The organism is Treponema pedis, assembly GCF_017161325.1.
In the GTDB taxonomy this organism is placed as follows: domain Bacteria; phylum Spirochaetota; class Spirochaetia; order Treponematales; family Treponemataceae; genus Treponema_B; species Treponema_B pedis.
Map to the genome: position 1 here is coordinate 230,686 of NZ_CP045670.1, position 57,671 is coordinate 288,356.

Annotated in this window: 46 protein-coding genes and 5 pseudogenes (2 of these 51 only partly in view); 19 read left to right on the top strand and 32 right to left on the bottom strand. The window is 39.0% G+C overall.

Annotated features, from left to right (window positions below; translation table 11 throughout):
* From DYQ05_RS01090 to DYQ05_RS01115, 5 genes are all read right to left on the bottom strand, one after another.
* A protein-coding gene (locus tag DYQ05_RS01090; RefSeq protein ID WP_206183670.1) for a hypothetical protein crosses the window boundary here: on the bottom strand, window positions 1-524 show its 5' portion. Its footprint begins 160 nt before the window's first position; 524 of the gene's 684 nt are visible here — the first part of the coding sequence; it begins with the start codon at window positions 522-524; its stop codon lies beyond the left edge, outside the window.
* 101 nt (window positions 525-625) lie between these two features.
* A complete protein-coding gene (locus tag DYQ05_RS01095; protein WP_206183117.1) occupies window positions 626-1,252 on the bottom strand; it encodes a hypothetical protein in 627 nt (208 codons plus the stop codon).
* 1,138 nt (window positions 1,253-2,390) lie between these two features.
* Window positions 2,391-4,013: an InlB B-repeat-containing protein gene (locus DYQ05_RS01105; RefSeq protein ID WP_020964031.1), complete on the bottom strand. Its 1,623-nt coding sequence runs from the start codon at window positions 4,011-4,013 to the stop codon at window positions 2,391-2,393.
* Window positions 4,010-4,531, bottom strand: a complete 522-nt coding sequence (locus DYQ05_RS14580; protein WP_206183671.1) for a hypothetical protein — start codon at window positions 4,529-4,531, stop codon at window positions 4,010-4,012. Before DYQ05_RS14580 ends, DYQ05_RS01105 begins: the two co-directional genes overlap by 4 nt.
* Window positions 4,532-4,955: 424 nt before the next feature.
* Window positions 4,956-5,777 (bottom strand): Rpn family recombination-promoting nuclease/putative transposase, encoded by an 822-nt coding sequence (locus DYQ05_RS01115; protein WP_206183672.1) that lies wholly within the window; start codon window positions 5,775-5,777, stop codon window positions 4,956-4,958.
* A gap of 516 nt (window positions 5,778-6,293) precedes the next feature.
* Between DYQ05_RS01115 and DYQ05_RS13435 the strand changes: the two genes are divergently transcribed.
* The gene (locus tag DYQ05_RS13435; RefSeq protein WP_252723447.1) at window positions 6,294-6,590 is read left to right on the top strand and encodes a YitT family protein; all 297 of its coding nucleotides are present in this window, start codon (window positions 6,294-6,296) and stop codon (window positions 6,588-6,590) included.
* Window positions 6,591-6,636: 46 nt separating this feature from the next.
* Entirely contained in the window at window positions 6,637-7,140 is a 504-nt protein-coding gene (locus DYQ05_RS13440; protein WP_435372825.1) for a YitT family protein, read from the top strand.
* Between the two features lie 143 nt (window positions 7,141-7,283).
* Here the strand turns inward: DYQ05_RS13440 and DYQ05_RS01125 are convergent, their stop codons facing one another.
* Together DYQ05_RS01125 and xseA are read right to left on the bottom strand one after the other, a co-directional pair.
* Window positions 7,284-10,076, bottom strand: coding sequence for an ankyrin repeat domain-containing protein (locus DYQ05_RS01125; protein WP_206183673.1), 2,793 nt, complete (start codon window positions 10,074-10,076; stop codon window positions 7,284-7,286).
* Window positions 10,077-10,169: 93 nt separating this feature from the next.
* Window positions 10,170-11,357 carry an exodeoxyribonuclease VII large subunit gene (gene xseA, locus DYQ05_RS01130; protein WP_020964037.1) on the bottom strand — a complete coding sequence of 396 codons (1,188 nt, stop codon included), beginning with the start codon at window positions 11,355-11,357 and terminating at the stop codon, window positions 10,170-10,172.
* A 226-nt stretch (window positions 11,358-11,583) separates the two neighbouring features.
* On the opposite strand from xseA, the pseudogene DYQ05_RS14585 reads away from it, so the two are divergent.
* Window positions 11,584-12,788: pseudogene (locus DYQ05_RS14585) on the top strand (CapA family protein).
* Between the two features lie 315 nt (window positions 12,789-13,103).
* Here the strand turns inward: DYQ05_RS14585 and DYQ05_RS01140 are convergent.
* The 8 genes from DYQ05_RS01140 to eno form a co-directional block, all read right to left on the bottom strand.
* Window positions 13,104-14,597, bottom strand: a complete 1,494-nt coding sequence (locus tag DYQ05_RS01140) for a sugar ABC transporter ATP-binding protein (protein ID WP_024467904.1) — start codon at window positions 14,595-14,597, stop codon at window positions 13,104-13,106.
* A 106-nt stretch (window positions 14,598-14,703) separates the two neighbouring features.
* Window positions 14,704-16,008, bottom strand: coding sequence for a 2-hydroxycarboxylate transporter family protein (locus tag DYQ05_RS01145; RefSeq protein WP_206183674.1), 1,305 nt, complete (start codon window positions 16,006-16,008; stop codon window positions 14,704-14,706).
* Window positions 16,009-16,107: 99 nt separating this feature from the next.
* A complete protein-coding gene (locus tag DYQ05_RS01150; protein WP_029409513.1) occupies window positions 16,108-17,310 on the bottom strand; it encodes a substrate-binding domain-containing protein in 1,203 nt (400 codons plus the stop codon).
* Window positions 17,311-17,418: 108 nt separating this feature from the next.
* Complete coding sequence (locus DYQ05_RS01155) at window positions 17,419-18,438, bottom strand: ABC transporter substrate-binding protein (protein WP_206183675.1); 1,020 nt, start codon at window positions 18,436-18,438, stop codon at window positions 17,419-17,421.
* 128 nt (window positions 18,439-18,566) lie between these two features.
* Window positions 18,567-19,820, bottom strand: a complete 1,254-nt coding sequence (locus tag DYQ05_RS01160; protein WP_206183676.1) for a glycosyltransferase family 4 protein — start codon at window positions 19,818-19,820, stop codon at window positions 18,567-18,569.
* Complete coding sequence (locus tag DYQ05_RS01165; protein WP_206183677.1) at window positions 19,817-20,758, bottom strand: ABC transporter ATP-binding protein; 942 nt, start codon at window positions 20,756-20,758, stop codon at window positions 19,817-19,819. Before DYQ05_RS01165 ends, DYQ05_RS01160 begins: the two co-directional genes overlap by 4 nt.
* A 4-nt stretch (window positions 20,759-20,762) precedes the next feature.
* A complete protein-coding gene (locus DYQ05_RS01170) occupies window positions 20,763-22,385 on the bottom strand; it encodes an ABC transporter permease (protein WP_206183678.1) in 1,623 nt (540 codons plus the stop codon).
* 96 nt (window positions 22,386-22,481) lie between these two features.
* Complete coding sequence (eno, locus tag DYQ05_RS01175; RefSeq protein WP_206183679.1) at window positions 22,482-23,783, bottom strand: phosphopyruvate hydratase; 1,302 nt, start codon at window positions 23,781-23,783, stop codon at window positions 22,482-22,484.
* 244 nt (window positions 23,784-24,027) lie between these two features.
* On the opposite strand from eno, the gene DYQ05_RS01180 reads away from it, so the two are divergent.
* From DYQ05_RS01180 to DYQ05_RS01205, 6 genes are all read left to right on the top strand, one after another.
* The gene (locus tag DYQ05_RS01180) at window positions 24,028-24,642 is read left to right on the top strand and encodes a hypothetical protein (protein WP_024465235.1); all 615 of its coding nucleotides are present in this window, start codon (window positions 24,028-24,030) and stop codon (window positions 24,640-24,642) included.
* Window positions 24,624-25,385, top strand: a complete 762-nt coding sequence (locus tag DYQ05_RS01185; RefSeq protein WP_020964050.1) for an ABC transporter permease — start codon at window positions 24,624-24,626, stop codon at window positions 25,383-25,385. Before DYQ05_RS01180 ends, DYQ05_RS01185 begins: the two co-directional genes overlap by 19 nt.
* Entirely contained in the window at window positions 25,372-26,091 is a 720-nt protein-coding gene (locus DYQ05_RS01190) for an ABC transporter ATP-binding protein (protein ID WP_029409574.1), read from the top strand. Before DYQ05_RS01185 ends, DYQ05_RS01190 begins: the two co-directional genes overlap by 14 nt.
* Complete coding sequence (locus DYQ05_RS01195; protein WP_206183680.1) at window positions 26,091-27,068, top strand: ABC transporter substrate-binding protein; 978 nt, start codon at window positions 26,091-26,093, stop codon at window positions 27,066-27,068. Before DYQ05_RS01190 ends, DYQ05_RS01195 begins: the two co-directional genes overlap by 1 nt.
* Window positions 27,069-27,364: 296 nt before the next feature.
* Complete coding sequence (locus DYQ05_RS01200; protein ID WP_206183681.1) at window positions 27,365-28,126, top strand: Rpn family recombination-promoting nuclease/putative transposase; 762 nt, start codon at window positions 27,365-27,367, stop codon at window positions 28,124-28,126.
* 334 nt (window positions 28,127-28,460) lie between these two features.
* Window positions 28,461-28,790, top strand: a complete 330-nt coding sequence (locus DYQ05_RS01205; RefSeq protein WP_206183682.1) for a hypothetical protein — start codon at window positions 28,461-28,463, stop codon at window positions 28,788-28,790.
* 190 nt (window positions 28,791-28,980) lie between these two features.
* Here DYQ05_RS01205 and DYQ05_RS01210 read toward each other — a convergent pair whose 3' ends face one another.
* Entirely contained in the window at window positions 28,981-29,655 is a 675-nt protein-coding gene (locus DYQ05_RS01210) for a Crp/Fnr family transcriptional regulator (protein WP_024470202.1), read from the bottom strand.
* A 108-nt stretch (window positions 29,656-29,763) separates the two neighbouring features.
* On the opposite strand from DYQ05_RS01210, the gene DYQ05_RS01215 reads away from it, so the two are divergent.
* Genes DYQ05_RS01215 through DYQ05_RS01230 form a run of 4 tightly spaced genes read left to right on the top strand, consistent with a single transcriptional unit; the run spans window position 29,764 to window position 31,965 of the window.
* Window positions 29,764-30,057 (top strand): DUF1858 domain-containing protein, encoded by a 294-nt coding sequence (locus tag DYQ05_RS01215; RefSeq protein WP_020964056.1) that lies wholly within the window; start codon window positions 29,764-29,766, stop codon window positions 30,055-30,057.
* Window positions 30,058-30,082: 25 nt separating this feature from the next.
* The gene (locus DYQ05_RS01220) at window positions 30,083-30,697 is read left to right on the top strand and encodes a hypothetical protein (protein WP_206183683.1); all 615 of its coding nucleotides are present in this window, start codon (window positions 30,083-30,085) and stop codon (window positions 30,695-30,697) included.
* Window positions 30,694-31,251, top strand: coding sequence for a hemerythrin domain-containing protein (locus tag DYQ05_RS01225; RefSeq protein WP_024468767.1), 558 nt, complete (start codon window positions 30,694-30,696; stop codon window positions 31,249-31,251). Before DYQ05_RS01220 ends, DYQ05_RS01225 begins: the two co-directional genes overlap by 4 nt.
* A 27-nt stretch (window positions 31,252-31,278) precedes the next feature.
* Window positions 31,279-31,965, top strand: a complete 687-nt coding sequence (locus tag DYQ05_RS01230) for a DUF2249 domain-containing protein (RefSeq protein ID WP_020964059.1) — start codon at window positions 31,279-31,281, stop codon at window positions 31,963-31,965.
* Between the two features lie 153 nt (window positions 31,966-32,118).
* Here the strand turns inward: DYQ05_RS01230 and DYQ05_RS01235 are convergent, their stop codons facing one another.
* The 11 genes and pseudogenes from DYQ05_RS01235 to DYQ05_RS01285 form a co-directional block, all read right to left on the bottom strand.
* Window positions 32,119-32,832 carry a potassium channel family protein gene (locus tag DYQ05_RS01235; protein WP_024466523.1) on the bottom strand — a complete coding sequence of 238 codons (714 nt, stop codon included), beginning with the start codon at window positions 32,830-32,832 and terminating at the stop codon, window positions 32,119-32,121.
* Between the two features lie 3 nt (window positions 32,833-32,835).
* Window positions 32,836-35,287 (bottom strand): annotated as a pseudogene (gene gyrA, locus DYQ05_RS01240) (DNA topoisomerase (ATP-hydrolyzing) subunit A).
* A gap of 345 nt (window positions 35,288-35,632) precedes the next feature.
* Window positions 35,633-37,246 (bottom strand): CTP synthase, encoded by a 1,614-nt coding sequence (gene pyrG, locus DYQ05_RS01245; RefSeq protein ID WP_029409581.1) that lies wholly within the window; start codon window positions 37,244-37,246, stop codon window positions 35,633-35,635.
* A 248-nt stretch (window positions 37,247-37,494) separates the two neighbouring features.
* Window positions 37,495-37,845 carry a chorismate mutase gene (gene aroH, locus DYQ05_RS01250; protein WP_206183684.1) on the bottom strand — a complete coding sequence of 117 codons (351 nt, stop codon included), beginning with the start codon at window positions 37,843-37,845 and terminating at the stop codon, window positions 37,495-37,497.
* Window positions 37,846-37,925: 80 nt separating this feature from the next.
* Window positions 37,926-40,755: pseudogene (ppdK, locus tag DYQ05_RS14440) on the bottom strand (pyruvate, phosphate dikinase).
* A 169-nt stretch (window positions 40,756-40,924) separates the two neighbouring features.
* The gene (locus DYQ05_RS01260) at window positions 40,925-42,025 is read right to left on the bottom strand and encodes a class II aldolase/adducin family protein (protein ID WP_206183685.1); all 1,101 of its coding nucleotides are present in this window, start codon (window positions 42,023-42,025) and stop codon (window positions 40,925-40,927) included.
* Between the two features lie 123 nt (window positions 42,026-42,148).
* On the bottom strand, window positions 42,149-42,721 hold the full coding sequence (locus tag DYQ05_RS01265) for a response regulator (protein WP_206183686.1): 573 nt from the start codon (window positions 42,719-42,721) through the stop codon (window positions 42,149-42,151).
* A gap of 37 nt (window positions 42,722-42,758) precedes the next feature.
* Complete coding sequence (locus tag DYQ05_RS01270) at window positions 42,759-43,460, bottom strand: regulatory protein RecX (protein WP_225969007.1); 702 nt, start codon at window positions 43,458-43,460, stop codon at window positions 42,759-42,761.
* Window positions 43,399-43,788, bottom strand: a complete 390-nt coding sequence (rpsI, locus tag DYQ05_RS01275; RefSeq protein ID WP_020964068.1) for a 30S ribosomal protein S9 — start codon at window positions 43,786-43,788, stop codon at window positions 43,399-43,401. The genes DYQ05_RS01270 and rpsI overlap by 62 nt, the downstream gene beginning before the upstream one ends.
* Before the next feature lie 10 nt (window positions 43,789-43,798).
* Window positions 43,799-44,227 (bottom strand): 50S ribosomal protein L13, encoded by a 429-nt coding sequence (gene rplM, locus DYQ05_RS01280; RefSeq protein WP_206183687.1) that lies wholly within the window; start codon window positions 44,225-44,227, stop codon window positions 43,799-43,801.
* Between the two features lie 82 nt (window positions 44,228-44,309).
* The gene (locus tag DYQ05_RS01285; RefSeq protein ID WP_020964070.1) at window positions 44,310-44,543 is read right to left on the bottom strand and encodes a hypothetical protein; all 234 of its coding nucleotides are present in this window, start codon (window positions 44,541-44,543) and stop codon (window positions 44,310-44,312) included.
* 355 nt (window positions 44,544-44,898) lie between these two features.
* Between DYQ05_RS01285 and DYQ05_RS01290 the strand changes: the two genes are divergently transcribed.
* The 4 genes from DYQ05_RS01290 to DYQ05_RS01305 all read left to right on the top strand — a co-directional run bounded on the left by DYQ05_RS01290 (window position 44,899) and on the right by DYQ05_RS01305 (window position 50,551).
* Complete coding sequence (locus DYQ05_RS01290; protein WP_206183688.1) at window positions 44,899-46,254, top strand: sialidase family protein; 1,356 nt, start codon at window positions 44,899-44,901, stop codon at window positions 46,252-46,254.
* 12 nt (window positions 46,255-46,266) lie between these two features.
* Window positions 46,267-46,461: a hypothetical protein gene (locus DYQ05_RS01295; RefSeq protein WP_152513514.1), complete on the top strand. Its 195-nt coding sequence runs from the start codon at window positions 46,267-46,269 to the stop codon at window positions 46,459-46,461.
* A gap of 200 nt (window positions 46,462-46,661) precedes the next feature.
* Window positions 46,662-48,818, top strand: a complete 2,157-nt coding sequence (locus DYQ05_RS01300) for a methyl-accepting chemotaxis protein (protein WP_206183689.1) — start codon at window positions 46,662-46,664, stop codon at window positions 48,816-48,818.
* Window positions 48,819-48,964: 146 nt separating this feature from the next.
* Window positions 48,965-50,551, top strand: a complete 1,587-nt coding sequence (locus DYQ05_RS01305; protein WP_206183690.1) for a hypothetical protein — start codon at window positions 48,965-48,967, stop codon at window positions 50,549-50,551.
* Between the two features lie 239 nt (window positions 50,552-50,790).
* On the opposite strand, the gene DYQ05_RS01310 is transcribed toward DYQ05_RS01305, so the two are convergent.
* From DYQ05_RS01310 to DYQ05_RS01330, 5 genes and pseudogenes are all read right to left on the bottom strand, one after another.
* The gene (locus DYQ05_RS01310; protein WP_206183691.1) at window positions 50,791-52,629 is read right to left on the bottom strand and encodes a TRAP transporter large permease subunit; all 1,839 of its coding nucleotides are present in this window, start codon (window positions 52,627-52,629) and stop codon (window positions 50,791-50,793) included.
* 16 nt (window positions 52,630-52,645) lie between these two features.
* The gene (gene dctP / locus DYQ05_RS01315) at window positions 52,646-53,674 is read right to left on the bottom strand and encodes a TRAP transporter substrate-binding protein DctP (RefSeq protein WP_020964076.1); all 1,029 of its coding nucleotides are present in this window, start codon (window positions 53,672-53,674) and stop codon (window positions 52,646-52,648) included.
* Between the two features lie 2 nt (window positions 53,675-53,676).
* Entirely contained in the window at window positions 53,677-54,618 is a 942-nt protein-coding gene (locus DYQ05_RS01320; protein WP_152513030.1) for a TRAP transporter TatT component family protein, read from the bottom strand.
* Window positions 54,619-54,637: 19 nt separating this feature from the next.
* A pseudogene (locus DYQ05_RS14590) lies at window positions 54,638-54,899 on the bottom strand (hypothetical protein).
* Between the two features lie 157 nt (window positions 54,900-55,056).
* On the bottom strand, window positions 55,057-55,641 hold the full coding sequence (locus DYQ05_RS01330; RefSeq protein ID WP_206183692.1) for a hypothetical protein: 585 nt from the start codon (window positions 55,639-55,641) through the stop codon (window positions 55,057-55,059).
* 130 nt (window positions 55,642-55,771) lie between these two features.
* On the opposite strand from DYQ05_RS01330, the pseudogene DYQ05_RS01335 reads away from it, so the two are divergent.
* Together DYQ05_RS01335 and DYQ05_RS01340 are read left to right on the top strand one after the other, a co-directional pair.
* Window positions 55,772-56,125, top strand: a pseudogene (locus tag DYQ05_RS01335) (molybdopterin cofactor-binding domain-containing protein); the annotation flags it as partial.
* 291 nt (window positions 56,126-56,416) lie between these two features.
* On the top strand, window positions 56,417-57,671 hold the 5' portion of the coding sequence (locus DYQ05_RS01340) for an ABC transporter ATP-binding protein (protein ID WP_206183693.1). It continues 515 nt past the right edge of the window; only the first 1,255 of its 1,770 coding nucleotides appear in the window; its start codon is at window positions 56,417-56,419; the stop codon falls past the right edge of the window.

The window sequence follows — 57,671 nt, forward strand, 5'->3', positions numbered from 1 at the left end:
TGCTCCGAAATAACCGCCGTTGTAAATTGTACATCTCCGTAGTAGCCCAATTCGGTTACGGATTCGGGAACAACGAATTCTTCCAATTTGTAAAACTCATAGCTTCCGGGAAATTTCAGGTTTTTTCCCAATATAAGTTTCTTTGTATAAATGGTAGGTAAATATATTACCAAAGATGTATTAACGGAAACACCGTCGGGAATGATTACCAAATCCCAAGGAATGATATCATCACCTTTTCTACCTCGCGGACCAAGATTAGAAATATCCACCATTGTTACGGGAAGACCTTCAATTTCGGAAGGAATGTTTAAAACTGAAAATGTACGTCTCAGGTACCCATTGCCGTCCTTTTCGGTAAACTCGTCGTACACTTTTCTCGAAAAGCCTTGTATTACTATTCCTTTACCGTCATCGGTAAGAGTGTAAGAAAAACAGTCCGCAGGCAAGGGTTTAGCCGAAGAAGCGCCTTCTTTTCCCGTGCATGACGCGCCTACAAATACCATTGCCGTCAGGCAAGCCATAAATAAAATTTTTTTTCATTTTTAATCCTCCTATATAAATCGATTAGTTATGAAAAAATCGTTAAGGCGCTTTTTATGCCCCGCGCCTTGATAGGGCTTTTTTACTTTTTTTCTCCCGGCTTCCAAAAAGCCATATCAAGGATTTTCATGGGCGGGTAGTCTATGCCGTCTTCGGTTTGTATTTTAAGCCTCATTTTTTCAAGTTCGGGGTGTTCTTTGTAAAAGGTACAAAGCTCCAAAATCGACTTTTTGTTAAAGGTTTGACACAGATGTATTGCCTGGAGGGCACTACATACATTGGTGTCGTAGGCTACGGAGCAGGCAAAGGCGCCCGTAATAATTTTGGAAATAAGGGTAACGGTAATGTTTCTGTCGTCCTTATTTTTTAAAGAGTCTAAACACGAGAAAAGCTCATTTTTAAGGGTAATTATAAGGGAAGCATTGGCTTCAACCGTGTCGATACTTGCGTTTTGAAGTATTTTAAAACGCGGGTCTTTAAGAAGGTTTATTACCGGAAGTAAGATGCGCCGGTTATGGTTAAGAAGAAAGGAGTTTCTTAACATACCCCAACTTGCCAAGAACATAAAAAGTTCTTTAGCCAAAACGTCATCAGCGGTCTTTTTTTGTCTGAAGACGAGGTTACAGTCAATCCACGAGTAATACCGCGTATTGTCGGATTTAGAGGTTTCTTCTCTAAAACTTTGCAGGTTTTCCAAAAGTTCGCTCATATATGTTCCTCCTAAAAAAAAACAGCTCCATTATATAAAAAAAAAATGTCAAGTGGGGAAATTTGATGATTTTTGAGGGGGAGAGGACAACTTTTTCGGATAAAAGTTTTCCTCTCCCCCTTATACCCCCTCTCTTTTCAAAAGAACCGCTTAGGGGCTCCGCCCCTAAGAACCCCGCCCAAAAAGGTACGTCCTGTACCTTTTTGGGCTTCGAGTTTTCTTGCAGCAAACTCGCGGGTAGTTTTTTTGGGGCGGGTTGCGGGGGCAAAGGCGCTTACGCGCTTTGCTTGTGTGCGAGGGGGTGGTTTTTTCTTAACCGCTTCATAGCGCAGAGGGTGCTAAGGGGTTCGGGGTGCCGTGTTTTGCAAGCCCTCAACTCTTCTTTGCGTGCTCTGCGTGCTTTGCGGTTTGTTTTGCGAATCGGTAAGGTGTTTGCTTTGCCGATGTTCCTATAAAATAAGCCTCCTTTTTTAATGGGTAATGTCCAATTCCCCATTACGTGTATAGACCGTCTATCGTTATGCGGTAACTCTGTCTTACCCTATGCGGTAACACTCCCTTACCTTATGCCGTTACACTGTGCGTTTAATAAGCCCCCTATTCTCTCTTTGCGTACTCTGCGGTTTGTTTTTATAACCGCTAAGAGCGCAAAGGGTGCTAAGAGTTTTAAGGTACTTTGCTCTACAGCTTTTCTATTTCTTCTTTAGTTAAGCCGGTAGCCTGCATTATTTTTTGTACCGAATCGCCGAGCCGCTTTAATACTTTTGCCGTTTCCGGTTTTGTTTGCCTCACTCCGTCGGAAAAGCCTTCGCTTCTGCCTTGTGCCAGCCCTGCCTGTATTCCCGCTCTTCTATCTTTTTTGTAAATGCGGTGTCGGGGCAGGCGGTCAGTGCGATTGTCAATACAACGATGAGTGTTAATCCTGTTGTCAGTTTACATTTTGTCATGTTTATTCTTCTTTGCGCAAAATTGTAGTCTGTTTGTTAGGGGAAAAGACCGCTTTTTCCCGGACAGCCCACACCTCCGTGTGTGGACTGTCCGTCCGTATGCGGTTCGCCGTTTTGTCAGCGGTGCTGTGTTTTTCGGGTGCCGGGCACGCAGGCGAAACGGCGATGTGTGCAGCTCTCCTTTTCTTCCCCTATTGCGCCGTAACGAGGATATCCCGTATTTCGCCTGAGGGAAAGTCGGATATGACTGTTTGCGTAACGGTGAGGTCGGGGGCAATGTACCACCATGCGAGGTTGCCTTCCGATTTGCCGGCTGCGAAAAGACCGGCACCGAATGCGTACAGGGCAACCACGAACCCGTCTTGTGTCGAAAGTTCTTTGTACACAGCGGCATTGTTGCCTTCGATTTTCCAGATGACGGGTTTATTGTTTTTTTGCCCTGCGGCATAGAGTGCGGACGGGGCGGCGTATACGGTATTTGCCGAATCCGTTCCGCCAAGGCCGCCTATAGTGCCTACCGTGCTGCCGGACACCTTCCACAGTGTTTTATTTGCGACGTAGATGTCCGAGTCTTTGGCGCATATCCCGAACCAACCCCAAGGTGAGGACACAGTTGTTCCCAATTCCCGTTCGCTGACCGCGCTACCTGCAATCTTCCACAAAACGGTTTTATAAATATTGCCGCTATAAGTCCAGCCTACCGCATACAGGTCATGCCACTGTGCACACAGGGCTTTGGCCGGTATATAATCCTGCTGATGCAGCAAGGTTATCTGCGGGTGGTCGAGGGAGCTGATATCGACAATGGCGGCGCCATTTACAGGGTAGTAGAGTACTTCTGCCGTATAGCGTTTTCCCTCATGTATGAGTATATCGTATATCATACCCCGTCGGTCAGGGTAGTTAATAAAGTACGGACTGCCGTCTTTTTTCCATATACACGGTTTCTCGCTACCTAACCACTTTTCATATCCTGCGATATAGATTTCCTTATCCGTATCTTGCGCCAGCGCGCATGCTTGCGAAGAATCGTAGGAGTTTAAAAGCATCGGCGTATCGTTTTTCCACATACAGGCCTTATATTTTTCTCCTACCTTTACGGTTCCTGCAAGGTAGACATCGTAAGCGGCTGCTTTAAAGCGCAGCTCAACGGTTACGGGCGAAGTAACTCGTATGATTGTTTCCGTGTCGCCCGGCTGTCCGCCTGAGATGAGGGTACCGCCCGTTACCGTCCATGTGTCTACTGCACAGTCTTCTTGGGGTACTGCGGTTAAGACGAGGGGTGCATTGACGTTTACCTGTGCCGGAAATGTCGGGAGGCTTACACCGTCAGCTTCGGCATTAAGGGTACCGCCCGTGCCGCTTACGGCAAAGGTTACGGTGTGCGTTGTATGCGGGTCACCGACAGCTTTGAAGACGACGGTGAGGGTTACGGGCGAAGTAACTTCTATTTTTGTTTCCGTGTTGCCTGCCTGTCCGCCCGAGATGAGGGTGCCGCCCGTTATCGTCCAATAGTCCACGTTGTAGTTGCTCGGGTCGGAAGGTGTTGCGGTAAAGGTTACGGTTTTTCCTTTTTCCACTTGTGTGGGAGATGAGAAAAGTCTTGTACCGTCAATTTCGGCTTTCAGTGTGCCGTTTATGCTGCCTTCTACGCCGAAGGTTACGAGGAAGGTTTGTCCTGTAGGGACTGTGCCTCCTCCCGTGCCTCTGCCGCCTGCGGTGTCGGGGCAGGCGGTGAATACCAGTGATACCGCAAGGGTTATCACTCCGACAATTAAGAGCTGTGCTCTTTGTTTAAACCTTACATTGTTCATACGTTTATTCCTCCATAAAAAATTGAGTATGTATAACAAACGCACAAGACGGGTTTTCCGTTTTGTGCGTTCGGGTTTTGAGAAACTGATATTGTGTCTGTGATTTGCGGTTGGGGCAGTCTTATGCCGAGCGGCAAGCGGCAAGCGGCAAGCGGCAAGCGGCAAGCGGCAAGCGGCAAGCGGCAAGCGGCAAGCGGCAAGCGGCAAGCGGCAAGCGGCAAGCGGCAAGCGGCAAGCGGCAAGCGGCAAGCGGCAAGCGGCAAGCGGCAAGCGGCAAGCGGCAAGCGGCAAGCGGCAAGCGGCAAGCGGCAAGCGGCAAGCGGCAAGCGGCAAGCGGCAAGCGGCAAGCGGCAAGCGGCAAGCGGCAAGTAAATTATGGGGCGTGTTTTGAGTTTGTCAAGTACTCCGCCGCTTGTTTTATGCGTCGGCGGGGCTTTTTTTTCATGCGGAAGCCCGGCGTTTTGTTGAGTATGTTTTAGGCGGTGTGTACTGTCTATATTTTTCACTGTTTTCATCATTGTACATTATAGCACGCTTTTGCGGAAAAAACAAAGGAAAAGAGGGAAAAAAATGGTTTTTTTAAGGGGGAGAGAGAGAACCCCGTTCCGAGCAGGGTTTTCTCTCTCCCCCTAAGAACCCCGCCCAAAAAGGTACGTAACGTACCTTTTTGGGCTTCGAGTTTTCTTACAAGAAAACTCGCGCAAGACTGTTCTAACGGACATCCTGTCCGTGAACCGCTTAGGGGCTCTGCCCCTAAGAACCCCGGTTTACCGAAGTACGTCCCGTACAATTCTTACTCCGAGTTTTGTTTGCACAAAACTCGCGTCGGGATTGTTCCGGCGGACGTCCTGTTCGCTCCCGCTTAGGTTCGGCGGCAAAGGCGCTGACGCGCTTTGCGGCTGGCGGGTGATTGACGATTGTCAATTGACAATCGTCAATTTCCTATAGTTTTTCTATTTCGGTTTTGCTTAAGTTTGTTGCCTGCATTATCTGCTCAATCGAAAGACCCATTGTTTTTAATGCCGCAGCCGTTTCCAGTTTCGTTTGCCTCGCTCCGTCGGAAAAGCCTTCGCTTCTGCCTTGTGCTATACCTCTAGCAATTCCTGCCTGTATTCCAGCTCTTCGTGCGTCCATTTCAAATGCTTGTATATTCATATATTCACGCCTCCTCTCTTCATCGGTTTTAGTTTTGCTCACTTGTTCTTCCAACCGTTTTGTAAAATCCGTATCCGGACTTTTTCCATTCATATAGTTTAGAAACCCTTTCAGTTCAGTGTCTGCTTCTTTTTCAGCAGCCTTGCTGTTGACTATAATTTTGGTCGTTCCGTCTTGAAATATTTGACCTGTTTCACTGCATATTGGTTGAATTGTATAAAGCGGTAAGCCTTGATTTAGGTAGTCGAATGTGCAAAAAAAGATGATGAACGTATCCGGTAAGTCGTTGTAGTCGTTTCCTTTATTGAGTGAGCTTTCATCAATTGCACATTGATAGTAGCGCATTCTTACGGGAAGATTCTTTTGGTCGGTCGTCTGCATTTCGATGTCGTAAAGCTTACCCGTATCATCTTCTATCATTAAGTCGAGGCGGACGCTTTTTGAGCCGATTTTGTTGTCTACGGCTTTTTGGTGAATGATTTTTACGATGGTGCCGACCCTATTTTTTAGAATCATCGTTAAAAGTTCTTTACACAGTTCTTCGTCTTTCATTACCGTGCAGAACATAAAATCGTCCGCTATTGTCAGTTCGTCAAAGCTCTTACTCATCAGCCTGTCCCTCCTCACGGTTAAGTATAGCATAAGATACGGGGATTTAATAGGGGGAGAGGACAACTTTTTCAGGATAAAAGTTTCTTCCCTCCCCAAACCCCTCCTATCTTTTCCGTCTGCTTAGGGGCTCGCCGCCCCTAAGAACCCGGCTTACGGTTGGGTTTGGGGTTTACACTTTTACAAGCGGGATACGCTATGCTTTAGTTTTACCGGCGGGTTGGCGGGGCAAAGGCGCTGACGCGCTTTGCTTGTGTGCGAGGGGCGGGTAAAGGTTAATACAGTATTTACGCTATTTGCCGGGCAAACGAAAAGAGATTTTGTAAATACGGTATAAATGTTTTTACACCGATTCAGCATAGAATAAAGTATACCATACATTCTAAAAAGGGAAAGGCGATATGTATGATAAAAATCACATTTCTTAAAATAAGTGCTATTTTTCTTTATATCCAATCTGAATTAAATCTTGATAATCTTTTATAGATATGCTATAATCGCGTTTCGGATTAAAATATGAAAGAAAAAATAGCAAGTTTTTTTTACATTGTTGCAGGCGTTTTAATGATAGCGTCCGGCATTCACTTTTTTTTGTTACCTTCAAAACTTTCTTTAGGCGGTGCTACGGGAATGGCCCTGGTACTTTCAAATTATATTCCGCTTTCTACAGGAGCTTTGTTGGTTGTAGTAAATATAGTTTTATTTGCTTTGGGATTTTTAATTATAGGAAATAAATTCGGGGCTAAAACGGTTTGTGCAAGTTTAGGGCTTTCGGGAGCCGTTTGGCTTTTGGAGATTTTTTTTACCCATTAAAGAACCTATTGTAAACGATACCTTTTTACAGCTTATAATTGCAGTATTGCTTTATGGCGGAGGCGTTGGTATAGTTTTAAATCAATATGCTTCCACAGGCGGAAGCGATATTTTCGCAATGATTTTACAAAAATACACCGGATTGGATTTGGGAAAGGGCTGTCTTTTAACCGATTTTATAATAACTGTTTTTGCCGCCTTTGCTTACGGAAAAGAGATTGCACTTTTTTCTCTTGTAGGTGTTATTATAAACGGATTGGTAATCGATTCCACTATAGACGGAATGAATAGCAGTAAATACTGCGTCATAAATACCGATAATCCTGAGGCTCTTTGCTCTTTTCTTGTACAGTTGGGACGTTCCGCAAATGTTTATAAGGCGACGGGGGCATATACAAAGGCGGAACGCTCCGTTATTCAAACCGTAATAAGCCGCCGCGATTTTGTAAAGTTAAAAACTTATTTAAGCCGAAACGATGAAAAGGCTTTTATGGTTGTAACTAACGCTCATTCCGTTTTCGGCTGGCATTGGCGCAGGATAGGAGAATAAGGTTTTATAAATATCTTAATTTACTGTGTAGATGTAAATTATTTATCGAATACCCGAACCGCTTTTTATAAACCGTGTTGTATTTTCACCGATAAAAACGAAATGTAATAGTGCGAGTTTGCGGCAAAGCAAACCCGCCCGATTTATTTTAGTGCTTCCGCAGCATCTTCTCTTTGCCAGCGCAGTGCAATATCGCGGGGTGTTTCACCTGCGGTATTTTTTGCATTTACACTTACACCCGGTAAGGTTAAAAGTTCGCGGATAATTTGTACGCTTGCGAATTTGGCCGCATAATGTAAAAGTCCGTCACCCATTACGTCCGTTCTGCCTACTGCAAATTCCGCAGCAAGAGGAACAAAGTCCGGGTGTTTTGTAAAAATCTCTCCTACGGCGCACACGCCCTGATTGTTTATTATAAAGGGGTCGGCTCCCGCAATTAACAAAAGATGAGTATTTTCTTTTTGATTTTTTTGAACGGCGGCAAGTACGGCAACCGTTCCGTTTTTATTTCTTTTATCTACAGGATACCCCTTGGATAAAAGAGCTTGAAAAATATCCGCACTTACATTTTCCGAAACCGCAATATGAACGGGAGTATCGCCGTCAGTGTCCGCTAAGAATTTATCGGTTCCTAAAACCGCATCTATTATTTGAATACCCTTGCTTAACGAAAGCAAAAACGGAGTTTTTGAATAAGCATCTCTTGCAAGCGGATTTCCTCCGGCTTTTCGGATAGAAAAGATACAATCGATATTACCCATAATAACCGCTTCATGAAGAGGCGTTCTTCCGTACATATCCTGTTGTACGGGAGAAGCTCCGTTTGTCAATAAAAGATTGACGGCGTCAAGTTTATTCGTTAACACAGCCTCCGTAAGAGGGGAGCGTCCTATTTCATCTGCAGCATTTATATCGGCCCTTGCATTCAAAAAAGTTTTAATAAATGCAATATTGCCCTGTTTTGCAGCTTCGTGTAAAACTGTTTTTCCTGCAAGATTTTTGGAATAAATAAGCGAAGTAAATCCGTCGGAGGTCATACTTAAAAGAAGAGCCGCCGAATTATATGCTGACCATTTTACGGTTGCATGAAGAACGGAGTTTCCTAAAAAATCGCGTGCATTTATATCGGCCTTTATTCCGCCGCCCGCACCCAACAAGGTTCTAATCGCTTCCGGACTATCACCTTTTACGGCACTGAAAAGAGGAGTTTCGTTATTACTGTTGCGTGCATTTATATCGGCACCCTTATCGAGTAAATATAAAATCATCGGAATAACCTTCCATTCCGAAGCAAGATGAAGCGGTGTGTTTCCGGCTCCGTCTTTTGCCGAAATGGTATGCGAATTTATTATCCAGTCTTCCCTGCCGCCGCCTAAAAGCATTGCAAGTTTTAAAGGGGACTCTCCTTTTACGTTTGCATAAAAAATATCGGCATTATTTGCAAGAAGAATTTCCCCGGCTTCGCGGTAATTTTGCTCCGCTGCAATATGTAAGGCCGTATTGCCTGCCTTATCCCGCGTATTTACAAGCGACTTTTTTTCAACAAGGTAATAAATTATATCCGTGGAAGCCTTTCTTGAAATTGCAATATGAAGAGGTGTACTTCCGTTGGAATCTCTGTACATACTGTTTGTATCGGTTATTACATTTTGAACCATCGGTAAGCCTATAGAAAGAGCTTTAGTAAAAGCCGTATCGCCTGCCGTATCTTCCGCGTGAATATCCGAACCGTATTTTATAAGCGATTTTACCTGATTTACCAGGTTGCGTTCTATTGCAAGAATAAGAGGCGTTTGTCCCTTTTTGTTTCTTTCGTTTATGTCGGCTCCGGCTTCAATTAACTGCTGTAAAATATTATCTTCCATTCCGATTCTTACGGCAACGTGCAGAGGCGTTTCTCCGTAATTATCTTTTATATTCGGTTTTGCTCCTGAGGCGAGCAGCTCGCTGAAAAGTTTGGAGCGGGAGGCCTCAGGCATAACTAAATGAAGCGCCGTATTTCCGGAGGCGTCGCGGGCATTCGGGTCCGCACCCGATTTTATTAAAAGACTTGCGGTTTCTATCTTACCGCTACGGACAGCCTCATGCAAGGCGGTAGAGCTCGCCATATTTTTTACATCAATAGAAACGTTCTTGTTTATCAAAAACCGAACAAAGCCGGTATAGCCCTTCCTTGAGCAAATATGCAAAAGAGTTTCGCCGTCGCCGAAACGCATGGAATAGTTGCGCGCAAGAGAAGCGGTTTCAAATTCGGTAAACTCTTTTCCTTCGGGTTCAAGTCCTGCAATAATTAACATTGAAGCGATTTCCGCCGCCGCTTCGCTTTCGGTATTTTCGTATACGAGATTTAAAGGCGTTTTTCCTTCAGCATTTTTTTCGGTTAAGGGTTTTTCTATATCCGATATCGCTTTTACTAAATTCGGTTTTAATTCTTTAGCAGCATAATGGAGAGCCGTATTAAGAGCTTCGTCTTTTTGGCGTATTGTTTTGGAAGTAAGAATAAATCGAACCGCTTCCTTCTCTTGAGAATATGAAAAAGAATGAACGCCGCTTTTATCTTTTGCAAAAATATTTGCATTATGTTCTATAAGCACTTTTACCGCTTCATAGCACTCCCGATTTAATCCCAATAAAAGAGGAGTTTTTCCTGAAGGGTCGGCCGCTTCGATATTTGCGTTCATACTGAGCAAAAAACGGACAATTACCGGATTATTTTGAAGCACGGCAATATGAAGAAGACTGTAGCCGTTTTCATCGGTCATATTTATAGAATCTTCATTAAAACGTTCTTTAAGCTCTTCGGCTTTTCCTGCCTTAATTAGCTCGATAATACCTTCTTTTTTTTCGGGCAGGGTATTACACGAAGTAAATTGAAATATAAGCCCGATAACTAAAAATAAAATGCCGATTTTATTTACAGCGGAAATATTTTGCATTACTATGCCTCCAGCTATAAATTTCGGCTGAAATTTATAAGCTCTTTAGGATATTAAGGCTTTACAAAAATGTAAAAATTACGGGAGTTATTTTTAATCTTCCACTTTTACCGAGATTGTTCCGCTTGCAGGCTGAATATTTAAAAGCATTCCTTTTTTTACTTCTTTTGCCGAGCGGACTGTTTTTCCCGTTTCCGCATTTCTTACAATCGAATAGCCCCGTTTTAAAATACCTTGCGGGTCGGCACTTTCCAAAAGACTTTTTGTAAGCGTCAGTTTGTGCTTAACTTCAACAATGCGGCTTTTCATTTCCGACAGTATTTCTTCTTTTGCATTATCGAACCTGCTTAAAAGGGGCTGCAAAATGGAGCGGAAACGCATTTCCAAAGATTCAGGGGTAAAGGCTGCCGTCATAAGCCTTATTTTTTCTATGCGGGATTCTATTGCATTTATTATTTCTTCTTTATTTATATCAATTGAATATAATATATCGTCCAGCTTTGGCGAAGCGAGTTCCGCCGCTGCGGAAGGGGTGGGTGCCCTCATATCTGCCGCATAATCCGAAAGCGCCCAGTCTATTTCATGCCCGACCGCCGAAATAACCGGGGTTTCACAAGCTGCTATTGCTCTTACAAGAGCTTCGTCCGAAAACGGAAGTAAGTCTTCCAAAGAGCCTCCGCCCCTTCCGATTATGATAACTTCGCCCAGTTTGTGCATATCGGCAATTTTAAGCTGTTTTATTAAAATAGGTGCGGCTTCTTCACCTTGTACGATTGCAGGTAAAACCGTAATACCTATTTTTTCATTCCGCCTTTTAACTACGTTGATAATATCCCTTACGGCGGCTCCTGTAGGGCTTGTAATTACGGCAATTTTTTTAGGAAAAAACGGCAAAGGCTTTTTTTTATCCGAATCGAATAAGCCTTCGGCGGCGAGTTTCCGCTTTCGCTCTTCAAGCATTTTTAAAATATCGCCTTCACCTGCAAGGCTCATTTTTTCTATTATTATTTGATATGAACCGCGCTGTTCATAAACGGAAATCGTCCCCTCCGCCAGTACCGTCATTCCGTCCTTGGGCATAAAATTCAATAACCGCGTTCTTCCTTTAAACATTACGGCTTGAATCGCTGCCGTTTCGTCTTTAAGAGTAAAATAAAGATGTCCCGCACTTGAAGGTCTATAGTTGGAAATTTCACCTTGCAGTGTAATCGTTCCGAATCCGTTTTCCAAAAGTTTTTTTATTTCACCTGTAATTTCGCCTATCGAATAAATTTTAGCCATAAGGTAATTTAACAGATTTTTCAGGAAAGTACAATCGGCAGTGAACCGTAAACATTTTTTAACGGTATCAATTTAAAGCCGATTAAAATGCTTGATTTTCACCGATAAATGCAATATAATTGTAAATCGCAGGTGAAAATATGATAAAAGCCGCGCAAATTCCTTTAGATGAATTTAAAATTACGGAGCAAATAAATTGAAAAAAATCGCACTTATTCATTTCGGCTTGGTTTTAAGTTTTTGTATTTTTTGTTTTGCTTGTGCGTCGGAGAGGGCTGAATTAAAAAAGAACGACGTTTCTTCGATAACTTTTACATTTTCAGGCGATATAATGGCTCATGATATAAATTTCAATATGAAAGATTACAGTCTTATTTATAAAGATGTAAAAGAAATTTTAGATAATGATGATTTAAGTTTCGGAAATATGGAAATGCCCGTTTGCGATGACTTGCCGCTTTCGTCATTTCCAAGTTTTAATGTACATGCGGATTATTTAAAAGCTGCAATTGAAGGCGGTTTCGATGTATTTGCTTTTGCGAATAATCATACAAATGATAAGGGGATAAAAGGTATAGACGGAACGGTTAAATCTTTTGCAAATCTTAAATCGGAATACGGAACGAAGAATCGAAACGATATTTTGTTCAGGGTTAAAAGAAAAATCGGGAGAGGAATTTAAGGCGAATCTGATAGAAAAAAAAGATTGGAAAATTTTATTTTTATCGGTAACCGAAATTTTAAATTCTCACGATACTTCAAAAAATAGACTTTATTACAGTGCTCCTACCGTAGAAGGCAGAAAAAAATTATTGGAAACGATAAAAAATGAGGGCGGAAACGCCTTGTGATGTTTTTATATTGGCTCTTCATTTATTTGAAGCGGAGTACGGCTTAAAAGTTTCAAATGAAAAAAAAGAATGGTTTAGAAAACTTGCGGAAGCGGGAATCGATATAGTTTGGGCTCATCACCCGCATGTTGTTCAGGAGTGGGAAATTACGGAAATTGAGCGGGAGGAAAAAAACGGTTTTCTTGAAGGACGGAATAACGGAGCGGGCAGTATAGATAAAACAAATGTAAAAAAAAGACGATGTGTATTTATGTATTCTATGGGAAATTTTATTTCCGGACAAAGGTGGGGTAAGTATATTAAATATGAAAATCCGGGGCAGTATTTTCAATATACGGGCGACTCCGTTTTAATGCAGGTCAGGCTTACAAAAATCGGCGGTATTTTATCGGACGAAATTATTTTAACTCCGATTTTAATTACCGCTTATAGCGGAAATGACGCTCCGGTTGTAAAGCGCTTTACTAAAGAATGGATTGATACCTTGCCGGAAAAAGAAAAAAAATATTTTTTAAAAAGGTTTGAATTGATGGAAAAATATTTACCGATTAATCCCGTTAAAACTCCACCCTCCCTATAAATTCATCAAGCGCAGATTTTATCAAAAATCGAGCATTGATGAATTTTCGCCGTTTCGTAACGAAGTGAGAAACGGCATATAATAATTGAGTTTGCAAGGCAAACTCGACAATTTAAATTAAGCGACGCTTATTTTAGGAGCTTAATTTAAATCCCCCTATAAATTCATCAAGCGCAGATTTTATCAAAAATCGAGCATTGATGAATTTTCGCCGTTTCGTAATGCAATGAGAAACGGCATATAATAATAATAATTGAGTTTGCAAAGCAAACTCGGTAATTTAATTGCCGGGCTTTTATTTGTTTGATGCGGCACTTATAAATATTTTGCCGAAAGTCTGAGCAGAGTTTCTTGGTCCGTTTCTTTTGTGTTTACAATTCCTGCAAGTTTGCGGTTGGACATAACGGCAATGCGGTTCGTAATACCTAAGATTTCAGGCATTTCACTTGAAACTACGATAACGGTTTTTCCTTCTTTTGCCATTTTAATAATGAGCTGATAAATTTCGTATTTTGCTCCTACATCAATTCCCCGAGTCGGTTCGTCCATTAAAAACACTTCAGGCGAGCGCTCAAGCCATTTACCGATAATAACTTTTTGCTGATTACCTCCGCTTAATGCCGAAATGGGCTGGTCAGGCGAAAGACAGCGCGTTTTCATTATATCTATTTGCCTGTTTGCGGCATCTCTTATTTTTCTATTTGATAAGATACCGGCATATTTATAGCTGTTTAAGTTGGTAATAGCAGTGTTAAACTCTATTGTAGCCTTGCCGAACATTCCGTTTAATTTACGCTCCTCGGTTAAAAGAGCAAACCCGTGCTGCATTGCTTCTTTACTGTTTTTAAATCTGAAAGCTTTTTTATTGATTATAATATCGCCTGAGGCAATGGTTCGTATTCCGAAAAGACTTTCTAAAAGTTCGCTTCTTCCCGCACCGACCAAACCGTATAAGCCGAAAATTTCTCCTTTTTTTACAGTAAAAGAAATATTTTCTAAAATAGGCGGGTGTTTTGTAGTCAGATTTTCTATTTTTAAAAAATCTTCGCCCGGAGTGTTATCAACGTCGGGAAAGCGTTTATCGAGGGAACGCCCTACCATTGCGGAAATAATTTCATTCATATTTGTTTCCGCAATCGGTTTTGAAAGAATCATCTTTCCGTCCCGCAGTACCGAAATCTCATCGCATATTTCAAACACCTCGTCCATTTTGTGCGAAATATAAATAAATGAAACGCCTTTTTTTTGTAAACTTCTGACTATTGAAAAAAGCTTTTTTACTTCCCGTTCTGTAAGAGAAGAAGTCGGTTCGTCCAAAACAATTATTTTAGAATTATAAGAAACCGCTTTTGCAATTTCCACCATTTGACGCTGAGAAACCGACATTGTGCGCATAATTGTTTTAGGATTTACGTTTATATTTAATGAAGAAAAAAGAGAGTGGGCCGATTCAAACATTTTAATTTCATCGACTATTCCGAAGCGGGTAGGGTAACGGCCTAAAAACAGGTTATCGGTAACGGTTCTGTCTAAACATAAATTTAATTCTTGATGAACCATTGCAACTCCGCTTTCAAGAGCTTCGCGCGGATTTTTAAATTCCACCGGCTTATTTAAAAGGGAAATAATGCCCTCATCTCGTGTATAAATTCCGAAAAGACACTTCATCATTGTTGATTTTCCGGCTCCGTTTTCTCCCATTAAACCCATAACGGAACCTTTTTTTACAGTTAAGTTAATTCCGTCAAGAACCTTATTTTTTGCAAAAGATTTTGACAGTTTTTTTATTTCAAGTACTGCATCTTCCATATTCGTAAAAACCATTCCCCCTTGCTTTTAAAAACAAAAAAGTTTTTAAAAACTTTATCCGTCAAGACTTATAAAAAATTTATAAGTCTTGCGGTTTATGTAAAAGCTATCCGCCGAAAAATATCGGCACTAAAAGCGATGCAAGAAGAATAATAAAGGCACCGCCTATACGCGAAGATATTTGAGCAAAGGGCATAAGCTCCATTCTCTTTGCAGCGGTTAAAACTGCAACATCGCCTGTGCCGCCCATATTTGCCATACAAAGGCCTGCCGTAATAGACGCTTCTATCGGGTGGAAGCCGACCAGCTTTCCGATAAGCCCTGAACCTATAACGGCTCCTATAATTACCAATAATACTAAAACCGCGTATGACCACGAGAAAGCGTGGATAATATCGCCTAAATCGGTATATGCAATTCCTATTCCCACTAAAAGAGCCGCCGTAAAGTTTTTGGCAACAAATTTATACCATAAAGAACAAGCTCTTTCAAATTGTGCGGGAAGAATATCCAAGGCTTTTACCGCGGCAACGCTTATAATCATCCATGCATAAGTATGAATATCTATTTTTATAAGTTTTAATAACTCCGCAACAAGTTTTCCCCATGCAAAAAAAGCCGTTGCAATTACTATTGCAGTTCCGAAATCCGCAATGCTCATTCCCTTTGTTTCTTCACCTTCATTCGGAATATCAAAGGTTCCGCTTGCCATTAACTGGCCGTTGCCGGTTAACGAGGGTTTAATATTGCCAAGTTTATTTAATAAGCCCCCCGCAACAATAGCCATGGCGTTTCCCAATGCAACTGCGGGAACCAGCTTTGAAAGAATTTGTTCGGCGGGTATTTTTAAAGCGGAAGAAAATACTTGAGCTATAGGAACGGCTCCGGCACCCATACCTCCTCCCATAATGGGAATTCCTATATATGCAATCGCTTCGGCAGGGTTTATGCCGAATAAGGGCGCTCCTCCGGCTACAAGTAATAACGAAACGGCAACCGCTCCCAAAATGCAGGGAAAATAACGTATTGCAGCCCTTATTAAAAGACTTCTGTTCATTCCTAAAATTGAACCTGTAATGAGTGCCGCTATATAAAAGTCTAAAAAGCCGCCGCCTTTCATAAATGTGGAAATATTTTTTATAACGGACTCAGGTAAAACTTTATAATATGCCAATGCGCATGACGTAAAAATTATTACGATAGGCCCGCCGCCGAAAAAAGTTTTTATAACGGGTGCATTGTCGCCTAAAATATTGAGGACTTCTCCTAATATCATCATTAAAAGTAAGGCCCCTATCATTCCGCCGGGCATTTTATCCCACCAGACGGCGGCAATTACAATAGAAGAAATAATACAGAATAAGAGTATAGGCATTCCCAAAATTCTATAATCTTTTTTTAGGTCTTTCATATTAAATTCCTTTAAGTTAAGTTTTACCAAGTGTTTTTTTGCTTATGTTAAAATACGATAAACCGCCGTCTTAAAATAAAACGGCGGTTTGTTTAAATGTTAGAATTTTAATTTATCGGTGTAGTTTGCACCTGAATTTGTTTTTACCATATTAACCGCAAAAGCGTCAAAGTTGTTAAGATTGGTAAATTTATCCAGGCAGCTGGATTCATTTTGACCGTCTCCTTGAACTATTGTTAAGTCAATGTTCAAAAGAGGCGCATAGTATTTTAATGCCGGTAAATATGAAGAAGAAAGGAAGTTATCGTTTGAATTGTAAATTGTAAGGAGAACCTTTTTCTTTTCCGCTGTTGTCTGTTTAATGCCCGCATCGCGTGTTCCCCCAAGGTACGATGTATAATTTTCCATAGTAACACCTGAGTTTGCAGCCATAACGGCTTTTACATCAGCCCAATATTGAACGGGAGCGGAAATTTGGTTTCCGTAAGAATCCGGAACGGTAATACCCTTTGTGTAAACATCTTCACCGGTTAAACCGTCAAGCAAGTTTCTTAAAACCTGTAAGGTTGCAGTTGCCTGTGCGTCTACGTTTTGTGAAACTGTTCCTGTAAGCATACCTTTTCCTACAGCTTCAATTGCATCGGCATTTGCGTCATACCCGAAAATAGGAACGCCTGTAGGGTAATTTGAAGCTTGTAAACAACCCATTGCCATACCGTCATTGTTTGAAATTACCATATCGATTTTATCTGCGAATTTCGTTGCCCATCCGCCCATAGCTTCGGTAGCGGCATTTGCATTCCATGTTGAACCGTCCGTTCCCGTCATTGCCTTACCTTCAAGTTCTACGACTTTAAAAGTTTTTCCTCCGATTGTAACGGAGCCTTCTTGTACGCTTCCCGGGTCTGTGGAACCGTTCCAAGTTCCCAATGCTTTTCGGATACCTTCGGTTCTTGCTTTTGAATCATTGTGTCCTACGTCTCCGATACAAAGAACATAGCCTAACATTCCGTCTCCGTTTCTATCAATGGAAGTATCGGCTTTGGCAAGAAAATCCATGATAAGTTTTCCCTGAACTGCACCGCCTCCGGCAGCATCAAAGCCTACATAATATGTCTTGTCGTTCCAATTCATAGAATCCATATCGATTTTTCCCGTTGTGGGATCCGAGGGCTGTCTGTTAAAGAAAACCAAGGGTTTATCCTTGTTAAGAACTGCATTTGTGTTTCCAGAACAGCCGATTGCAAAGATAGTGCCGGAAGCAACCAATGCCGCCGCCGCTATTTTTAAAAATGATTTCATTATTGACCTCCAAATGAAACTGTCTACCGTTAAGATAACACTTTTAAAAGAAATTGTCTAGCGTATCCGTAAGTTTTAGGAAAAACGGCAAAATTAATATAAATAACGCTAGTTTGAACGGAGGCTTGCAAATTTTTCTAAAATTTTCTTCCGCTCGCTTCCGAAAGTACTTAAATCTTCCTTGATAAGCTTATCTTTCGGTAAACCCAAATTGAGCCCCTGTATTCCGGGTTTTATAATTTGTGCCGAATCTTTTCCGTCGAGTCTAGCAATTATTTCTTGAGCCTCTTTTGTAAGCATAAAATCTATAAAGGCTTTTGCAATATCAAGATTATCTCCGCCTTTAAAAACGGCAACACCTTCGGGTACCCATGGAATTCCGTCTTCAGGATATATAACTTCCAAGTTATGCTCTTCTGCGGCTTTAAACGCCTTTCCGTCCGCCGGAATAATTCCGATTGCAAATTCTCCCTGAACGGCCTTTTCTTGAGGGTCTTTTCCCCTTTTTGCTAAGAACGGAACATTTTTATTCAGTTTTTCCCAATAAGCCCAGCCGTCTTTTTCTCCCAACAAATCAAGTAAGCCCTTAACTCCTGCATACATAGTTCCTGAAATTGCAGGGTCCGGCATAAGAACTTCTCCCTTATATTTAGGGTCTGCAAGTTCTTTCCATGTTTTGGGCATGGATAATTTTTTTTCCGCCAATACTTCTTTATTTCCGATAAAGCCTACAACAGTAATACCCTTTGCAATCCAAGCTCCGTCGGCATCTTTGTATTGTGCGGGAATATCTTTTGAATAGGGAGAAATATAGTTTTCCAAAAGTCCGTCCGCTTTGGCAGCCATAAAAGCGTCAAGGCCTCCTCCGAACCAAACATCGGCCATAGATTTTCCTTCCGCCCTTGTGCGGGCTAAAACTTCTCCGCTCGACATAGAAAGAAATTCTACCTTGGCTCCCATTTTTGCGGTAAATGCATCGAAAAGTTCTTTGTATGTGCTTGTTGCAACTACATTTAAAGTTCTTCCCGAAAAATTACCTTGAAGGCTTTCCGCCTCCTGATTGCCTCTTGCAAAAGCCGATAAGCCCGCTGCGGCTAAAAACAACAGTATGAAAATTTTATTTTTCATTTTAACCTTCCTTATTAAAAAATTTAATAAACCGGTAAGAATATATAAAAATCCTACCGGAGTTTTAATATGACGCAGTATAAACAAAATAAAAAATAAAATCAATATATATATTATTTTTATAATAATTAGGATTTACGAATAATTTTTTCGATTTTTTCTATGATAGTATCCCATGAATGCTTTTTAATTTCTTCGGAAACTTGGGCATAAAGGTTTTCTTTTAGTTTAATTCGCATCATTTGAAGCATAATTTTTTCGGCAAGACGGTTTATAAAATCCCGTTTATCTTCTTCAACTGGTTTGTCTACATCATATAAACTCGGAAGTTTAACGTATTCTATAATTCCGCTTGAATTCGCTTTTTCTCCCAATAAATTTATAAGCCCTTCTATTTCCGTCGTAACGGCTAAAAGTCCGCAAGCCAAGGCTTCTATTGCGATAAGACCTAAGGCTTCATAATACGAGGGAAGAATAAAAATATCGGATTGTTTTAATACATTACTCATTTCAAGCTGTGTAAGCGCATTATGAATTTTTAACTTATCGCTGTTTTTCGCATAGAGGTACAGTTCTTGTTTTTGCTCTTCCGAAGCGTTGCCTACTAAGGTTAATTCCGTATTGGGGAATTTTTTTAAAATAACTGGAAGAGTTTTTGCCAATTCAAAAACACCCTTTGATTGCGATATTTTTCCCGCGTATATCAGTCTGAAAGTTCCGTCGAAGGTATGCGGCGTATTATTATTAAAAATCTTCGGATTAAAACCTCCTCCTACCAAGTGAAGTTTTTTATCGGGCACGGAAAAGATATTTTTTATTTCGGTAATATCTTTCGGACTTACGGCAAGATAGGCGGTTAAATTTTCTATACTTTGAATACCGTCTATATATGTTGTTTTTAGCCGGCCGTTTTTTTTAATTTGTCTTATGTCGGTTCCATGGCAAACGCCGATAACTTTTTTATCGCAAAATATTTTTTTTACCAATGCGGTTAAAATAAACAGATGATGAGTTATAATTAAATCGGGGTTAAATTCTTCCTTTGCTTTTAATAATGTTTGCTTAAAATTTTTTATCCAAATATCAAACATTTCTTCCGTCATTTCGGAATAAACCGTAGAAGTATACGGCATAACATCGCTCATGCCCGCAATGGGAAAATTTAAATCGGCTGTTAAAAATTCTATGCGGAATTCTTTTATGTTATAATTTGTACTTTCACTAAATAGCGAACAAAAAGAATTTTCGGAAAAAGGTTTTTGTGTTCCGTAAAGAACGGCGCTTGTATGACCTTTTTTTGCCAAGCCTTCTACAAGTGTGGTAAAATAAACTCCGCTTCCGGTTTTCATCGGAAGCTGTGCAATGCAGTGCAGTATTTTCAATTTATATTCTCCGGTTGGTATTCGGCAAAAACCGTATCGCCGGTTTTATATTTTTCCCGCGCATTTAATATAAGCGCTTTTAAATATGTATTTTCAATATTAAGAAGCAGCTCCAAGGTTTCGCCTTTAAAAATAATTTGCTCTATAACCGCTTTTTTTGCATTTTCATTTTTACGGTCTTTTGTTATTGTAATCTTTTCAGGACGTACATATTTTCCGTCAATTATATTTCTTGTGCCGATAAAATCAAGAGCGAATTGATTCCGCGGATTGTTATAAATATTTTCCGCAAAGTCCTCCTGCATAATAACGCCTTCATTCATTAAAATGATTTTATCTGCAATTTCAAACGCTTCGCTTTGGTCGTGCGTAACAAAAACGGAGGTTACCTTAAATTCGTTTTGCAGTCTTTTTATTTCACGCCTCATGGAAATTTTCAGTTTTGCATCTAAGCTGCTTAAAGGTTCGTCGAGAAGTAATAACTTGGGTCTTATAATTAAACTGCGGGCAAGAGCCGTTCTTTGTTGTTCTCCGCCTGAAAGTTCCGAAATATGTTTTTTTTCACAGCCTTCAAGGCCGACGGTTTTTATCATTTGCATTCCCAAGCTTATGCGTGCTTTTTTCGGAATATTTTTAAATTTTAATCCGTAAATTATATTTTGTAAAACATTCATATTAGGGAAAAGTCCGTACGATTGAAATACGGTAGACACCTCTCTTTCTTCAGGCGGTACGTTTGTTATATCTTTTCCGTCCAAAATTATTTTACCGTCATCAATTTTTATAAAGCCTCCGGTTGCGCGGAGAATTGTGGTTTTACCGCAGCCTGAAGGCCCCAGTAAGCACAACATTTTCCCCTTTTCCAAATTAAAATTTATATTTCGTATTGCGAATTTATTTCCGTATTTTTTTGAAACGTTTTGTAATTGTAAATACATAAAATTATCCTTTCTTTTTTAAAATAAGTAAATAAACCGAATTAACCGTTACGCAAATTAAAATTATCAATAAGGCAATTACGGAGCCTATTTCATAATTTCCGCTTTGAATAACATCGAACATTACAAGCGTTAAAACCTTTTGACTCGGATATATTAAAAAAATAATTGAACCTAAGGTTGTCATGGTTGAAGTAAAAGCATTTATAAACGATATGCCGAATTCTCTCTTATTTAAAGGAAAAATTACATCGACAATTTCGTTTATTTTTTTACCGCCCAAATCGCGAACGGAATTAAGAGTGTCCGCACTTATTTTTTCCATACCTGCATTTCCTATTTTCGTGGAAAAAGGAAGCTGTTTAAAAATAATATTTAATACAACTATACTTGCAGTACCTGTAAGCATAAGCGGTTTTGAATTAAAGGCTGAAAGATAGCCTAAGCCGAAAAATGTTCCGGGTATAATATACGGCATAGTTGCAATGAAATCAATTAACTGCATTATTTTAATTTTCCTTATTTGTTTATAATATGCAATAAGTATGCCTATTACACTTCCGGATATTGCCGCAATTAAACTGTAAACTATACTGCGCAAAACCGTATTTGCAATATGCGGTTTTGTAGAAACTATATTTTCAAAAGTAAAAAAAAGTTTCCCCTTTTTCATTTTTGTAAATGCCGATAATATAATTGAAAAATATTGAAGGCTTATCCATAAAAGAAAGAAGACGGCTGTAGCGGATATTATGTAAAACAGTATGCCTCTTTTATTTAATCCCAGTTCGGAAGAAACCGTTCCGTGTGAAATTTGAGACAGGTTATTTATGTTTTTACGGTAAAATAAAAATACAAATAATGCGGGAAGTAAAATTAAGATATTCAATACGGCGGACTTTCCTAAATTCCCTTCCGCAATTACTGCAAAATAACTTTCGGAAGCTAAAACATTAAAAGAGCCTCCTATAATTGCAGGCGTTCCGAAATCCGATAAGCTGCGTAAAAAAGTAAGGAGCGAAACCGCTTTTATTGAAGGGAAAAGATTGGGCAAAATAATATCCGAAATAATTTTGTTTGTTGAAGCTCCCAGACTTCGTGCACTGTCGATTTGCGCCTTGTTTAATCCCGTTAAAAAGCCTATTAAAATTAAGGCCGTTAATGAAAAATTGCTGAGAGATTGCATAAGCACAATGCCTGTAATTCCGTATGGGCTTTTTGAAATTCCTAAAATATAATAAGAAATTAAACCTCTCCTTCCGAAAAGGTTTATGTAAGTAAGAGACGTAACAAATGGAGGGCTAATCATTGTTACAGATAATATAAAAAAAATGAGCGTTTTTATTTTTTTGGAAGAAAAATAAAAAAATAATGCGGAGGAAAGAGCTGCAATTAAAGTAAGAGCGGAAGTACAAATGCCCGTAACGGCGGAGTTGTATAAAAGCCTTAAATTGTTTTTAAAAATGTTTTGAAATAAACCGAAGGAAATTTTTCCGTTTATAAAAAAGCCTTCTTTAAAAACCGCTGCAAACGGAAATAAAATAAATATTACTGTAAGAGCCGAAATAATAACGATTATTAAAAAATCGGCTGTGCGGTTTTTATCTGTTGACTTTATAAATTTCAAAATGAATAATCTCCGGCAAGGTTTTAAAATATCCTTAAGTATTTAAAAAAAAGCAGACGGGATTTAACCCGTCCGCTTACGGTGTGTTATAAATATTTATTTTAATTTCAGATTGGAAAAAGTTTTAATACCTGCATAGCGGGCATTAACGCCTAATTCATCTTCAATCCGCATAAGCTGATTGTATTTTGCAATGCGGTCGCTTCGGCTCATTGAACCTGTTTTAATTTGCCCCGTTTCAAGAGCGACGGCAAGGTCTGCAATAAAAGCGTCTTCGGTTTCACCTGAGCGGTGGGAAATAACGGCTGTATAACCCGCTTTTTGGGCCATTCTTACTGCATCGATTGTTTCGGTTACCGTGCCTATTTGGTTTAATTTAATTAAAATTGAATTACATGCCCCTTCTTCAATTCCTCGTGCAAGGCGCCGGGTATTGGTTACAAAAAAATCGTCGCCTACAATTTGAATTTTACCGCCGAGCTCCTTTGTCATTCTGGCATAGCCTTCCCAGTCGTTTTGGTCAAGCGGGTCTTCGATTGAAACGATAGGATAAGAAGCTATCCAGTTTTTAAAAAGGTCAATCATTTGGTCTGCGGTAAAAAGTTTCGACGGTTCGGATTTCCAAAACTTGTAGCCTTTTTTTTCTCCTTCATCGTAAAGCTCGGAAGAAGCGCAGTCTAAAGCAATAACTACGTCTTTACCCGGTTTATAACCCGCTTTTTCGATTGCTTTCATAATATAATCCAAGGCTTGAACGTTTTCGATATTCGGAGCAAACCCTCCCTCATCTCCTACGGCGGTAACATGGCCGTCTTTTTTAAGAATATCTTTTAACGTATGAAAAACTTCTGCGGTCATACGTACGGCTTCGCGCAGGGAAGCGGCTCCGACCGGCATTATCATATATTCTTGAAAATCGATTTTGTTGTCGGAGTGTTTTCCGCCGTTAATAATATTTGCCATAGGAACGGGCATTTGAAGAGTGTGAGCTCCGCCCAAGTATCTGTAAAGGGGTAAGCCCAAACTGTCGGCGGCGGCGCGTGCTACCGCCATGGAAACTCCCAGCATAGCATTTGCGCCGAGTTTCGATTTATTTTCCGTGCCGTCAAGAGTAAGGAGCATTTTATCTATTTCCGCCTGGTCGAGAGCATCGGCTCCGTCAAGCTCTTCGGCAATAACCGTATTAACTTGGTCTACAGCTTTTAAAACACCCTTTCCGCCGTAACGAGATTTATCTCCGTCACGCATTTCCAAAGCCTCATATTCTCCCGTTGAAGCTCCCGACGGAACACAGGCTCTTCCGTAGCTGTAATCGCTAAGCTGAACTTCTACCTCAACGGTAGGATTGCCGCGCGAATCCAAAATTTCACGGCCTTCAATATAAATAATATCGGACATCTTAACCCTCCTAGATTGTTATGTACAATTATATAATTGTAATCTTATTCATCAATAAATTCAAGTATGCGGAAAATTAACTTGAGTTTGTTTATCGCTTTATGTTATTCGATTTATAAAAAATATCGCTTGTAAGGATAATTTATAAATTAAATATTAAATAAAGTTTACAAAAATTATTGACAAAAATAATAGACTGTGATATTATCACGCTCCGTAAAAAAATGCACGCTATCGGAGTTATATGAAAAAATATATATGGTTAAATCCTATAGTTGTGAATGCGTACAATACGGAAGACTTAAAAGAAGAATTATTTAAATTGGGTTATATTATAGTTTCTCATAATATAAACCATTTAAAAATCGTATTGGATAAGTACCGTAATTTTCTTTCGGATAATTCCACATTACTGGACCAAAGATGTCCTATGATAACCGAATATTTTAAAAAAAATAATTTTACGGTGATATATCACAACATTGAGCCTATTTTAATTCATGCTGCAAGAGAATTGGAAAATAGGAGCGATTTAAAAGACGGACAAAAATGGATTGTAACACCCTGTTTGTCTTTAAAATCTTTCGGAGATAATTTGAATTTAAAGAATACTTATTTTATTACATGGGACGAATTTGTAAATGTACATAAACTTAAAATACCTTTTAAACCGCTTAAGAACAGTCCTATTCCTATGGGGTTTTTTGACTCTATCGCTGAGAATGTATTAAAAATAACGGATAACAATATTTCCGATTTGACACAGGAAAAACTGAATAAATATAAATTGGTGGAAGGCCTTTTTTGCCGTAACGGCTGTCATAACGGAGACGGAGTAAAATGTATTCAAAGCAAGTAAAAGCCGTTATAGTTATAGCCTTATTTTTATCATGTTGGCAAATTATATCTCATTTAAAGATATACAGCGTATATCTTCTTCCGTCGCCTTTAGCGGTATTTAATTGTTTTGTTGAAGGCATATCCGACGGAAGTTTAATAACTCATATATCAATAAGTATACAGCGTGTTTTTTCAGGATACTTTATCGCTTTTGTAATTGCAATTATGTTTTCTATTGTTTCTTTAAATTATCCTAAAATAATGGAATACTTTGACTCAATAATACAATTTATGAGAAATGTTCCTCCTCTAAGTTTAGTTCCGCTTTTAATACTTTGGTTCGGTATAGGAGAAAAATCAAAACTTATAATAATAATACTCGCATCTTTTTTCCCGATGTATTTGAATATAGATAAGGGCTTTAAAAGTACCGACATAAAACTGATAGAAGTGGGAAAGTCGTTCGGATATAGTAAAAGTGAAATCTTTTTTAGAATTATACTGCCTGCCGCAATCCCGGATATATTAGTCGGAATGAGGATAGGTATGGGTTATAGTTACAGAGCTATAATCGGCGCTGAAATGATTGCTTCAAGCTCGGGGCTCGGATATATGATAAATTTTGCAAAATCTCTTTCTCATACCGATGCCGTAATAGTGGGGATAATTACAATAGGTATTTTAGGCTCCTTGTGCGATTATATTTTTAAAATATTTATTAACCGTTTGTTAAAGGATACCAAGGGAAATGGCTGGAATTGATATTAAGAATTTAACGGTGGAACACAATATTGATAACGGTATTCTTAGAGTTATAGATAATTTAAATTTGCACATAGAAGAAAATAAAATTACCGTTATCTTAGGAAAATCCGGCTGCGGCAAAACCACCTTATTGAGAACAATAATGAGTTTGGAAAATCCTAAGTCGGGAACCGTAGATAAAGGTACAATAAGAATATCATATCTTTTTCAGGAACCTCGTCTAATGCCGTGGCTTAATGTTTATCAAAATATTCTTTTCGGTAATCGGGATAATTCCGATAAAAAAATGCGGGAAGATTATATAAACGCCTTAATTGAATCGGCGGGCTTAAGCGGATTTAAAACCCTATATCCTCATCAGTTGTCGGGCGGAATGCAAAGCAGGGCTGCATTGGCAAGAGCTTTAGCTTACAGCTCCGATTTTGTTCTGATGGACGAGCCGTTTGCCGCCTTGGATTATTTTACCAGAATTAATATGCAGCAGGAGCTTATAAAGCTTTATACTTATAAAAATTTCGGGATTTTAATGGTAACTCACAGTATAGATGAAGCTCTCGTATTAGGTCATAAGATATTGCTTATGGGTATGGGAAAAATACAAAAATCGTATTCCGTTGATTCCGAATTAAACAATCGGGATTTATTGGATACTAAATTTATTGAAATTAAAAAAAATATAATAGAAGATATGAGGAGGCTATAATGCAAAAAATTCTATCTATTTTATTAGTTTGTTTGGTTTTGGCGGCAGGTTGCTCAAAAGAAAAAGACGGCACGGCCGGCCGAAAAGGTAAAGAAATGCAAGCTCAAGAAGAAAAGCTGAGTCTTGATAAGTTGACGGTAACTTATGTTACTTCACCGCTGAATGTTCCTTCAATTATTGAAAAAGAAAAGGGAATATTTAAAAAATATTTGCCGAATGTTGAATTAACGTATGCGGAAATTACAAGCGGTGCGGAACAAACTCAAGCGTTGGCATCGGGCGATGTGCATATTTTACATGCCGTAGGAGGCTCTTCGGTAGCGGCGGCGGCCGCTGCAGGTGCGGATATTAAAATCATAAATATGTACAGCATAGCTCCGGAAGCTTTTGCCCTGTATTCTAAAGACGGCTCTCTTACTTCACCTGAATCGTTAAAAGGAAAAACAATTGCAGGGCCTATGGGAACAAACCTTCATGAGCTTTTAGTTTCATATCTTGCGACGGGAAAAATGAATATTGAAGATGTAAATTTTGTAAATATGAGTATTCCCGATGCATTTGCAGCTGTAGAAGGAGGGAGTATTGACGTTGCAATGCTCGGCGGTCCTGCGGCGTTTAAGGCTTCGCAAGTCGGTCTGCATAAGATTACGGACGGCAAGGGCTTAATCGAAGCAATTATCTGTGTTGCATCGACACAAAAATTTTATGATGAACATAAAGATATTTTGGAAAGAATTGCCGCAGCGCAAGAAGAAATCAGAACGTTTATGAGTGAAAATGCGGAAGAAACTAAGGATATTGTAAAAACCGTTCTTAAATTAGATGATACCGCATATAATACTATGTATCCTCAATATAATTTTTCCTTATTTACTACGGAACAGGATATTGAAGGCTTGCAAAAAACTGCGGATTTTATGTTTAAAAATAAAATGATAAAAAATCCCATACAAGCCGGAAGTTTGTTTATTAACTGATTAACGAATCGCCCGTTATCGATTTATGCCTGATAACGGGCGATTTTTATTTGACGTCTTGCCGTAAGCTTAAGCCGTAAACAAAAGCCGCCTATTCATTTTAAATAAACTTTTTTTAATGTAAAGAATTAAAAAGCGTATTATATTTTAAATACGTAAAAGTTTAAAAACCTCTATATAAATTGAACTGGCCTTGTCTTTGTCCGCTATTTGCAGCCTTTTAAGAAATTAATTTTCCGTATCTTGTTTATAATCCTAACTTATGTTAAAATTCGAATAAACCGTAAGGAGAAAAAATGAAAAGGTTTGAAGATTTAACATTTACGGACGATTTTATGTTTTGTAAGGTTATGCAAAATCCGAAGCTATGTAAAAACCTTATTGAAATGATACTGTCCGATACAATCGGTAAAATCAAATATGTCTCGGTGCAGCACAGTATCAACACCTATGAACAGGCAAAGTCCGTAAGGTTTGATGTTTCGGTGCAAGCGGAAAACGGTAAATTTTATGATGTGGAAATGCAGGTAAGCAACGAGAGAAATATACCTAAGAGAATGAGATTTTACCAAGCTGCCCTGGATATTTGTTTTTTGGATAAGGGCAATTCGTATAACAATTTAAATGACAGCTTTATAATTTTTATCTGTTTATTTGATGTTATAGGCAAAAATAGAGCCGTTTATACCTTTGAAAACCTTTGTGTAGAGGAGAAAAACACCCCTTTACAGGACGGAACGAAAAAGGTTATAATAAATGCGGAAGCCTTTGAGCATACTGAGGACAAAGAATTAAAGGAATTTTTAGAATACCTTAAAACGGGTAAGGTAAATAATGAATTTACAAGGGGGATAGAAGAAATGATACGGACGGTAAAACAAAACGAAGAGGCAAGACAGGAATACAGATTATTATCAACTTTTGAAATGGACGCTAGGGATAAAGGGGCTTATGACAACAAAAGAGAAACGGCAAAACTTATGAAGCTGAAAAACTTTGATATAACTTTAATTAAAGAAATAACCGGGCTTTCCGAATCCGAAATAGAAAAACTGTAATTTTATAAGGGGCTTATAAAAAGCCCTTTTTTTATTTTAATGTAACTTTACAATTTGGAAATAATTATCTACATATGAAAGAAATCTTAAATATGCATAAAACCGTTTTTTAAAAAAGGCCTGACAGTTTAAAATAACATAATTTAGGCGGAACCTGGTAAAAAAGTTTTATGTGAGTAAGATTGGAAATTCTGTAAAAAAGGGTACGGAAAAGGAGTTTTATATGAAACATAAAAATAAGGTTTACATTATCGGAATGCTGATTTTTACAATCGGTATTATAGCATTGTCTTCAGGCTGTTCTCAAACAAGGAAGATACAAGGTGTTTGACAATTGACAGGTGAAACGGTAAACGGCACATCAATTACATTACCTGATTTTATTACTACATATTACTGCTTTACAAAGAAAAACCTTATGTATATAGTTATTAAAAGCGGCAGCGGTCTTAAAAGGAGCGAGCCCATAGCATATACCGTTGACGGAAATAAATTGATAATCAGTACAGGAGAAGGCTCGCCCCTTGTAATCAAGGGAAAAACCGCAACAATTACCGATGAAAGCAAAAATCCTAATACCGGACAAACACATAAAACAGTTAAGACATTTACAAAGGTAAGTTCTCCTACACTTAAGGAGATTGAAAAGGCTCCGAAGTTATAAGGATAGTACTGTTATATTGAAATAATTTAATTTCAATATAACAACGAATTTCGTCAGGGCTTAACGTTTTTCAGGTTCCGAAAACGAAAGACCTGCTTTTTAAATAATTGTTTATAAAAATAAAGCATATCCATACATTTCTATCATAACTTAAATTTCCCAATTTTATTTTAACTTAATGTCTTTTAATCTACATTTCAAAATGTTTGGTGCGTATAATATGAAACCTGTTTTTTTCAGCCTTAATTAAACCTTCTTTTTGCATTTTGCTTATTTCATTGGATAATGCGCTTCTATCAACACCGAGATAATCCGCAAGCTGTTGGCGATTAAACGGAAGTTCAATTTCCCAAGCCCCCGCCTTAGTTGCCTGATAAGATAAATACGAGCGCAGTCTTCCCCTTATCGATTTTGAAGATATATGAAACATTCTGCGCGATAAGTGTAAATTTTTTTGTGCAAAAATAAAAATAAGATTTTCAATTATTTTATTATGGTAGCCGCACATCTTTTTGCAAACGGTTAATAAGGGTTTTACTTGTAAAAAAAGAATCCTGCATTCTTCCGCGGCGACAACATTTACCATAAGAGCCTCTCCTGAAGCAAATGCGTATGTTTCACCGAAAACCTTTCCTGTGCCTATTTTATTCAAAACGGTTTTATTACCCCAAATATCATCATTTTCAATCAATACTCCGCCTGATAATACTAAGCCGAAAGAAGTAACCGTACTTCCAGTATGCCACACCGATTCTCCTTTTACATATTGCCGCTCCTTTGCTCCGAGGCAGGGCAGTACACTTTTTATTTCATCAATAGTAAGCCCGCGGAATAAAACCGTATGAGATAACATAAAAAAATCCATAAATCTTTCCTTTATGTTGTTATAACAACATAATTATTTTAATTATTATAGTATTTTATATAAAGATAAACAAGCCTATCGGTATTAAGATAGGAATCGGAGGTTTTTATGCAAAAAGAAATAATCGGTACATATTCACCGTTAAGTACGGGAAACGGGCAAATTAAAAACTCGTCTGAAAAAAATCGAAAAGACCCGATTAACGGCTCAATGCTTATAGGGGAAATATTACATAAATATCCTCAAGCGGCATCCGTTTTAATCGACCACGGAATGCACTGCCTGGGCTGTCCCTCTTCTCAGGCGGAAACATTATCCGACGCTTGTTTAGTGCACGGCCTTGAAAGCGAAAAGGTTGTAACTGCCGTAAACAAGGCTTTAAACTGCTATTGTGAAAACTGATTGCAAATAGCGCAAGGAGAAATGAATGAGTTTATTTTTAAGCAAGATACATTATGAGCTGTATGATAAAATACGCTTACAAGAACAATTAACGGATTTTTTGCTTACGGATATAAAAGCGGAAGGCTCCCGGTATAATATACATCCTTTTTTATATTCCGGCGCAGGCGAACTCCCCTTACCCCCGCTTGAAACGGTTATAGACACCGCTAATATTCACGGTTGGCTGCAAAACAGGATTGACAAAGCGGAAAACCGTTTTGCTCTTTTAGTTACCGCACTCGTGCAGGATAATCCTTTAATAATGCCGGTATTGGAAAAGGCCGCTTTCAGATTCGGTATGCAATATGCCGCGCCTTCGGATTCAAATGCCGAAGAGGCTTTTCAATATATTTCCGCATTGCTTTTAGACGGAATGCCGTGTACCAGAGTACAGACGATAGAAGAGCGCAGCTCCTCCCGCGTCGTTTGGAAACGCATTGCCTGTACGCACAGCCGGTATTGGGAAGATAGAGGCGGCAATATCGAATTATACTATAGACTTAGAGCCTCACTGATAAACGGAATTCTCAATACAACTTCCGTAACCTTTACGGAAAAAGACTGTGTATATACTCTTTTTGAAGGAGAAAAAAAATGAATGCTGTTGAAATTATGGTACAGGAGCATAATGCTATTTTACGTCTTATTACCGTTATACGTTCCGCATGCTGCCGTATTTTGGAAGGCGGGACCGTAAATATAGAAGATTTTACTTCTATGATTATCTTTGCCCGAACTTATGCGGATAAACATCATCACGGAAAAGAAGAAGAGATTTTATTTCTTACTATGACCGAAAAACTGGGACAAGCTGCAACAACTCTTATACGTCATGGAATGTTGGTAGAGCATGATATGGGGCGGTTTTTTATAACGGAATTGGAACAGGCGTTAAAACGGTATGCCGCCGAACCCAATACGGAAAATAAACTGGACATTATTATGAGAAGCAGCGGATGGGCGGATTTACTTAAACGGCATATCGAAAAAGAAAATACCGTTGTATATCCTTTTGCCGTAAGAAGTCTTCCTTTTGAAGTTTTAAATGAGGTGGACAGGAAAGTACAATTGTTTGAAGAAAAAGCTGAAAAAGACGGCATACAGCAAAAAAGTTTACAACTGCTGGAAGCTCTGGCTTTAAAATATTGTTAAATTTTATAACACAATGGAGGTTTTACTATGAGTTATGAAAATTGGAAAGACAGGATTGAAAATTTTGAATCCGTAGATGTAAGGCACATGCAAGGGAACTTTTTCCCTTGGCTGCAAAAAAAAGCGGCTTCGGTTAAGTCGGGAAGCGGTATAAAGGTTATTCAAACCTTTGAGCCTTATCCGTTATACGAAGCCATGGCAAATTTAGGCTTTGAACACCATACGGAACAGGCGGCCGAAAATGAATTTCATGTATATTTTTACAGAGCGGAAGAAATTGAAAATTCGGACAATACGCCTTTCCGTCCTATTGCTCTTTTAAATTATCCTTTAATTGACGAAGAGCTTGGAAAAATTGCCGTCGATTTTTGGCACCTTACGTGGAAAAATCCCAAACGGTCATTGCCCTACGAAACGAGGCTTTTATTATCTTTAGCCAATGCGGTAGGGGCGGGAAGAATGCGTCAGGCTTCACGCGAGCTTATTAAGGCATATAGCTGCGGCGTTGAAACCGCCGTATTTGACGATATTTTTGAGCTGTTTGCATGGAATCAGGGAATAGGATATTTCAGTTCCGAAATAGGCCCTTCTCCGCTTTTTCAAGCTTATAAGCTTATTAAAAATCAGGAAAAAAACGGAAAAAGCCGCGAGCTTATTCTTGAAATGCTTATGGAAAAATTCGGAGAAAAACATCCTGAAGTAGGCGTTCAATAGAGCGGCGAATTAAAGAAAAAATTTCAAGGCGGGGCGAATGGTTTTTATAAAAATTATCCGCTCCGCCTGATGTTTTGTTAAATGCAAGTGGGGTTTTAAACCGCCTGTTACATAAGTTCTTAATTCGTATTTTACGGGTAAATTATATGGAAGCTATTTTCCAGAAAAAAGATTTTTAAATACGGCTGCCGCAAGTCCGGTTTTACCGGGGATTTTACCTTCGGTAAAAGCATAGATATTTTCTTCGGAGGCAACAATTAAAAGCACATCATCTTCTTCAAATTTATAATTGGGGTCGTCCATAAAAACGAATTCTTCATTTGTTTTTTTGCGGCGGGCGACAATATTTACGCAAAAATCCTTTCGTAAATTTGCCTCGATTAAACTCTTCCCTATATATTTTTTATCGATACCGACTTCCGCAAGAGCGAGGTCCTTTGCTATGGGCATAAATTTAAATAAAAGCTCCGCAGCTAAAATCGGGGTAGTCCTTTTTGCAGCCTCGCTGTCGGGATAGATAATCTGTGTAGCTCCTACCGTTTGTAAAAGCTGCCCGTGTTCGTCCGATTGAGCTCGCACAACAATGTTTTCAATTCCGATGTTTTTTAAAATGGTTGTACTTAAAACCGATAATTCTATTTTACGCGTAAAGTCTACTATTACAGTATCCGTTTTTGAAGTTAAAACCTTTCTAAGAGAGGTTTCGCTTATATCTTCTATTACGTGGGCGGAAGCGGCCTTGCCTTTATATTTATCTACAATATCCTTATCCGAATCGATAATCGAAATTTCAGCTCCTATTTTAGAAAGTTCATCAAGCATTCTGATGCCGAAAGTTCCAAGCCCCATAATAGCGAATTTTTTCATAAATTACTCCTCCTCTTCGCGGGCAACAACATCAAGACCTATTAAAATATCCGGTTTTTTCTATATCGAGAATGCGTACCCCTTGAGCCGCCCGTCCCATAGTTCCGATTGTGTTTACATTTACGCGGATAGTTTTACCTTGTCCGGTTATGCAGACAACCTCATCATCATCAAGGACGGTAAGAAGCCCTACAACTTCTCCCGTTTTTTCCGAAACGGTATATATTTTTTGCCCTCCGGTTCCCCGTCCGTGCGGAGAAAATTCGGAAAATTCAACCCGCTTACCGTAACCGTTTTCCGTCATTACAAGCATTTTTTGGTTTTCGGTAACACGCAAAGCTCCTGTCAATTCATCACCTGAAGAAAGTTTAATTCCGGTTACACCGCGCGAAGAGCGTCCCAGTGAGCGTATTTCGGTTTCGCTCATACGCAAGGCTTGCCCGTGCCGCGTTATAAGCATTATTTCATCTTCTCCCGTAGTTAAAATAGCGCTTACAAGTTTATCGCCTTCATCAAGTTTAATTGCAATTATACCGCGGGTCTTTGCATTTGCAAAGTTATCGGTCGTAACTTTTTTTACAACTCCCTCGGCAGTTGCCATTAACAGATAGGTTTTATCGTTAAATTCTTTTAATGAAACTACGGCTGTAATTTCTTCATCGGAAGAAACGGAAAGAAGAGATTTAATATGAGTTCCGCGGCTTGTTCTGCTTGCTTCCTGAATTTCATGAACCTTTAACCAATAGGCTTTTCCCGCATTTGTAATAAACATAAGATAATCGTGGGTCGTTGCCGTAAATATTTGGTCTACAAAATCGTCTTCTGCAAGGTTTGCCGAATTCGAGCCCTTACCTCCGCGGTTTTGATTTTTATATGCGGTTACGGGGATACGTTTTATATAGCCGAGGTTGGAAATTAAAATAACCATTTCTTCTTTTTTTATTAAATCTTCAATGTTAAGTTCTTCAACTTCATCGGCTATAATATCCGTTCTGCGTTCGTCTCCGAATTTTTCGGCAAGTTCGTTTGTTTCCGTTTTAATTAAAGCAAGGATTTTTTCGGGATGTGCAAGCAGGTCTTTTAAGTGAGCAATAAGCACTTGAAGTTCTTCCAATTCTTTTTTTAAATCTTCAATTTCCAAACTTGTAAGACGTTTTAATTGCATATCGACAATTGCCTGTGCCTGCACTTCATCAAAACCGAAACGCTTCATTAAGTTATTTTTTGCAGTTTGAGTATCGCGCGAAGCTCTTATTATTTTTATTACTTCATCGATATTATCGATTGCAACAATAAGAGCTTCCAAAATATGGGCGCGCTCTTCCGCCTTGCGTAAATCGAATTTAGTGCGGCGGGTTACTACATCTACGCGGTGTTCCACGAAATATTTTATAAGAAGTTTTAAATTTAAGGTTTCGGGTTTTCCGTTTACAAGAGCGAGGTTTATAACACCGAAAGAAGATTGTAAGGCGGTTTTTGCAAATAGCTGGTTTAATACGACTTTTACAATAGCACCGCGTTTTAATTCTATTACGATACGCAAACCCGTTCTGTCTGAAGTTTCATCGTTTACATTGGAAATACCGTCTATTATTTTATCCCGGGCAAGTTCTCCTATACGGGAAACCAAAGTAGTAGTGTTTACTTGATAAGGCACTTCGGTAAATACGATAGTTTCTTTTCCCTTTTTATCGGTTTCCACATTGAATTTTCCGCGAACAAGAATTTTTCCGCGCCCGGTTTTAAAGGCTTGCTTAATTCCTTTACGGCCGTAAATTGTACCTCCTGTAGGAAAATCCGGACCTTTCATATATGTGCAAAGTTCGTCAATTTCAATTTCAGGATTGTCAATATAGGCTGAAACGGCGTCGGCTATTTCGCGCAAGTTGTGCGGAGGCATATTTGTCGCCATACCTACGGCAATTCCGCTTGAGCCGTTTGCAAGCAAAAACGGAAATTTAGCGGGCAGTACCGTAGGCTCGGTAGTGGAATCGTCGAAGTTCGGAATAAAATCTACGGTTTCTTTTTTTATGTCTTCTACTATAGTTTCGGCAAGTTTTGCCATTTTAGCTTCGGTGTAACGGTAAGCTGCCGGCGGGTCGCCGCCGATTGTTCCGAAGTTTCCTTGCGGATAAATAACGGGATACCGAAGTGAAAAATCCTGTCCTAAACGGACTAAGGCATCATAAACGGAGGCGTCTCCGTGCGGGTGATAACTACCCAATACATCGCCTACTATTTTGGCGCACTTACGCGTAGGCCCCGAACTGCGTAAACTTTTTTCTTCCATAGAATAAAGGATACGTCTGTGTACGGGCTTTAAACCGTCCCGCACATCTGGCAAGGCGCGGCTTACTATAACCGACATCGAATAATCTATATATGCCCGTTTTACTTCCGTTTCAATCGGAACGGGAATAACCGATCCGCCTTCTTTAGTTTGTATTTCTTCCACGGTTTACTCCAAATTGAAATTAATAGCCTTAAAATGACTGTTCTTATAGTATAAAAGGATATTTTAACATAAAACTTGAATATATGGAAGAGGTATTATAAAATTAAAATCCGTTCCTTAAAATAATTATATAAAACCGATTCGGTAAAGTTTAATCGGCGGCGCCGGTCGGGTAGGGTAGGGTAGAGGGAATATAAAAAGAAATTATAAAATATTTACTTTCAGTGAAAATTATACTTAACAATATATCTTCATTACTTTTCTCATGAGAAAAACAATTATAAGTAAAGATAAGGGTTGCGTTTCTTTGTTAATTTTGCGGTTTTAAAACTTTTAAACTTACCGTCAAACTTGTATTTTATGATTTTTAACCGCTGCTTCGATAAAATCTTTGAACAGGGCTTGCGGTTTATTCGGGCGGGAAGCAAATTCCGGATGGAACTGTGCTGCAACAAACCACGGATGATTTTTAAGCTCTACAATTTCAACTAAATTCCTTTCAGGATTTATACCGCTGAAAATCATATCCGACTTTTCAAATTTTTCTCTATATAAATTATTAAATTCATAACGGTGTCTGTGCCGTTCCTGTATTTCATGAGTTTTATATGCCTTTTCGGCAAGGGAATTTGAAGCAATCATACAACGGTAAAGACCCAACCTAAGTGTTCCTCCGAGCTGTACATCTTTTTGGTCCGGCATTAAGTCTATAACGGGACTTTGACAATTTTTATCGAATTCGGAAGAATTGGCCTCAGGCAATTTTAATACATTAAGAGCATATTCAATTACCGCAATTTGCATTCCGAGGCAAATCCCGAAATATGGGATTTTATTTTCTCTTGCAAATTGAGCCGCAAACAGCATACCTTCTATTCCTCTGTCGCCGAAACCTCCCGGTACAATTACCCCGTTTGCCCCTTTTAAAACCTTTTTTGCATCGTCAAGTGACGATATTTTTTTAGAATCTACCCAAACTAATTTTATTTCCGTTTTATGATAAATCCCGGCTGCGGTCAGGGCTTCCACTACGCTTAAATATGCATCGGGCAATTCAACATATTTTCCCACAAGTGCAATAGTTACGGATTTTTCGGGGTGATGATAAGTATGAACTATCTTTTTCCATTCTTCCAAATCCGGTTTTTTATCTTCAATATTGAATAACTTGCACAAAACCTTTCCTAAACCGGCTTCTTCAAGCATTAAGGGCACTTCATAAATAGATTTTGCCGTTAAATTTTCGATTATTGCATCTTGCGGAATATTTGAAAATAAACTTAATTTTTCTTTTACCGATTTTGAAAGAGGTTTTTCGCTTCTGCAAACAAGAATATCGGGCTGAATACCGAAGCCCAGCAATTCTTTTACACTGTGCTGCATGGGTTTTGTTTTAATTTCTCCGCATTCTTTTAAATAGGGTAAAAGTCCCAGATGAACAAACATACAGTTTTCTTTACCTACTGCATAGCGTATTTGGCGGATAGCTTCTATAAACGGAAGAGCTTCGATATCTCCTACGGTACCGCCTATTTCCGAAATTATAAAATCGGCATCGGTGTGTGTAGCGGTTGACATAATTCTGGATTGAATTTCATCGGTTACATGGGGTACCACCTGTACCGTGCCGCCGTTATAACCTCCGGCTCTTTCTTTATCCAAAATCGCAAGATAAACCTTCCCTGCGGTTGTGCTGTTAAACTTGTGCAGCGGAACATCGGTAAAACGTTCGTAATGCCCCAAATCCAAATCGGTTTCTCCGCCGTCTTCGGTAACGAACACCTCTCCGTGCTGGTACGGGTTCATTGTGCCCGGGTCAACATTTAAATACGGGTCGAACTTTTGATTTATAACGGAATATCCGCGCCGTTTTAAAAGCATTCCTATAGAAGCTGCCGTAAGACCCTTTCCTAAAGATGAAACAACTCCGCCTGTAATAAAAATAAACTTCGACCTCATAAAAATTCTCCAGAACAAAAACGGATTATACTTAAACAAGCTGCCGATTAAAGCATAAAAATCTTTTACTTAATCGTAACTTTTTTAATTTAAATCTCTTACGGGATTTTATTATATCCGATTTATCGTTTATCGGCAAGTAGAAAAATGAATAAATTCTATAAATTGTTAAATATAGATTTTTTTTAATTGTATTAAAGGCTTGTAAAATTTATAATTGAATTTGTTTTTTCAAAGAATATAAGCCCTTATTTTCTTAAATTCGCCGCTCCGTTCAGATAAACGTAAACAGGTTTTAACCTTGAATAATAATGAATAAGAAGCCTGACAGTGTTCGGAAGAGAATTTTCCGTTTCAGGTTCCGCCGAACAAAAAAGGGCAAGGTCTTTTGCAAAACCGTTTTTACGCAAAGCCGTTGCAGGGTTAAGGGCCGTTATATCTTTAGTAACGGTAAACTGAATTGAAACTATATCTTTTTCCCGGAGGCGGTTCAGTTTAAGTATTTCGGAAAATAAAAAACAAACTTCCTTTTGTATACTTTTCGTAGAATTTTCACAGGTAACGGCACCTCTTACGGCTTTCAGTTTTTTTAAAATCATAGCTTATCTCATATTTAAAAAGCGGAAGTACCGTTTCGGTACTTCCGTTTAGGTAATGCCGCTTTTTGTTTGTTAAAATCTTATTTTTTTAAAATAGATTTTTTTACCGGAGCTTTTTTTGGTGAAGCATCGCTTTTTACGGCAGCTTTTTTAGTTTGAGCTTTCTTTACGGTATCGGCTTTAACGGAAGCCCCCCGTTTTACAGGCTGAGCCGCGGTTGCTTTTTTTTCAATTTCCGCATGAGCTGCGGCAAGGCGTGCAATAGGAACTCTCAATGGAGAAGCTGAAACATAATCCATTCCCGCCCGGCAAAAGAATTTAACCGAATTTAAATCTCCGCCGTGTTCACCGCAAACTCCTATTTCAAGGTCTTTGCGGGTATTGCGCCCTTTTTGAATTGCGGAATCTACAAGCATTCCGACCCCTTCCTGGTCCAGAGATTGGAAAGGGTCCGCCTTAAATACGCCCGCCTTTGTTTCATCAACATATTCGGGAAGAAATTTGCCGGCATCATCTCGGCTTATACCTATGGTCATTTGCGTTAAATCATTCGTACCGAAAGAGAAAAACTCCGCATATTCCGCAATTTTATCGGCAAGAAGGGCAGCTCGCGGAGTTTCTATCATAGTGCCTACCATATATTTAAGTTTTTTATCTTTCGCTTTTTTCTCTATGATATCGTCCGCAACTTCACGTACACGTTTTTCCAAAATTTTAAATTCCTTTGCGTCAATTGTAAGCGGAATCATTATTTCAGGTAAAACCTTTATACCTTTTTTTTGTGCCGAACATGCAGCCGAGATAATTGCCGTAACCTGCATTTCAAGTATTTCAGGATAGGTAATACTCAATCGGCAGCCCCTATGACCCAACATCGGATTTGCTTCGGTTAATTGTTCCACCCGATTTTTAACGCTTGCAAAAGAAATATTAAGCCGTTCAGCCAAATTTTGCTGACCTTCTTTATCGTGGGGAACAAATTCGTGTAATGGAGGGTCGATTAAGCGTATTGTAACGGGATAACCGTTCATTGCTTTAAAGATGCCTTCAAAATCGCGGGTTTGATAAGGAAGAAGTTTTTTAAGAGCTTTTTCTCTTGCTTCTTTTGTTTCCGCAATAATCATTTCACGGATTGCAAGAATTCTGTTTTCGTCGCTGAAGAACATGTGCTCCGTTCTGCAAAGACCTATACCTTCGGCTCCGTGTCCGATTGCAATTTTTGCATCTTCAGGAGTATCGGCATTTGTTCTTACATGAATTTTTCTTATTTCGTTTACCCACTCCATTATTTTTTTTATAGGCTGCCGGAGGTTTGGGATTTATTAAGGTAAGTTCACCCTTGTAAACCGAGCCCTTTGTACCGTCCAAGGTAATAAAGTCCCCTTCTTTTAAAATAACTCCGCCTGAAGCAATTTCTTTTTTATCGTAATCTATGGAAAGTTTTTCGCAGCCTACAATACAGCATTTACCCCAGCCGCGTGCAACGACCGCTGCATGGCTTGTTTTTCCGCCCGTAGCGGTTAAAATACCTTCCGCTGCATGCATACCGCCTACATCTTCAGGGCTTGTTTCATGACGGACTAAGATAACCTTGTTTCCGTCTTTTCTCATTTCTTCAGCACGGGCGGCCGAAAGACAAATTTTTCCGCAAGCGGCACCGGGAACGGCGGCAATACCGTCGGCAAAATGAGACGCCTTAATTTCCGAAGTCTTTGAATAATCGAGAGTTTTATAAAATACGCCTTCTATATCGGAGGCCTTGATACGTGCAACAGCCTGTTCCTTTGTAATAAGTTTTTCTTCCACCATATCGACGGCCATTTGAAAGGCTGCGGCGGGAAGTCTTTTTCCGGTACGGCATTGAAGCATATAGAGTTTGCCTTCTTCTACCGTAAATTCCATATCCTGCATATCTTTATAATGTTTTTCCAAAATTTTTCTTACTTCATTAAGCCGTTTATATGCTTTAGGGTCTTCTTTTTCAAAAACATCGAGTTTAATCGGTGTTCTAATGCCTGCAACTACATCTTCGCCTTGCGCATTAAAAAGATATTCACCGTAAAATTCATTTTTACCGGAATTGGGGTCGCGGGTAAAACAAACTCCGGTTCCGGACGTGTTTCCCTTATTGCCGAAAACCATTTGCATAACATTTACGGCGGTTCCGCGTATACCTGTGATATTTTCTACTCGGCGGTAAGTAACGGCTTTTTCCGACATCCATGAGCCGAAGACGGCGCTTATTGCTCCCCATAACTGCTCGAGAGGCTTTTGCGGAAAGTCCGTTTTTATTTCTTTTTTGTAAAGAGCTTTTGATTTATCTATTACTTCTTTTAATTCCGCTTCATTTACATCGGTGTCCGAAATTTTTATATTTTCATTTTTATTAAGACGCTTTCTGGTTTTCTTTTCTTTTATATCATTTAAAATTTTATCGAATTTATCCCGTTCAATGTTCATAGCGGTGGAGCCGTACATAAGAATAAAGCGGCGGTAGGCATCAAGGGCAAATCTCAAATTACCCGTTTTTTTTGCCAATCCGTTAACCGATTCGTCGTTTAAGCCTAAATTTAAAATAGTTTCCATCATACCGGGCATTGAAACGGGCGCTCCGGACCGTACGGATACTAAAAGAGGGTCGTTTTTATCTCCCAGCTTTTTACCTGCGGTTTTTTCCAATTTTGAAAGATACTCTTCTACCTGTTTTTTCAATTCTGCGGGGTACTTGCGGTTATTTTTATAGTACTCCTCGCAAACTTCCGTTGTAATTGTAAATCCGGCGGGAACGGGTAACCCGATAGCGGTCATTTCCGCCAATCCGGCTCCTTTTCCGCCTAAAACATCTTTCATCGTACCGTTACCTTCGGCACGTCCGTCGCCAAAAAAATATACATATTTCGACTTTGCCATTGCATAGTCCTCCTTGAACATGAGCAATTATTACAATTAACTTCTATTATATTCCTTAAAATATTAAATGTCAATGTATAATTCGAATGAATATGAAAAAAAAATGAATTTTTATAAAGCCGGTTATTATTCGCTTAAATATCGGTTTTTCAGGCGTTATTAAAGCCGTTTACATTCCGCGTTTGGAATAGTCGTTTATATAGCCCTTTCTCAACTCTTTTACATAGTTTGCTTCAAGAGGCGAGTATGTTTTAAATTTTTTTGAAAGAAAAAATGCCGTAAAATTTTTTTCGCATATTTCTTTTAGTGCAATCATATCATCATAATCCGAAACACAGCATAAAAGAGCCTTGTTTTCGATTAAAAGAGCGTTTCTGCTTTGTAAATATTTTGCCGTATTTTTTCCCATATCTTTATATGATATACTGAAAATATTTTCACCCGCTATTTGTGCAAAATCTTCCAAAAAAGCCGGAATAAGTTTTTCTTTATCGATAAAGTTTTTTACGTTAATTTTTTTTAAAAGGTAAGCCGAAGCGGGCAGGTCCGAAGGTTCTATAAAATTTATTTCAGGGTACGAATCGTATATTTTTTGATATATTAAAGGCTTAATCGTATCGCTCCGTTTACTTATCGGAAAGGAATTGTCAAGATGTTTTTCTTTATAATCATTTGGAAAATTTGTATAAAATTCGGCAAATTCGGGCAGTTCCGAAAATATAAAATTACGGCAAATATTTTCTAAGGTTTGCGCTCTTAAAAAAGCTTCTTTAAGGGTTTCCCCGACACAAACGGCTCCGTGATACGGCATAAGAACCGCTCCTTCATTTCCTAAACATTCTGCGACATTAAAAGCAAGTTCTTTTGAGCCTGACGGAGCATATTCTGCACATGGAATAAAATTCTTTAGAAGTCTTTTTGCTTTATTGTCTTTTACGGGAATTGAATTTAAACAGCCGGCAGCTGCGGAGGCGAATTTTTGGTGTGTGTGAATAATAAACCGTATTGAAGATTTTTTTTTGTAAATTTCCGCGTGTAAAAGGCGTTCCGAGGAAGGTCTTACTGAACCGAACAAATCGGGAGTATTTATGTTAAGAAGTACAATGTTGTCGGGTTTAAGATTTTCGTATCCGCAACCTGAAGGGGTAATTGCAAAATTATCATTATCGATACGTACGCTTACATTTCCCCAAGTACGTATTGTAAGACCCGTATGGAGTAATTTTTTCCCCATTTTAATAACGGTAAGTTTTGCATCGGTTGCCGTCATTCCGTTAATCCTTTAAAAGCTATACCGGATTTTTCAACAAAAAGCCTTGTGCATATTGCATGTGCTTTATGTATTCCGTTTTATCGCTGATGACCGTCATACTATTGAGTTATGACCGTCATACTATTGAGTTATGACTGTATTTATTTCATTTAAAATAGCATTAAAGTCCAAGGGCTTTTTAAAAAAAGAATCCGCTCCCAATTCGAGCATTTGGGTTTTAAGCGTACTGTCTTCAAGGCCTGTAACCACGATTATGTAAGGTTCTCCGAAAGAGTCATCGCTTTTTATCTTAGTACAAATTTCTTTTCCGCCTATTCCGGGTAAGTCTATATCCAAGATAATAAAACCCGGTCTATACTTTGCAATTTGGGAACCGGCATCGAATCCGTCATAAGACTGATAAATTGTAAGCTCCGGAATGTTCTTCGTTAAAAATGTAGCTATAGCCTCATTTAAAACCCTATCGTCATCTACAATAATAATGGAATTCCAATGGGCTTGACCGGCAGAATCTTCCAAATCTTCAGGTATTTTCATACCCCGATCTTTAATAAAAGAAAGTAAATCCTCGTGATATACACGGTATTGACCGCCCGGTGTATTAAAGGCTTTCAGATATCCATTGCGAATCCAGTTTATTGCTGTTTGGTTGACGACTCCGCACATATTGGCAACTTCAAGCGCCGAATACATTTTTACCCGCCGTCTGCTTTCGTTTTTACTCATAATTTTAATTATAATAGCTTGCGCTATTATTTTTTATTTCCTCCAAACATAAATTTATAAGATTCATAGAAAAACCAAGCCGCTGCATTGACCGCAGAAGTTTTTGTTTATCCTTATATTTTACCGACTGCCTTTTTAAAGCCGTTCGGCAAATATCCTCTTCGGAATTTTCGGAAAAAAAGTCGCTGAGGGCTTTTTCCGCAACAGCAAAATTCACTCCGCGTAAAGCAAGCTCGGAAGCAAGCCGTTTCCTTCCCTCTTTTTTACTTATGCTGCGGGTGTTAAGCCATGCAGCGGCAAACCTGCCGTCGTTTAAAAATCCCTTATCGGATAAATAATCCAAGGCGATTTTTATATCGCCTGCCGAAAAATCTTTTTTTTTCAGCTTTATTTCCAGCTGAAATCTTGAATGTTCGGCTCTGTTTAAATATATCATAGCCGCCGTTTCAACGGCATATCTTCGGACGGCATTAAGTAATGCGTCCAACAAATCTCCGCTTATTAAAGCACCGCAAGTTTTAGTAAGAAGCTGCAAGTGCTCTTCGTTAAAATATTCCGCACGTGTTAAAAAAGACACTCCTTCAGAATTGACAACTTTAATCAATCCTGAAGAAGCGCTGCATATATCCGCAACAAAAAAAGAATTAGCGTTTGCTGAACTGGAATCTTCGGCGTGCACCGCGCTGACCGTATTTTTTGCGCTCAACCATTCGCGAATCCCGTGTAAGCAATCCGTTTGCCTTTAAAGATGCGCGGTTGGAAATGTCCACTTGAGCCAAGGCTCTGGCAATACCGTGCGAACATGCTCCCGCCTGACCGTTAAGTCCTCCGCCGCAGACAGTAATGATAATGTCGTACTTTGATTCACTTGCAGTTACCATTAAAGGTTCTTTTGCTTTTTGGATTTGCTCCGCTGTAGCAAAATAGTCGTTAATGTCCTTATCGTTAATCGATAATTTTCCTTTTCCGTCCCGAATGTATACTCTGGCGACCGATGTTTTTCGGCGGCCCGTTCCCATTCCAATATTTTTCATTCGCTGCTCCTTATATTTCCACTGCTACGGGGTTTTGTGCTTTATGCGGATGTTCCGAGCCTGCATAGACCTTAACATTCGTTAAAAGCTTTCTGCCAAGCGGTCCCTTGGGAAGCATACCCTTAATTGCAATCATCAACGGTTCCGTCGGCTTTTTCTCTATAAGTTTGCTGAAATTGACAGATTTTAAGCCTCCGACATAACCGGTATGTCTGTAGTACATCTTATCCTTAGCCTTATTACCAGTTACGGCAACTTTTTCGGCATTTACAATTACTACGTAATCGCCGGTTTCCTGATTGGGAGCAAAAACGGTTTTATGCTTTCCCCTGAGCATAGCGGCGGTTTTTGCAGCTACACGTCCCAGAGGCTTCCCTGCGGCATCAATTAAGTACCAAGAGCGGGGAGCTTCATGTTCTTTTATAAAAATAGTTTTCATTAGTGTATACCTTCTACAATAAATATATGCAGATAATGTGGGTGCAAATATTATAAAGGAATAATTGATTTATGTCAACAACTTATTCCGTTTTATTTTCCGCAGCCTTCATAGCGGCTTCTTCTTTACGTGCGTCCTGTTTGTCTTTAATATCGGCAATGCCTATAAAGATGGAAATAAGCCCTACAAAAGCGGCGAAAATCGGAAGACCTCCGCGCAAAAACAGCAGTATATCCTGCCCCCAGCCCAATCCCATGGGCAAAGCTGAAACTACCGTAAAAGCAATTAAAATAATACCAATAAAAAGTGCTAACATTGTAAGCCTCCTAAATCGTAAAAAACTATTATCGCATATTTATAAAAAACGGTCAAGTAAGCATTGAGGGGCTTTGTTTTATGGAATAAAACATCTTAAATAAGGGTTTACCAAGGTTTTGCAGGCCGTTTTCGGATATTTTTAAAATTTAAATTCGGGTTTAACGGAACGGTTTTAGGGTAAGTTTTTATCCGAAAAAGACTTCCGTTCTTTTTTACGGACGAATATTCGGTTGCTTTAGGTTCTGGTATTTATTTTGGAATTATAGTATATTTATTTTTAACAATGGTTAACCTAATTGTTTATAAACTGTTTTATTATTAAAACTGTAAAAAACTTACATAGGAGATAATTTATGAAAAACTTTAAGTTTGCCGCCTTGATTGCGGCAATAATATTTACGGCTTTGTTTGTAAGCTGTCCGAGTGCAAAGAATATACCGGAAGGCGGAAATGAGGAAGCGAATAAGAATGAGAATAAAGAGAAAAAACCTCCTTATGATGTTTGGAAAGATTCTTCGAGGGATAAGTCCTATGCAACCGTATTCGAAGGGGATAAGGGTCCTATAGGGGTGGATAACCAGAAGGGCTTTTATCGTATTCCAGCTCTTACCGTTACAAAAGACGGGGTTTTGCTCGCCTTTGCCGACAAACGCTTCGGAGATAATATGGATACGGGGTATGATATACCGATTAGCGGTAGCGGTATTGCACAGGGCGGAAATTATAGGAATAAAAATAAACCTTCGGATATTGTAATGCGAAAATCCTCGGATGCGGGCAAAACCTGGTCGGAAGAAACCGTTTGCGCGCGCGGCGACGGGCATGGACAACAACAGGCTCATAACGATACGGAGAATAACAATATTACGTCGGTTACGAAGCCTCAAGACGGTAAGTATGCGGGGCATTGCGACGCCGTTCCCGCTGCCGACCGCGATTCCGGACAACTTTTATTTTTAACATGTTCCGGGAGCAGTAATTACAGTAACCAAAACGGCCCCAACTATTTACTTTGCTTTACTTCTCTTGACGGCGGAAAAACTTGGACTTATAAAGATATAAGCTCGGATATTGAGCGTTTAACAAACAATAACTCCGGACAGCGGTTTTTCGGTTCAGGAAGAGCGACACAGTCTAAAATTCATAAAAAAGGAAGTCATTATCGGGTGTATGCGCATGTCGGAATTGCCGGTAAAGGCTATGTTATGTACACGGACGACTTCGGCTCTAATTGGAAAATGCTTAAACGGCAGGGCGGAAGCGGGGAAATTACCGGCTGGGATGAAGTAAAGGTTACGGAATTCGATGACGGCAGTCTTCTTATTGTAGGCAAGCAAAAATCAGGTTCAAATCCTCTTACCGTGTTTAAGTATTCCGATGTAGAAAACGGTACGGGAACATTTGAAAATAATGTAAACGTACAAAATATCGCAGGCACCGAATGTAACGGGGATATGATAATAGTAAAGGCTAAAAAAACCGCTTCGGGTGAAAAGGTAAATCTCGTATTGGCATCTTATCCCTTAGGCCTTAAATCGGGAGCAGCTTCTGCGAGTGAGATTTCAGGTGCCCGCAGCAGTACGAATTTTTACCGCTTTAACATAGGTATTTATTGGAAAGAATTTGAAGGCAATGCCTTAACTTTACCCGAAGCGACTTCTTTTAATTCCGGCTGGTGTACAAACCCGTATCGGGTACAAGGAGATTAAGATATAGAAGGCGTGTACTCTGTAATGCAGGAGCTTCCCAATAAAAATATCGGAATTTTATATGAAGAAGGCCCTGCGACAAGAGCGGAACTTAAAAGCGGACAAAAAATACCGTTTAAAGGTTACCAGTACGGCGACTGGAACGTTATAAAATATAAAGAGCTTGATATTTCCGATATAACCGGCGGACAATATTCCAAGCTGTAAATATTTGCGGCGGTTTTGCTTTAAATTTATACCCGCAATGCATAAAAATACCCTCTCTACCGCTTTTTTTCAGATAACGGCGGGGAGGGGGATTACCTTTCAGTGCCGAATTTTAACATAAAAAATTACAATTTGCCGTTTTAGAAGGAGTTCCGACAAGAGTACAAAAGGTGAAAATTTCAGCATATAGGAGTTATGAGATGAAAGAAAAAGGTATAACGGACAGTCTTCCTCAAAAAAAATGTAAGAAAATATTTCAGTTTAAAAGACGTTTTTCAATTCAATTTAAATTACTGCTTCCGATAATTTTTTTAACCCTGATTCAATATGCAGTTTTGCTTTATAATGAATGGCGGAGTATCCGCAATTTTTCTTATGAACAGATAAGAGCATTGGCTAACGTAAAACATCTTGCTTTTATAAATGCGGTCAATAATTATTCGGAAACGGGAGGTATTCTTCTGGATTTTATATCTCAGGATACGAATATTATAAAAGCCTTTGCCGAAAAAGACAGAAATGCTCTTTTATATGCTGCAGGGCCATTGTATAAAACTATGCATGAAAAATACAACATAGAGCAATTTCATTTTCACACGCCGGAAGTAAATTCTTTTTTGCGTGTACACGCCCCTTTAAAATACGGCGATAATCTAAGCTCTTACCGCCTTTCGGTAATTGAAGCCAATAAAGAAAAAAAACGCATTTCCGGTTTGGAAGTCGGATTAAGCGATTTGGGATTCCGCATAGTTACACCCTTATATTCTTCCGAAGGAGTGCATATAGGTTCGGTTGAATGCGGAGGGGCAATTAATACCGATTTTATTAACGCTTTATGTAAAATAAGTTCCGAGGAAGTATTGGAAGGCGGAATGAATATGAGCATTACAATAAAAACTCTTGAAGGAGAATATAAGGTTATAGCCGGTAATTTTAACGATACGGATACGGATAATCCTCAAACTATTTCCGATATTTTAATGACGCAAAACCTTATAACAACGGTAAAAAATAGAAGTGCGGTTTATTATCCTTTACGGGACTTTTCGAATAATAATATAGGATATGTTAAATTCGTTTTCGGGATTGATAAAATTTTACGGGAGCGAAATGTATTTTTTCTGCGTACCTTTATATTGTCTTTGTTAGTTTTATTGCTGTACACAATAATTATAGGTATTATAAGCCGTATAAGCATAATAAGCCCTGTAAAATATGCGGTAAAAACTCTTAAAAACATCTCGGAAGGCGACGGAGATTTAACCGTGAGTATGCCGGTGAGAGGGAATGACGAGCTTACGGATTTATCGATATACTTTAATCAAACAATTGAAAAAATAAGAGCTGCCGTTGAGGTTGTCGGCGGAAGTACCGAAACTATGCAGGAAGTAGGCGATGAGCTTGCAAGCAATATAACCGAAACTGCAAGTGCCGTTCATGAAATAAGCGCAAACATTGAAGCCGTAAAAAAACAAATCCTTACACAGGCCTCAAGCGTAACCGCCGTGGGAGCTTCTTTACAGGTAATGGCGACTTCAATAGAAAAAGTTGATAACCACATAAAAATACAAATACAAAATATAGAAGATTCTTCAAAATCGATTAACCTTATGGTGTCCAATATTCAATCCGCTGCAGATGCCGTTGAAACAAATCTGGAAACACTCGGAAGTTTAAATATTGAAACGGAAGAAGGAAAAACGGTTATCGGCGAAGCCGTAGATTTAAGTAAATCCGTAGATGAAAGCTCGGAAGTACTTTTAGAAGCAAGCAGCGTTATTCAACATATTGCAGCGCAAACAAATCTTTTGGCAATGAACGCCGCGATTGAGGCGGCACATGCGGGAGAGGCGGGAAAAGGTTTTGCCGTTGTTGCCGATGAAATACGTAAACTTGCGGAAGAATCCAATATGCAGGGAAAAAATATTACTTTGATATTAAAAGAATTAAAAGAGAAAATAAAACGTGTAAGCGAAGCCGCATTATCCATCAAAAACCGTTTTGATACGATTGCCGGCTTGGCTGAAAAAACAAAGCGACAAGAGTTTATCATTATGGAAACTATGGAGGAGCAAAAAGAAGGAAGCGGGCAAATTGTACGGGCAATGCAGCAAATAGAGAATATGACTGAAGAAGTAAAAAAAAGCTCGCAGGCAATGCTTACGGGAAGCGTACTTGTTTCAAAAGAAATGGAAAGACTGGGAGCCCTTTCCGACAGTATAGCAAACAGTATGAACGAAATGGCTTCAGGTGCGGTTCAAATTAACAATGCGGAAACGGAAATAAGCGATATAGGTCAAATCAATAAACGAAGTATCGAAAAGGTTGTCGAAGAAATAAAGAAATTTAAAGTGTAGAGGTTTAATTTAAACTTTAAGATTTTCCCGCTCCGTTTGACGGTAACAACGATTAGTTAAAACTTCCCGGACCTTTCTGCCGCAACTTTATAAAATATTTTTATAATGCCCCTTGAAAATTTACTTCGATAGCTTATAATTATAGAATGAATCAAGATAACGTAAAAGATATTTTACTTCAAATTGCCGATACCGAGCTTGAATTTTCCGTTACCTTTACGGGAAAATCCAGTAAAAAAGTAAACGGTCTTTATAAGCCCGATACTCACGAAATTATTTTGCACAATAAAAATTTTGCAAGTGATAATGAAATGATTTATACGGCAATTCACGAATACACTCACCACAAACAATGCGAAAAAGAAGGCGGTTTTTATTCTACGCGAGTTCACACACCGAAATTTTGGACTCTCTTTCACTTATTGCTGGAAGAAGCCGAAAAAAAAGGTCTTTATAAAATTACACTGGAAGAATCGCCTGAGCTTATAGAGCTTACGGAACAAATACGGCAAACCGTAATGGTTGAAGACGGCAAGCTCATTAAGGAGCTCGGAAGGCTTTTGGCGAAGGCTCGTCCCTTGTGTAAAAAGGCCGGTGTAAGGTATGAAGATTATGTAGATAGGGTTTTGTGCCTTCCGCGGGCATCGGCGACCGCATTGGAAAAAATAAACGCTTATAATATAAATCCTGAAATAGGAGCGGACGCTATGCGGCAGGTGGCAAATATAGGTAATGCCGAAAGACGGGCGGAAGCCGAAAGACTTTTTTTAAATAAAAACAGTCCTGCCGCAGTACGCGGTAAAATCGTTTCACCTAAAAAAGAAGAAGACCCGCGAAGGGCTCTTGAAAAAGAAAAACGCCGTCTTGAAAAAACCATTTTAAGTTTACAGGCAAAACTTGAATCCGTAGAAAGCCGTCTTGCAAATATGCCCGTTCAAGCCTTTATATTTATTCTTATTTTTTCATCTCTTTTATTAATACCGCTAAGAGCTCAAGACTCAAACGGCACCGAAACGCCTTCAATTCCTCCTATACCCTCCATTCCGCAAATACCTGAAATAACCGTTATTCCAGTTACTGGAGAACCTCCTCAACCGATAATTCCTAAAGCTCCTGAACGTCCGGTAATTAAAAATCCGCTGACCCCGAAAAATACCACTTCAAAAGGAAGTGCGGGCGGCAACAAGGCGGGTTTTTCTCCGTCGGAATATATGAAACTTTTAAACGGGACACAAAACGGCAATTTTATTCAAACTTTGATGAATTCCGTAGTAGGAAGCGATGAAGAGGGCTCCGCTCTTTTAAATAAAATACTTAATCAATTCCATTCTTTCGATACCGCAAAAAATCCGGTAAGTAAGTTTACTTCAAATAAAGACGTGAGAATAAACGGCCTTAAATTAAACGGAGTTGATGTGCTTAAAGAAATCGGAAATATTGAAATTTCAAGGTTAACCGCAGATAAAAGTTTTTTTGCGGCTGCAGATTCAAAATTTTTATCGGACGGAAGCGGAAGCAAGGAAATTTTATACATTTTTGCAAAACGTAATACCGAAGGAAAATATAAACTTTTTATTGAAGTTTTTCAAAATACTGAAAATGAAAATTCCGTTTTTTATAAACTTGCAAAACTTTCTCCCGTAGAAGCCGAATTAAAAGGTTCCGTGCTTTTTGCCGAATTGAAAACGGAAAGCACCGATTTTGAAGCCGTATTTTTACTTAAAACCGATTAACAATAAGATTAATTTTAAGGCTGAAAAAGAAGAGCCGTCCAAAAGGAGGATAATGAACGGCTCTAGTGAAAAACAGTGTGTATCGTTTGTGTGTGTGAGTATAATATATCAAAAACCTCAAAAAATGTCAATAGATTTTTTAGAAAAAATTCATTTTTTTTATATTATATATTTTAAACATTTTACTTCTTCAGTTTAAGGTTATAAAAATACCTTTTACCTTAATTTATAATTCATATTTAAAATGCCAAACTGAGCTGCGGTATATATGTAATTAACATAAGAATTATAAATTGAATCATAAGATAGGGTAGAATGTTTTTAATAATTTTTGTTACGGGCTTTTTAAATGTATAGCTTGCAATAAATAAGTTCATTCCGATAGGCGGAGTCAAAAAGCCTAAAGCAAGGTTTGTTAAAAATATCGTTCCCGTGTGGACGGGGTGAACACCGAAACTTTCCGCTACCGGAATGACTAACGGCGATACGACCAGGATTGCGGAATACAAATCCATTATACAGCCTACCAGTAAAAGAAGAATATTCAATAAAAGTAAAAATACGTATTTTGATGATACATATTGCAAGGCAAACTCGGATAGCATATTGGGTACTCCCGCATAAACGAGGAATAAGGCTAAGGCCTTAGCGGTACCTATTATAACGAGCACACCTCCTGCCGTAGGAATACTTTCCAAAATAACATGGGAGGCTTGCTTTATTGTAAAGTCTTTACGGATAAAGACTTCCAAAATAAATGCGTATATTACGGCAAAGGCTGCCGTTTCAAAAAGCGAAAAAAAGCCTGAGAAGTATCCCGTACTAATTGCAACAGGTAAAACCAATTCGGGGATTCCTTCTTTGAGACTTTCCCAAAGAGCTTTTTTGGAAAAGGTCGTTCGTTTTTTTGTTTTATCTTTTATAATTCCTATTATAATCATAGAAATTGCAAGTAAAATACCGGGAAGAAAGGCTCCTTTAAAAAGAGCGAAAATATCCACCGTCATAAAGTTGGTGGCACCGTAGACAATAACGGCTAAACTGGGCGGCAGTAAAATTCCTATAGACCCTGACGAGGTAATAAGCGCTTCGGCATCATCTTCGGAATATCCGGAGCCGGTTAGAATTAGGCTTAATATTCCCCCTAAAGCTAAAATAGTAACTCCTGAAGCTCCCGTAAAAGTTGTAAAAAAGGTTGAAACCAAAACGGCTGCAATAACAACTCCGCCCCTTATTTGACCTACGGAATTCTTTACAAATTCCAAAAGTCTTTTTCCCGCACTTCCGCTTGCCAAAAGGTAACCTGCAATGGTAAACATGGGAATTGCCGCTATAGATGTATCGGTTAAGATATTATAGGTTTCTATCGGGATACTTTCAACATAACCGCCGGTAGTCATAAAAGAAAAATATGCAATTCCTGCAAGTACTATGTAAAGCGGCATTCCGAAAAGGGCGCTTATTGAAAAGAAGAGTACAATTGGAATAAGCAAGGTTGAAGAAGCCGATAATATAAAGCCGAAAACCGAATTAAGAAGACTGTATATTTTCCACGAAGTTATATCGGTAAATTTTCCGAATATTAAATCCAGTAAGCTGATAACGGAGCCCGTGCTTAAAATAAAACCCGTTATAAGTCCCAAAATTATTGCAACGGCATTTTTAGTTCTTTTAACTTCCATAAAAAGTATTGCGGCATACATAACGGGAAGAGCCGAAAAAAACAATTTTGTGGGAATATAAAAAACGGAATCGTTTTCCGCAATTTGAGAGTAATTGGGAAAAACGGAAAAAAATAAAGAAGTTAAAACAGCGATATTTACTGCGGAGATAATTTGCAGTATTATTCTTTTTGTGTTTTCCCGAAAAATAGAGGTTAGAACTTCGATATTTAACTGTTTTTTACAGGCGGTTGTTATAATTCCTGCAAGACAGGCAAATACAAAAATAAGCTGGACTGTCAGCCTTTCAGGACCTAACACGGTTATGCCTAAACCGGTAATAATATGAATGATAAACGGCAGCCATATTAAAACTGCCGTTATAATTAGAATCAAAATATTTACAGCTTTTTTCATGCCGTCTATAATATACTTATTTTCGATAAGGTTCAAGCAGCTGTTTTATTTTTTTATATATTTCAATATTTATTACATTCGGAAGAGCCTTGTGTACCGCTTCCGCGTCTTTATGAAATTCGTTTGTCCATTCAGATTTTTCCTTATCGGAAAGTTCGATTTTTTTTACACCTGCGGCAAGCATTTTAGATAAATAATCGCTATCCATTTTATCGAGAGCTTCATTCAGACTTTTACGTGTTTTTTCAAGAGCTGCAAGCATTTCGGGTTTGTATTTATCGGGAATGAGTTTCCATGATTCTTCGGTTATTACAAAACCTGACATTACGGGACAAAGTCTTGCGTCCAAAATATACGAAATATCTTTGTATAAGCCCAATACATGTGTTAATAAATGGACGGCCGTAAAGCCTCTTGCACCGGTTGAGCTTTTTAAATTTTGTATCCACTTTGAAGGCGGCACGGGGTCTACATTGAAGCCGCAAACTTTAAGCACATCGGAAAAGTCTTTTGTGTCGTTGGAACAAACAAGTTTGATTTTTTTCAGGTCTCCAAGTGAAGAGTAGGAATCTTTTGTATAAAAAGAAAGCCAGCCGGCATTTGACCACGTTAAAAGTTTACAGCCCGATTTTTGAATTTCATTTTCAAAAAAATTGCCGTGTTTTTCCAAAACAAGGTCCAATTCTTTTTGATTTTGGATTAAAAAAGGAATTGCCAAGGTAAATATTTGAGCCTTAGGTGCAAGTTCGTTTAAACCTACGGTATTAAAAACAGCCCCGTCTATTTGCGGACGTTGTCCGGGGCGTGAAGGTTTCATTTTTTGAATAACCGATTTATCTCCCCCTAAAACATACGTGTCATAGAATTTTACGCTTACCAAGCCTCCCGTAATTTTATTCCACTCCTGAGCCATTTTTTTCAGTTCAATTTCCCAAGGGGAGCGTGCCGGCGCTACGGTAGCAATTTTTAATTCGATTTTTTGCTGTGCAAAAATTGCGGTACAGCAAAACCATGTTAAAATACCTGCCAGTATTTTTTTCTTCATATTTAATCTCCTAAAATAAAGTCGGATTTATGTTCTTTAAGCCATCTTGCATATTTTTGGGCAAGGGTTGTTTGTAATTTATTGGCGGGCTGTGCTTCGGGGTCTATGCTTAACGCTTTTTCTATAGCTTCATCGAAACCTTTGCCGTCTTGTTGCGGAATACAAAATGATACCGCATAAGTTACGTGTATTGAAGGAGTTTTTCCTTCGGACAGTTCCAAGGCTTTTTGATAGGCGTGTTTTGCTTTTTCAGGACTGCCTCCGAGCGAATCGGGAGCTGCCGCATAAAATTTAGCCAATATGTCCCAAACGGCTCCGTCTGAGTATACCGGATTAAGAGAGGTTGCGGCTTCCAGCATAGCAACTCCGCCTGCCAGCGATTGAAGATTATCGGAATCCAGAGGGTCAAGTGCAAAAGCTGCAAGTATTCCCGCTCCGGCCCAATGAAGGGCTTCAACATCGTATATTTTGCAGTTTAAAAGAGCTGTTTGTATTTTTTCGGAGTTGTCGGAATGAATAGCCTCCGCGAATCCCGGATATGCCGCATCTAAGGATAAAAGAGCCGCTTTTGCTCCGCGTTTGTAGAATTTTTTAGCTCGGAAAAATGCAGTATTTTTTTTATCGAATTCGTTGTCGGAAAGGTAAACGGCAGGGCTTTCTATAAAAACATTTGCGTACATAATATAAAGCTGCCCCGTCATTAAGGCAAGGCCCCTATGTTTAGGGTCTTGGATATGCATAGCTTCATATAACTTTAAAATTACGGGAAAAACTTCTCCTACAATTTCAATATCGTCTTCTCCCGTTAGGGCGGTAATGGGATTAGGCGCATTAGGGTCGGGCTTTATTTTTATCTTATGCTCGGGAAGAGGCGCCATCGCATTGGCCGCAGATTTATATGCCATTTGTTTTATTGAACATGACGGTAAAAAAGATACCGCCATAGCCGCTGCAAGTAAAAGTTTAACAGTTTTTTTTATTTTCATTTTTCCAATCCTCGATAAATTTTTCATAAGCTGCAATTGAAGCCGAGAGAGAAATCTCCTGTGCGCGGCCCCTGCCGTCTATATTATTCCCTTCTAAAAATATATAATGCCTCCAAGGTGCCTTCCAAGTCCGAAATCGAACAGTTTTTGTCATGCAACCTTCGGCGGGTAAGTACGCGGATTTCGTCATCAAACACTTCGTTAAATTTTTCCAGCTCCCAATCAGTTGTTTCCGTCATACACTAAAATATAGGATATTTTCAGCTTTTTGGCAAGTCTATAGATAAGGTAATAAATTTTTAAATCTGTATATCGATAGGGAGGGCGTAATGAGGGTCAGGTTATAAATCCGAGCCGAAGCTCGGATTTTATCAGCCGCTTTAAGGAGTTTTTTAATTAAGGTTCCACTACGTTTCCCGAAGCATCTAAGTAATAAACGGGAACGGCTACGGCCGTAGTTCCTTCGTCTCTGAACACGACAACCGTAGAATTTGAGCTTGGACTGTAATACAGGGCTTTAGAAGTCGCTTCCCAATTAGATGTCCAAAAGTTTTTGCGGATAAAAAGAGCTATCTTTTCCGCTTCTTCCGTTGTCGGAAGATAACCTCCCTTGCTTAAACAATATTTTGCCGCATTATTTGAAATCGTGTGGGCATGAGAATTATGCTGAGAGGCAATTGAAAGGGTGTTGGCTTTTCCTCCGCCTATTGAGGTTGTCATAGACTTAGTGCTCATATATTTTGAACTGTCATTTGACCATTGAATTGGCCCTGAAGGCGTTCCGACAGCTAAGAAAGTCCATGCTCCGCTTTGATTGTTTACCCAGACGATTGTTTTTCCGCCTATAATGCTGCCCGCTTTAAGTGCAGGAGCGGATTGCGGCTTTCCCTGCTGCGTCATAGCTTCCGTAAGTAAAAAACAGCTTTGCAATAATAGTACCGATACGATTCCAAAAAAAAGTAGAAATAGCTTTTTTTTCATTTTAATCCGTCCTTTAAAATAAAATTAGATAATTATATCTATAACTTACCATTATATTACGAATTTTATAAAAAACAAGCTTATTTAAAAAATAGTTTAAAAAAGCGGTGTTATGTGAGGGAAAGCCGTTAATCCCTTATTGGCGGAAGGTCAAATTCACGGCGGTGCCCAATTTATTTTAGGTATGGCTCTTTCGGAAGAAATTATAAGAGACAAGGCGGGCTATGTTAAAAACGGCACTCTTTCAAAATATCATGTTTTAAATTCGCAAGACATGCCTTATGTAAAAACGCTTCTTATTGAGAGTGAAGACGAAAAGGCTCCCTACGGCTTAAAAAGTGTAGGCGAAATTTCGGCGGTAGCACCGGCACCCGCTGTTCTTAATGCAATTAATCATGCATTGGGAACAAACATTACCGACTACCCTGCAACACCAGAAAGAATTATCGAAGAGATTATGAAAATTAATAAAGAGCAAAAATAAATTTACTCTTGACATATATGTTTTTTTGTTTACAATATATGTAAAATTTTATTGTAAAGAAGATACCGTTATGAAAATTTTTCTTGTTAAGGTAAGAAACTTGAAGGACATTCAATCGTAAGATAAAAGTAAAGAAAAATAAAATAAAATGTATCTTAATACTTCGGTTATTATTTGCGGTAATTTAGCGGTACCGTATGTGCATATAATTTTAATATGCCATGTTTATACCGGTCTTATCCGGTACCCTATATTTAATTGTTAAGTATGAAATTGGAAAAACGGAAATATGTGACTATTGATACTCTCCGGTTACCGTTTAAAACGGCTCCATGGGCTGTAACTTTGTATATGCTGCTGATAGTCGTTGATGCAATTATTATGACATCGGTAACGGCAATTGCAACGGCTTTTTTTACCGACACCGCTATGAGCATATTCGGTGGAGATAAACCTGTAAACTCAATTTATTTACCGCTTGTATTGTTGATAGCCGTCATTGGAACCGCAAGCGTCTTGGGCGGTTTACCGAACCTTATAGAATCCAAAATAAAATTTGCTTTAGAGCGAAATCTTATACCCGCTATTTTGGACATACAAGCAAACCTCGCCTATAAAAATATTGAAGATGCCGCAACGTGGGAACTGATTGAGCGTGTAACGGATGAAATGACGGAAACCTTTCTTGACGGTATTCGTGCCTGCGGTGCGGTAATTCAAAATATCATTGCAACCGTTTCCGTTTCGGTATTGATTATGAGGCAGACATGGCCGTCGGCTTTGATTATAACAGCATTCAGCATTCCGCTTTTTTTGGTATCGCTTTGGGCGGGAAAGAAAAATTACCTTGCAAAAGTTCAAACACGTAAATACGAGCGGCGTTACAGTTATTATTCGGACGAAATGCTCACCGGCCGTGAAGCCGTCGAAGAGCGTACGCTTTTCGGATATGCAGATACTATCATTCAGCGTTATTATCGGCATTTTAAAACCGCAAGTAAAATAGAACTCAAGGTATTTTTAAAGACCCTTGCGGCAATGAAATCAACGAATGCCGCATTACTGCTGATTACCGCAGTTACGGCTTTTACGCTTATAAAATCCGTTATTGCTGGGGAAATAAGTGTCGGTATGTTCATAGGTATTATTGCGGCTATGTTCGGTATGGCGGAAACGCTCGGGCAGCAATTACAAGATGCGGCAAAGAACATTGCGGAATCCAAAGAATATATGCAGGATTTAACGATATTTACAGGGCTTGATAGAACCGAAGGTGCAACCGATTTACCTGATAAACAGGCAATTCAGTTTAAAACTATCGAATTCGTTAATGTTCGATTTAAGTATCCGCAAGGAAATAAATACATTTTAAACGGCATATCCTTTAAGTTGGAAGCAGGCAAGCACTATGCCTTTGTCGGCGCAAACGGCGCGGGAAAAACAACTATAATAAAATTATTAACCGGACTTTACGATGAATATGAAGGAAAGATTTTAATTAACGATAAAGAGCTTAAAACATATTCTTACTCCGCAGTAAAAGCCT

Coding starts and splice junctions, on each gene's coding strand:
- DYQ05_RS01095 (WP_206183117.1), bottom strand. CDS start 1,252: ATGAGCGAACTTTTGGAAAACCTGCAAAGTTTTAGAGAAGAAACCTCT.
- DYQ05_RS01105 (WP_020964031.1), bottom strand. CDS start 4,013: ATGAACAATGTAAGGTTTAAACAAAGAGCACAGCTCTTAATTGTCGGA.
- DYQ05_RS14580 (WP_206183671.1), bottom strand. CDS start 4,531: ATGATGAAAACAGTGAAAAATATAGACAGTACACACCGCCTAAAACAT.
- DYQ05_RS01115 (WP_206183672.1), bottom strand. CDS start 5,777: ATGAGTAAGAGCTTTGACGAACTGACAATAGCGGACGATTTTATGTTC.
- DYQ05_RS13435 (WP_252723447.1), top strand. CDS start 6,294: ATGAAAGAAAAAATAGCAAGTTTTTTTTACATTGTTGCAGGCGTTTTA.
- DYQ05_RS01125 (WP_206183673.1), bottom strand. CDS start 10,076: ATGCAAAATATTTCCGCTGTAAATAAAATCGGCATTTTATTTTTAGTT.
- xseA (WP_020964037.1), bottom strand. CDS start 11,357: ATGGCTAAAATTTATTCGATAGGCGAAATTACAGGTGAAATAAAAAAA.
- DYQ05_RS01140 (WP_024467904.1), bottom strand. CDS start 14,597: ATGGAAGATGCAGTACTTGAAATAAAAAAACTGTCAAAATCTTTTGCA.
- DYQ05_RS01145 (WP_206183674.1), bottom strand. CDS start 16,008: ATGAAAGACCTAAAAAAAGATTATAGAATTTTGGGAATGCCTATACTC.
- DYQ05_RS01150 (WP_029409513.1), bottom strand. CDS start 17,310: ATGAAATCATTTTTAAAAATAGCGGCGGCGGCATTGGTTGCTTCCGGC.
- DYQ05_RS01155 (WP_206183675.1), bottom strand. CDS start 18,438: ATGAAAAATAAAATTTTCATACTGTTGTTTTTAGCCGCAGCGGGCTTA.
- DYQ05_RS01165 (WP_206183677.1), bottom strand. CDS start 20,758: ATGTATTTACAATTACAAAACGTTTCAAAAAAATACGGAAATAAATTC.
- eno (WP_206183679.1), bottom strand. CDS start 23,783: ATGTCCGATATTATTTATATTGAAGGCCGTGAAATTTTGGATTCGCGC.
- DYQ05_RS01180 (WP_024465235.1), top strand. CDS start 24,028: ATGAAAAAATATATATGGTTAAATCCTATAGTTGTGAATGCGTACAAT.
- DYQ05_RS01185 (WP_020964050.1), top strand. CDS start 24,624: ATGTATTCAAAGCAAGTAAAAGCCGTTATAGTTATAGCCTTATTTTTA.
- DYQ05_RS01190 (WP_029409574.1), top strand. CDS start 25,372: ATGGCTGGAATTGATATTAAGAATTTAACGGTGGAACACAATATTGAT.
- DYQ05_RS01195 (WP_206183680.1), top strand. CDS start 26,091: ATGCAAAAAATTCTATCTATTTTATTAGTTTGTTTGGTTTTGGCGGCA.
- DYQ05_RS01200 (WP_206183681.1), top strand. CDS start 27,365: ATGAAAAGGTTTGAAGATTTAACATTTACGGACGATTTTATGTTTTGT.
- DYQ05_RS01210 (WP_024470202.1), bottom strand. CDS start 29,655: ATGGATTTTTTTATGTTATCTCATACGGTTTTATTCCGCGGGCTTACT.
- DYQ05_RS01215 (WP_020964056.1), top strand. CDS start 29,764: ATGCAAAAAGAAATAATCGGTACATATTCACCGTTAAGTACGGGAAAC.
- DYQ05_RS01220 (WP_206183683.1), top strand. CDS start 30,083: ATGAGTTTATTTTTAAGCAAGATACATTATGAGCTGTATGATAAAATA.
- DYQ05_RS01225 (WP_024468767.1), top strand. CDS start 30,694: ATGAATGCTGTTGAAATTATGGTACAGGAGCATAATGCTATTTTACGT.
- DYQ05_RS01230 (WP_020964059.1), top strand. CDS start 31,279: ATGAGTTATGAAAATTGGAAAGACAGGATTGAAAATTTTGAATCCGTA.
- DYQ05_RS01235 (WP_024466523.1), bottom strand. CDS start 32,832: ATGAAAAAATTCGCTATTATGGGGCTTGGAACTTTCGGCATCAGAATG.
- pyrG (WP_029409581.1), bottom strand. CDS start 37,246: ATGAGGTCGAAGTTTATTTTTATTACAGGCGGAGTTGTTTCATCTTTA.
- aroH (WP_206183684.1), bottom strand. CDS start 37,845: ATGATTTTAAAAAAACTGAAAGCCGTAAGAGGTGCCGTTACCTGTGAA.
- DYQ05_RS01260 (WP_206183685.1), bottom strand. CDS start 42,025: ATGACGGCAACCGATGCAAAACTTACCGTTATTAAAATGGGGAAAAAA.
- DYQ05_RS01265 (WP_206183686.1), bottom strand. CDS start 42,721: ATGTATTCGGCGCTTGAAGTTGCCAATATGTGCGGAGTCGTCAACCAA.
- rpsI (WP_020964068.1), bottom strand. CDS start 43,788: ATGAAAAATATTGGAATGGGAACGGGCCGCCGAAAAACATCGGTCGCC.
- rplM (WP_206183687.1), bottom strand. CDS start 44,227: ATGAAAACTATTTTTATAAAAGAACATGAAGCTCCCCGCTCTTGGTAC.
- DYQ05_RS01285 (WP_020964070.1), bottom strand. CDS start 44,543: ATGTTAGCACTTTTTATTGGTATTATTTTAATTGCTTTTACGGTAGTT.
- DYQ05_RS01290 (WP_206183688.1), top strand. CDS start 44,899: ATGAAAAACTTTAAGTTTGCCGCCTTGATTGCGGCAATAATATTTACG.
- DYQ05_RS01300 (WP_206183689.1), top strand. CDS start 46,662: ATGAAAGAAAAAGGTATAACGGACAGTCTTCCTCAAAAAAAATGTAAG.
- DYQ05_RS01305 (WP_206183690.1), top strand. CDS start 48,965: ATGAATCAAGATAACGTAAAAGATATTTTACTTCAAATTGCCGATACC.
- DYQ05_RS01310 (WP_206183691.1), bottom strand. CDS start 52,629: ATGAAAAAAGCTGTAAATATTTTGATTCTAATTATAACGGCAGTTTTA.
- dctP (WP_020964076.1), bottom strand. CDS start 53,674: ATGAAGAAAAAAATACTGGCAGGTATTTTAACATGGTTTTGCTGTACC.
- DYQ05_RS01320 (WP_152513030.1), bottom strand. CDS start 54,618: ATGGCGGTATCTTTTTTACCGTCATGTTCAATAAAACAAATGGCATAT.
- DYQ05_RS01330 (WP_206183692.1), bottom strand. CDS start 55,641: ATGAAAAAAAAGCTATTTCTACTTTTTTTTGGAATCGTATCGGTACTA.